Annotated in this window: 57 protein-coding genes (1 of these 57 cut by a window edge); 47 read left to right on the plus strand and 10 right to left on the minus strand. The window is 51.0% G+C overall.

The features are described 5' to 3' along the window. From WCN91_RS07665 to fliD, 4 genes are all read left to right on the plus strand, one after another. Nucleotides 1-229 (plus strand): transposase (locus WCN91_RS07665; protein ID WP_342677848.1); only part of this gene is annotated, 229 nt, incomplete at its 5' end. 387 nt (nt 230-616) lie between these two features. After that, nucleotides 617-1,795: a flagellin gene (locus WCN91_RS07670; protein ID WP_342677850.1), complete on the plus strand. Its 1,179-nt coding sequence runs from the start codon at nt 617-619 to the stop codon at nt 1,793-1,795. Nucleotides 1,796-1,920: 125 nt separating this feature from the next. Then, nucleotides 1,921-2,343 (plus strand): flagellar protein FlaG, encoded by a 423-nt coding sequence (locus tag WCN91_RS07675; RefSeq protein ID WP_342677852.1) that lies wholly within the window; start codon nt 1,921-1,923, stop codon nt 2,341-2,343. Nucleotides 2,344-2,387: 44 nt separating this feature from the next. Continuing rightward, nucleotides 2,388-3,794, plus strand: coding sequence for a flagellar filament capping protein FliD (gene fliD / locus WCN91_RS07680; protein WP_342677854.1), 1,407 nt, complete (start codon nt 2,388-2,390; stop codon nt 3,792-3,794). 138 nt (nt 3,795-3,932) lie between these two features. On the opposite strand, the gene WCN91_RS07685 is transcribed toward fliD, so the two are convergent. Together WCN91_RS07685 and fliS are read right to left on the minus strand one after the other, a co-directional pair. Beyond that, nucleotides 3,933-4,220: a hypothetical protein gene (locus tag WCN91_RS07685; RefSeq protein ID WP_342677856.1), complete on the minus strand. Its 288-nt coding sequence runs from the start codon at nt 4,218-4,220 to the stop codon at nt 3,933-3,935. Then, nucleotides 4,220-4,621 (minus strand): flagellar export chaperone FliS, encoded by a 402-nt coding sequence (gene fliS / locus WCN91_RS07690; RefSeq protein ID WP_342677857.1) that lies wholly within the window; start codon nt 4,619-4,621, stop codon nt 4,220-4,222. The genes WCN91_RS07685 and fliS overlap by 1 nt, the downstream gene beginning before the upstream one ends. A 342-nt stretch (nt 4,622-4,963) precedes the next feature. Between fliS and WCN91_RS07695 the strand changes: the two genes are divergently transcribed. The 32 genes from WCN91_RS07695 to WCN91_RS07850 all read left to right on the plus strand — a co-directional run bounded on the left by WCN91_RS07695 (nt 4,964) and on the right by WCN91_RS07850 (nt 37,410). Continuing rightward, nucleotides 4,964-6,394 carry a sigma-54 dependent transcriptional regulator gene (locus tag WCN91_RS07695; protein WP_342677858.1) on the plus strand — a complete coding sequence of 477 codons (1,431 nt, stop codon included), beginning with the start codon at nt 4,964-4,966 and terminating at the stop codon, nt 6,392-6,394. A 240-nt stretch (nt 6,395-6,634) separates the two neighbouring features. Further along, the gene (locus tag WCN91_RS07700) at nt 6,635-7,750 is read left to right on the plus strand and encodes a sensor histidine kinase (RefSeq protein WP_342677860.1); all 1,116 of its coding nucleotides are present in this window, start codon (nt 6,635-6,637) and stop codon (nt 7,748-7,750) included. Beyond that, nucleotides 7,743-9,122 (plus strand): sigma-54-dependent transcriptional regulator, encoded by a 1,380-nt coding sequence (locus WCN91_RS07705; protein ID WP_342677862.1) that lies wholly within the window; start codon nt 7,743-7,745, stop codon nt 9,120-9,122. The genes WCN91_RS07700 and WCN91_RS07705 overlap by 8 nt, the downstream gene beginning before the upstream one ends. An 886-nt stretch (nt 9,123-10,008) precedes the next feature. Next, on the plus strand, nt 10,009-10,338 hold the full coding sequence (gene fliE / locus WCN91_RS07710) for a flagellar hook-basal body complex protein FliE (protein WP_105254945.1): 330 nt from the start codon (nt 10,009-10,011) through the stop codon (nt 10,336-10,338). Nucleotides 10,339-10,357: 19 nt separating this feature from the next. Further along, nucleotides 10,358-12,079, plus strand: coding sequence for a flagellar basal-body MS-ring/collar protein FliF (fliF, locus tag WCN91_RS07715; RefSeq protein ID WP_342677864.1), 1,722 nt, complete (start codon nt 10,358-10,360; stop codon nt 12,077-12,079). Next, complete coding sequence (fliG, locus tag WCN91_RS07720) at nt 12,072-13,109, plus strand: flagellar motor switch protein FliG (RefSeq protein ID WP_342677866.1); 1,038 nt, start codon at nt 12,072-12,074, stop codon at nt 13,107-13,109. The genes fliF and fliG overlap by 8 nt, the downstream gene beginning before the upstream one ends. Nucleotides 13,110-13,112: 3 nt before the next feature. Then, nucleotides 13,113-13,955, plus strand: coding sequence for a flagellar assembly protein FliH (gene fliH / locus WCN91_RS07725; protein WP_342677868.1), 843 nt, complete (start codon nt 13,113-13,115; stop codon nt 13,953-13,955). 2 nt (nt 13,956-13,957) lie between these two features. Continuing rightward, nucleotides 13,958-15,295, plus strand: coding sequence for a flagellar protein export ATPase FliI (gene fliI, locus WCN91_RS07730; protein WP_342677870.1), 1,338 nt, complete (start codon nt 13,958-13,960; stop codon nt 15,293-15,295). Then, entirely contained in the window at nt 15,288-15,740 is a 453-nt protein-coding gene (fliJ, locus tag WCN91_RS07735; RefSeq protein WP_342677872.1) for a flagellar export protein FliJ, read from the plus strand. Before fliI ends, fliJ begins: the two co-directional genes overlap by 8 nt. 119 nt (nt 15,741-15,859) lie before the next feature. After that, a complete protein-coding gene (locus WCN91_RS07740; protein WP_342677874.1) occupies nt 15,860-17,656 on the plus strand; it encodes a flagellar hook-length control protein FliK in 1,797 nt (598 codons plus the stop codon). A 45-nt stretch (nt 17,657-17,701) separates the two neighbouring features. Beyond that, a complete protein-coding gene (fliL, locus tag WCN91_RS07745; RefSeq protein WP_342677877.1) occupies nt 17,702-18,235 on the plus strand; it encodes a flagellar basal body-associated protein FliL in 534 nt (177 codons plus the stop codon). Nucleotides 18,236-18,246: 11 nt separating this feature from the next. After that, entirely contained in the window at nt 18,247-19,341 is a 1,095-nt protein-coding gene (gene fliM / locus WCN91_RS07750) for a flagellar motor switch protein FliM (RefSeq protein WP_342677879.1), read from the plus strand. Nucleotides 19,342-19,383: 42 nt separating this feature from the next. Then, nucleotides 19,384-19,785, plus strand: coding sequence for a flagellar motor switch protein FliN (gene fliN / locus WCN91_RS07755; RefSeq protein ID WP_342677880.1), 402 nt, complete (start codon nt 19,384-19,386; stop codon nt 19,783-19,785). Next, nucleotides 19,782-20,189: a flagellar biosynthetic protein FliO gene (gene fliO / locus WCN91_RS07760; protein ID WP_342677881.1), complete on the plus strand. Its 408-nt coding sequence runs from the start codon at nt 19,782-19,784 to the stop codon at nt 20,187-20,189. Before fliN ends, fliO begins: the two co-directional genes overlap by 4 nt. Before the next feature lie 4 nt (nt 20,190-20,193). After that, entirely contained in the window at nt 20,194-20,937 is a 744-nt protein-coding gene (gene fliP, locus WCN91_RS07765; protein ID WP_342678121.1) for a flagellar type III secretion system pore protein FliP, read from the plus strand. Between the two features lie 2 nt (nt 20,938-20,939). Further along, nucleotides 20,940-21,209 (plus strand): flagellar biosynthesis protein FliQ, encoded by a 270-nt coding sequence (gene fliQ / locus WCN91_RS07770; RefSeq protein WP_105254955.1) that lies wholly within the window; start codon nt 20,940-20,942, stop codon nt 21,207-21,209. 2 nt (nt 21,210-21,211) lie between these two features. Then, nucleotides 21,212-21,991 carry a flagellar biosynthetic protein FliR gene (fliR, locus tag WCN91_RS07775; RefSeq protein ID WP_342677885.1) on the plus strand — a complete coding sequence of 260 codons (780 nt, stop codon included), beginning with the start codon at nt 21,212-21,214 and terminating at the stop codon, nt 21,989-21,991. Nucleotides 21,992-21,999: 8 nt separating this feature from the next. Then, a complete protein-coding gene (flhB, locus tag WCN91_RS07780; protein ID WP_342677887.1) occupies nt 22,000-23,130 on the plus strand; it encodes a flagellar biosynthesis protein FlhB in 1,131 nt (376 codons plus the stop codon). A 100-nt stretch (nt 23,131-23,230) separates the two neighbouring features. Then, nucleotides 23,231-25,336: a flagellar biosynthesis protein FlhA gene (gene flhA / locus WCN91_RS07785; protein WP_342677889.1), complete on the plus strand. Its 2,106-nt coding sequence runs from the start codon at nt 23,231-23,233 to the stop codon at nt 25,334-25,336. 35 nt (nt 25,337-25,371) lie between these two features. Further along, nucleotides 25,372-26,892 carry a flagellar biosynthesis GTPase FlhF gene (gene flhF / locus WCN91_RS07790; protein WP_342677890.1) on the plus strand — a complete coding sequence of 507 codons (1,521 nt, stop codon included), beginning with the start codon at nt 25,372-25,374 and terminating at the stop codon, nt 26,890-26,892. Further along, nucleotides 26,885-27,742 (plus strand): MinD/ParA family protein, encoded by an 858-nt coding sequence (locus WCN91_RS07795; RefSeq protein WP_342677892.1) that lies wholly within the window; start codon nt 26,885-26,887, stop codon nt 27,740-27,742. The genes flhF and WCN91_RS07795 overlap by 8 nt, the downstream gene beginning before the upstream one ends. A 15-nt stretch (nt 27,743-27,757) precedes the next feature. Continuing rightward, nucleotides 27,758-28,483: an RNA polymerase sigma factor FliA gene (locus WCN91_RS07800; protein WP_342677894.1), complete on the plus strand. Its 726-nt coding sequence runs from the start codon at nt 27,758-27,760 to the stop codon at nt 28,481-28,483. Between the two features lie 29 nt (nt 28,484-28,512). Continuing rightward, complete coding sequence (cheY, locus tag WCN91_RS07805; protein WP_342677896.1) at nt 28,513-28,896, plus strand: chemotaxis response regulator CheY; 384 nt, start codon at nt 28,513-28,515, stop codon at nt 28,894-28,896. Nucleotides 28,897-28,913: 17 nt separating this feature from the next. Beyond that, complete coding sequence (locus WCN91_RS07810) at nt 28,914-29,663, plus strand: protein phosphatase CheZ (protein ID WP_342677898.1); 750 nt, start codon at nt 28,914-28,916, stop codon at nt 29,661-29,663. Nucleotides 29,664-29,678: 15 nt separating this feature from the next. After that, a complete protein-coding gene (locus tag WCN91_RS07815; protein WP_342677900.1) occupies nt 29,679-31,850 on the plus strand; it encodes a chemotaxis protein CheA in 2,172 nt (723 codons plus the stop codon). A gap of 11 nt (nt 31,851-31,861) precedes the next feature. After that, a complete protein-coding gene (locus WCN91_RS07820; protein ID WP_342677902.1) occupies nt 31,862-33,025 on the plus strand; it encodes a protein-glutamate methylesterase/protein-glutamine glutaminase in 1,164 nt (387 codons plus the stop codon). Continuing rightward, nucleotides 33,018-33,782 carry a flagellar motor protein gene (locus tag WCN91_RS07825; RefSeq protein ID WP_342677904.1) on the plus strand — a complete coding sequence of 255 codons (765 nt, stop codon included), beginning with the start codon at nt 33,018-33,020 and terminating at the stop codon, nt 33,780-33,782. The genes WCN91_RS07820 and WCN91_RS07825 overlap by 8 nt, the downstream gene beginning before the upstream one ends. Nucleotides 33,783-33,786: 4 nt before the next feature. Continuing rightward, nucleotides 33,787-34,770 (plus strand): OmpA family protein, encoded by a 984-nt coding sequence (locus tag WCN91_RS07830; RefSeq protein WP_342677906.1) that lies wholly within the window; start codon nt 33,787-33,789, stop codon nt 34,768-34,770. Continuing rightward, entirely contained in the window at nt 34,767-35,573 is an 807-nt protein-coding gene (locus WCN91_RS07835) for a ParA family protein (RefSeq protein WP_342677908.1), read from the plus strand. Before WCN91_RS07830 ends, WCN91_RS07835 begins: the two co-directional genes overlap by 4 nt. After that, nucleotides 35,570-36,475 (plus strand): chemotaxis protein CheW, encoded by a 906-nt coding sequence (locus WCN91_RS07840; RefSeq protein ID WP_342677910.1) that lies wholly within the window; start codon nt 35,570-35,572, stop codon nt 36,473-36,475. The genes WCN91_RS07835 and WCN91_RS07840 overlap by 4 nt, the downstream gene beginning before the upstream one ends. A gap of 20 nt (nt 36,476-36,495) precedes the next feature. Next, the gene (locus WCN91_RS07845) at nt 36,496-36,990 is read left to right on the plus strand and encodes a chemotaxis protein CheW (protein WP_342677912.1); all 495 of its coding nucleotides are present in this window, start codon (nt 36,496-36,498) and stop codon (nt 36,988-36,990) included. Nucleotides 36,991-36,993: 3 nt separating this feature from the next. Continuing rightward, complete coding sequence (locus WCN91_RS07850) at nt 36,994-37,410, plus strand: DUF2802 domain-containing protein (protein ID WP_342677914.1); 417 nt, start codon at nt 36,994-36,996, stop codon at nt 37,408-37,410. Here WCN91_RS07850 and WCN91_RS07855 read toward each other — a convergent pair. Then, nucleotides 37,407-37,712, minus strand: coding sequence for an EscU/YscU/HrcU family type III secretion system export apparatus switch protein (locus WCN91_RS07855; protein WP_342677916.1), 306 nt, complete (start codon nt 37,710-37,712; stop codon nt 37,407-37,409). The two genes, WCN91_RS07850 and WCN91_RS07855, sit on opposite strands and share 4 nt — an antisense overlap. A gap of 2 nt (nt 37,713-37,714) precedes the next feature. Beyond that, nucleotides 37,715-40,042 (minus strand): flagellar hook-length control protein FliK, encoded by a 2,328-nt coding sequence (locus WCN91_RS07860; RefSeq protein ID WP_342677918.1) that lies wholly within the window; start codon nt 40,040-40,042, stop codon nt 37,715-37,717. A 102-nt stretch (nt 40,043-40,144) separates the two neighbouring features. Between WCN91_RS07860 and ccmA the strand changes: the two genes are divergently transcribed. Genes ccmA through WCN91_RS07910 form a run of 10 tightly spaced genes read left to right on the plus strand, consistent with a single transcriptional unit; the run spans nt 40,145 to nt 47,829 of the window. Further along, nucleotides 40,145-40,765, plus strand: coding sequence for a cytochrome c biogenesis heme-transporting ATPase CcmA (gene ccmA, locus WCN91_RS07865; protein WP_342677920.1), 621 nt, complete (start codon nt 40,145-40,147; stop codon nt 40,763-40,765). Continuing rightward, nucleotides 40,765-41,451, plus strand: a complete 687-nt coding sequence (gene ccmB / locus WCN91_RS07870) for a heme exporter protein CcmB (RefSeq protein ID WP_342678122.1) — start codon at nt 40,765-40,767, stop codon at nt 41,449-41,451. The genes ccmA and ccmB overlap by 1 nt, the downstream gene beginning before the upstream one ends. Then, nucleotides 41,451-42,188, plus strand: coding sequence for a heme ABC transporter permease (locus tag WCN91_RS07875; RefSeq protein WP_342677922.1), 738 nt, complete (start codon nt 41,451-41,453; stop codon nt 42,186-42,188). Before ccmB ends, WCN91_RS07875 begins: the two co-directional genes overlap by 1 nt. 1 nt (nt 42,189) lies before the next feature. Then, the gene (gene ccmD, locus WCN91_RS07880; protein WP_105190496.1) at nt 42,190-42,405 is read left to right on the plus strand and encodes a heme exporter protein CcmD; all 216 of its coding nucleotides are present in this window, start codon (nt 42,190-42,192) and stop codon (nt 42,403-42,405) included. Continuing rightward, nucleotides 42,402-42,878, plus strand: coding sequence for a cytochrome c maturation protein CcmE (gene ccmE / locus WCN91_RS07885; protein ID WP_342677926.1), 477 nt, complete (start codon nt 42,402-42,404; stop codon nt 42,876-42,878). The genes ccmD and ccmE overlap by 4 nt, the downstream gene beginning before the upstream one ends. A 3-nt stretch (nt 42,879-42,881) precedes the next feature. Continuing rightward, nucleotides 42,882-44,822, plus strand: coding sequence for a heme lyase CcmF/NrfE family subunit (locus tag WCN91_RS07890; protein ID WP_342677928.1), 1,941 nt, complete (start codon nt 42,882-42,884; stop codon nt 44,820-44,822). After that, on the plus strand, nt 44,819-45,382 hold the full coding sequence (locus tag WCN91_RS07895) for a redoxin family protein (RefSeq protein ID WP_342677930.1): 564 nt from the start codon (nt 44,819-44,821) through the stop codon (nt 45,380-45,382). The genes WCN91_RS07890 and WCN91_RS07895 overlap by 4 nt, the downstream gene beginning before the upstream one ends. Nucleotide 45,383: 1 nt before the next feature. After that, complete coding sequence (locus tag WCN91_RS07900) at nt 45,384-45,845, plus strand: cytochrome c-type biogenesis protein (RefSeq protein ID WP_342677932.1); 462 nt, start codon at nt 45,384-45,386, stop codon at nt 45,843-45,845. Further along, complete coding sequence (gene ccmI, locus WCN91_RS07905; protein ID WP_342677933.1) at nt 45,845-47,083, plus strand: c-type cytochrome biogenesis protein CcmI; 1,239 nt, start codon at nt 45,845-45,847, stop codon at nt 47,081-47,083. Before WCN91_RS07900 ends, ccmI begins: the two co-directional genes overlap by 1 nt. Before the next feature lie 8 nt (nt 47,084-47,091). Continuing rightward, nucleotides 47,092-47,829: an MlaA family lipoprotein gene (locus WCN91_RS07910; RefSeq protein WP_342677934.1), complete on the plus strand. Its 738-nt coding sequence runs from the start codon at nt 47,092-47,094 to the stop codon at nt 47,827-47,829. A 63-nt stretch (nt 47,830-47,892) separates the two neighbouring features. Here the strand turns inward: WCN91_RS07910 and WCN91_RS07915 are convergent, their stop codons facing one another. Continuing rightward, nucleotides 47,893-49,113, minus strand: coding sequence for an EAL and HDOD domain-containing protein (locus WCN91_RS07915; protein WP_342677935.1), 1,221 nt, complete (start codon nt 49,111-49,113; stop codon nt 47,893-47,895). Between the two features lie 325 nt (nt 49,114-49,438). Between WCN91_RS07915 and putP the strand changes: the two genes are divergently transcribed. Further along, nucleotides 49,439-50,965: a sodium/proline symporter PutP gene (gene putP / locus WCN91_RS07920; RefSeq protein ID WP_342677936.1), complete on the plus strand. Its 1,527-nt coding sequence runs from the start codon at nt 49,439-49,441 to the stop codon at nt 50,963-50,965. A gap of 85 nt (nt 50,966-51,050) precedes the next feature. On the opposite strand, the gene WCN91_RS07925 is transcribed toward putP, so the two are convergent. The 5 genes from WCN91_RS07925 to WCN91_RS07945 form a co-directional block, all read right to left on the minus strand. Continuing rightward, the gene (locus WCN91_RS07925) at nt 51,051-51,770 is read right to left on the minus strand and encodes a DUF3379 family protein (protein ID WP_342677937.1); all 720 of its coding nucleotides are present in this window, start codon (nt 51,768-51,770) and stop codon (nt 51,051-51,053) included. Then, nucleotides 51,763-52,281, minus strand: coding sequence for a sigma-70 family RNA polymerase sigma factor (locus WCN91_RS07930; RefSeq protein ID WP_425416022.1), 519 nt, complete (start codon nt 52,279-52,281; stop codon nt 51,763-51,765). Before WCN91_RS07930 ends, WCN91_RS07925 begins: the two co-directional genes overlap by 8 nt. A gap of 95 nt (nt 52,282-52,376) precedes the next feature. Continuing rightward, nucleotides 52,377-54,005, minus strand: coding sequence for a BatD family protein (locus tag WCN91_RS07935; protein WP_342677938.1), 1,629 nt, complete (start codon nt 54,003-54,005; stop codon nt 52,377-52,379). Continuing rightward, nucleotides 53,999-55,984, minus strand: a complete 1,986-nt coding sequence (locus WCN91_RS07940; protein ID WP_342677940.1) for a VWA domain-containing protein — start codon at nt 55,982-55,984, stop codon at nt 53,999-54,001. The genes WCN91_RS07935 and WCN91_RS07940 overlap by 7 nt, the downstream gene beginning before the upstream one ends. Then, nucleotides 55,984-56,620, minus strand: partial view of a vWA domain-containing protein gene (locus tag WCN91_RS07945; RefSeq protein ID WP_342677942.1) — the 3' portion only. It continues 359 nt past the right edge of the window; the window shows 637 of its 996 coding nt (coding positions 360-996); its start codon lies beyond the right edge, outside the window — the gene reads right to left on this strand; the stop codon is at nt 55,984-55,986. The genes WCN91_RS07940 and WCN91_RS07945 overlap by 1 nt, the downstream gene beginning before the upstream one ends.

Genomic DNA, 56,620 nt, shown 5'->3' on the forward strand with positions numbered 1-56,620 from the left:
TGAAGCCAAAGGAGGCGCTTCTGTCATACCCAAACGAAATTATGGCCAAGATATAGACAAAGAGAGTGTCGATTGGTGTCTTTATAAATATAGGCACTTAGTTGAAAATGCATTCGCACGAATAAAACATTATCGTTCAATATCAACTAGATATGAAAAACTCGCGAGGAATTATGCCAGTATGGTGTCACTGGCATTTTCAATGATGTGGCTGCCGATGTATTGCTGAGTGAAATATGTACAGCAAAGATCAACAGACCCTAGGCAACGCTCTTTGGTATCTCAAACTTCTATTTCTTGGTGAAACGCACAGCGTCTCTTAACCTCTTTGTAACTAATTTACTTAAAACAGTTTTGCACAAAGAGAAAAAATGAGCAGTAAAATGAAGGGAGGATACGCCTTAAGAGAAAAATAAAAATAGTTTTAAAACAAAAAGCATTTTAAATCAGCCTGTTAGGTTGGAGTTCTCAAATAAAATCCATTTTTTAAAAAAAAGTCTAAAGATAAATTCCCACCTGCCGTTAACTTAACCAGTAAGGAGCTTGAACATACAATTGTGAAAGTTCCTGGTTAAATCAAAACAGATATATTACGAAAGTAATCAGGAGTTTTATTATGGCTTTAACAGTAAATACAAATGTATCTTCATTAAATGCTCAACGTAACCTTTCTCGTTCAGGGCAAGGCCTAGCAACCTCTATGGAGCGCCTTGCGTCAGGTATGCGTATCAACAGCGCTAAAGATGATGCGGCAGGTTTACAAATTTCAAATCGTTTGACCTCACAAATAAATGGTTTAGCAGTCGCACAGCGTAACGCCAATGATGGCATCTCAATGGCGCAAACAGCTGAAGGCGCGATGCAAGAGTCTACAAGTATTTTGCAGCGTATGCGTGAGCTTGCACTTCAGTCAGCAAATGGTTCAAATTCTGCAGATGACCGCGATTCACTGCAAAAAGAAGTTAAAGCATTACAAACAGAATTAACACGTATAGCTGATACAACTTCATTCGGTGGTCAGAAACTTTTAGATGGTAACTTCGGCACAAGGTCTTTTCAAGTTGGTTCTGATGCTAATGAAACAATTGAAATGACTTTAAAAAGTATGAAAGCAAGTGATTTAGGTGTTGTGAAAGGTAAAACTGCTACAGTAGCAAATTTTGATGCTACTAAAATAGGTGCTGCAGCCGAAACTATAACGTTTGCAGTAACTGATGCAGATGGAACTAAATCAGTCAGTTTTGAAGTTGCTGCTGGTGCGGGCACCGATGATATGATTGATGCCATAAATGATAATGTAGGTTCTTTGGGTGTGCGTGCAATTTCAGACGGGGCGGGTTCTATTACTTTTTCAACAACGAATGAAGTAACCGCCTTTACTGCGGGCAGCTCTGAAGCAACTGGTGGAACTTTTGCTGCTGTTGCATCCCCTGGTGCAGCTACATTAGGCACTGCTGATAGCGCTACCGGTGGTACCGCTGTTGGTTCAATTGACATCAGTGGGGCAGATGGAGCAGGGGCACAAGCAGCGCTTGAATCAATTGATGCAGCATTGAAGCAGGTAGATGAGCAACGTGCTGATTTAGGTGCTTTGCAAAACCGTTTTGGTCATACCATTAGTAATCTTGCAAATATTCAAGAAAATGTATCTGCATCACGTAGCCGTATTCAAGATACAGACTTTGCAACAGAAACTGCGCAAATGACTAAAAACCAAATCTTGCAACAAGCGGGTACATCAATCTTGTCGCAAGCGAACCAATTACCACAAGCAGCGCTTAGCTTAATTGGTTAATAGTGTGATTAGTACAACAACTAATGGTTAAGTCAGCATTAGTTAACTAAAATAAAAAGGAGATTGGCTTACGCTAATCTCCTTTTGTTTTATTAGCCATAGGGTAAAATGTTTAAGGAGGCGTTATGAGTGCAATAACCCAAAGCCCTGATTTTGCAGTGGCTCCGCAAAAAGCTGACGACAAGCTAGCTGCGAGCCCGCAAATAACAGCAACGGCGGTTGATGAATCAAATAAAACGGAAAATACACAACAACAGCAAACCGAGCAAAATTATCAACAAATGCAGCGTAAGTTGGACGAAAGTGCTGAAAAAGACGAATTAGGCCGCGAACAGCTTGAGAAGATGGCGCAGCAATTGCAGGACTTCTTGGGTGAAATGAATCGTAGTTTGCAGTTTCAAGTAGATGAAGATTCAGGCCGTGATGTTATTAAAGTGGTTGATAAAAACAGTGGTGAGTTAATAAAGCAATACCCATCTGAAGAAGTGTTGAGCCTAGTGGCTAAACTTTCAGAAACCGCAGGTTTTTTAATTGATCAAACAGCTTAACTGTTTGCTACTTTGATTTAAATAAGTATTTAAGAGGATGTGTTATGGCTATTTCATTTAATGGTTTAGGTTCAGGTTTAGCAGTATCAGATATTGTTGATGCGTTAGTTAATGTTGAGCGCACCCCTTTTACTTCGCGTTTAAATAATAAAGAAGCAACCCTAACGACAGATATTTCAGCGGCGGGTGCACTAAAATCTGCACTTGAAAAATTACAAACCTCGATGGAAGCTCTAGGCGAAGTTGATAACTACCAAAAGCGCAGTATTTCTGGTAGTGATGATTTTGTAACTCTAAGTTCTGACAAAGATGCACAGCCTGGTGGCTACTCTGTAAAAGTAAACAACCTTGCGACTGAACATAAATTGATGTCAAGTGCATTTGCAGAAGATGTCGCAGTAGGTGAGGGGACGTTAACTATAGCGTCTGGTGAGAATAGTTTTGATATTGATGTGTCAGATACTGCAACCTTATCTGAAATTCGTGATGCGATTAACGACAGTAAAGACAACGATAGTGTAACAGCAACGATTATCACCGACGATAATGGCCAGCATTTAGTTTTATCAGCAAAAAACAGTGGTGTTGAAAACGCAATAAAAATTACAGCAACTGATGCAGATGGCAATAATACCGACGCGGCAGGTTTATCGGCACTAGCCTATGACACCGACTTAGGGGTGACAAACATTAGTGAAGTAATTGCTGCAACAGATGCTTCTATCACCATAGATGGTAATTTAACAGTTACAAGCAGTGATAACGAGTTTGCAAATGTTATTGACGGTGTAACCATCACCGCCAAAAAAGCACATGGCACTAATGACGACGATAGCACGTTAAAAATTACAGAAAATAATAATAATATAAAAGCCGGTTTAAATAGCTTTATAGAAAGCTATAACGAATTACTTGAGCTTAGCAATAACTTGGGTAAATCAGGCGAAGATGGCGCTGGTGTGATGGCCGGTGACTCTATGCTTCGCGGGGTAATGTCAAAACTTCGCCAGCAATTAACCAGTGAAGTAACCCTTAGCGATGGCAGTAGTTTGTCGTTATCTAAACTTGGGGTTGAAGCAGACCGTTATGGTAAATTAAGCCTAGACACTGAACGACTAAACGAGCAAGTTGAAGCCGATGTAGACCTAGTACAAGAGTTTTTTATAGGTGAGAGCGAAGAAGGCGGCTTTGCGCAATCTTTTGATGAGCTAATGAGTTTTTATACAGATTCAGATGGTATTGTACAAAACAGAATCGACAGTAAACAGACTCAGTTAGATGGCTTAGATGATGAGCGAATTGCATTTGCGCGTAAAATGGAGTCGTTAGAGTCTCGTTTGTATGCACAGTACAATAGTATGGATTTACTTGTAGCCCAAATGAACTCAACCAGTAGCTATATACAAGCTCAGCTCGAAAATATGCCTGGCGTAGTTAAAAAGAGCGATTAATTTATTCCTTTCATTGTTTGAGCGCCAGATTATCGGCGTTTTTTTTGCCTAAATTGTAGTCGCGCAATTTATATCGATTACAGTTATATAACTAAGCTAAATATATAAAGTAAGAATGTGAAAGCAACTAAACGCTAATTAGCGTTTAGTTGCTTTATATTTTGAAATAGCTTTATGTGATTTACGCTGGTTGATGAGCTCAGCCTGAGTTTTGTCTCTGGCGTTTTTAAGTTTAGCTGTAGCAGTTAAAATTTTGGCTTGTATAGCTAATAACTCTTTTTCTTGAGGTGGTGTTTCACTCTCACACCAATGCTTCAACTCTTGGTCAATAGCTATTAACGTTCGGCTGGCCAGCTCAATCTCTGTTTTATCTATGTGCTCTGATAATGCAATGAGCAATTCATTCAGAGCGTTATAATTCGGCATTATTGCTCAGCTTTAGGTATGCGCTCTTCGAGCGGAATAGAATCCCAGCCTTCTTTGATTTCTTTGACTAGACGGATAACTTCATCAAGGGTGTCTTTGTTATTGCTTTGATTAGCGTCGAGTAACTGACGCTTACAATAATCATAGAGCTCATATAAGTTGGCGGCGATCCCCCCTTCTTGATTCATATCCAGGGCTTCTTGCAGGGCACCAAACAAGGTAATGCACTCAGAGATAGCGGTGCCCTTGGTGGCAATGTGTTGACGGTCTATGGCGCCTTTTGCAGCCGTTAGCTTGCCAATGATGGTGGTAAAAATTAGGCCGACTTGTTCGTACGGCGTCATTTCGGCAACGCTGCTTACCTTAACTTGGCGATATTTTTGTAACGAAGAATGAGCCATTATTTCCTCCTGATGCTCAAAGCTAGGCTAGGTTATAAGCAAAAAACAAGCCAAGAGCTTAAGTGTGTGACCCGCAAGAATAAAAAAGATGCCGAATTTGGCGTTAATTTTATTCTTCTTTATACGTTGGATATTCTACAAGAATAAGAGAACAGGTGCAGAAAATTTATGGGAAGCGGCGTATAAATTTTGAAATCTAATGCTTAATTATTGTTTTAGCGCAAAGGAATGACGAGTATTTGGCATCTATGTCAAAAAAGTGCCGATAGCACTTGAATCCTCCCTTAACTGCAATACAATCGGTGCTTTGTTTCCACTGATTTTGAATTGAATGGCGCTAGGATGATCCTGATTCTTGATGACAACGGCAGTCGTGCCCAAGGTTTAAGTTATGCGTTAACCTTTGTGGGTGAAGCTAATAAAATCCTTGCCTTGGAGCAACTTGGCGAGCTGGTTGAACTGCACCAGGAAGCCATTATAGTGCTTGGAGCGCTGAGTCAGGGCGAACATGAAAAAGTGATCCAGGCACATCCTGAATTACCTTTTTTATTGGTGGGACAAACCCTTAAGCCACTGCTGAAAATTGCCAATGTAATAGGTCTAATTTGTGAGCCATTCGCTCAGGACGAGACCACAGTGCTGCTTCATGACTGCCAACAATATTTGCGCCTCAAACCCTGCGGTAATGGCAAGGTTAATGCTAAAGCCTTTAATGGCCTGGTGGGCGATACCGAGGCAGTCAATCATGTGCGCTTTTTGATCTCCCAAGTGGCGAAAACCGATGCCAATGTGCTGATCCTCGGCGAGTCGGGGACCGGCAAGGAAGTGGTGGCGCGCAATGTCCACCAACTTTCCGAGCGCAGCTCGGGTCCTTTTGTGCCGGTTAACTGTGGCGCCATTCCCGGTGAATTGTTAGAAAGTGAACTTTTCGGCCATGAAAAAGGCGCCTTTACCGGTGCCATCTCGGCGCGTAAAGGGCGCTTTGAACTGGCTCAGGGCGGCACCCTGTTTCTTGATGAAATTGGCGATATGCCGTTGCAAATGCAGGTTAAGCTGCTGCGTGTGCTGCAAGAGCGCAGTTATGAGCGCGTCGGCGGCACTAAGGCCATTACAGCCGATGTGCGTGTTATCGCTGCCACCCACCGAAATCTGGAAGAGATGATCAGCAGCGGCGACTTCCGTGAAGATCTCTACTACCGCTTAAATGTATTCCCCATCGAGAATCCGGCGCTGCGCGAGCGTGCCGAGGATATCGGTCTGCTGCTCAAGGAATTAACCAAACGTTTGCAACAGCACAGCGGCCAAGGGGTGAAATTTACCGACCGCGCCATCGTTAGCCTGCAAGCCCATACCTGGCCCGGTAATATTCGTGAGCTGGGCAACCTGGTGGAGCGCATGCTGATCATGTTCCCGGATCAGGTGGTGGATGTACCCGATTTACCAAGTAAATACCAGCACTTAGACGTAGAAGCCTTTGTACCCGAGTATCCAGAAGAATTGCTTGAGCGCCAGGCGTTAAACGACATCTTTGGTGAGGGTTTTATCGATGAGGATGAAGACACCGTAGGCGAGGGCAATGGCAAAGCCGATATGGGTCTGCTGCCCGATGACGGAATTAAGCTCAAAGATTATTTGGGCGAGCTTGAAGTCAGCTTGATCACCCAAGCTCTGGAGCGCTACGACTATGTGGTGGCTAGAGCGGCCGAGATCCTCGGCGTGCGCCGCACCACCTTGGTGGAGAAAATGAAGAAGTATGAGCTTAATCGGGATTAGGGGGCAACGCGCCGCCTGATGCTTTGTAGCTCGGCCTTTGCCGCCAAGGATGGCGGCAGTAGAGCAATGCAGGAGCAATTGCCGATAAGCCCGACAATTAGCAATGCCGATAAGTGTTTTTATAAAGTGTCATTTTTTTGATTGAGATGTTTCCCCCATAACCCTATGAAAATAAAGGGTATAAAAGTTGGTATGCTTTGTGCTTTTTAGCTGTTATTCGGAGTTTTAGAGTACCTAGCTATGGCTTTGGCAAGCGCAATAACCCCACAGTTTCTTTCCCCAGGACATTTTAGTTCGACCCTGGCCCATGAGGCCTATGTTGGTGAGCTCAGCGAGCTGAGACAGCAGGCCAGCTGGCTTAGCCATCTGGTGGATACCATGCCCGCCGGGGTGGTGGTGCTTGATGCCCAGGGCATGATAGCCAAAGCCAATACCCTAGCTATGGATATGCTCGGCGAGCCCCTAGAAGGGGAAAAGTGGTTTAGCATTATTCAGCGCTCTTTTCGCCCGCAACAGGATGATGGTCATGAGGTGTCGCTTAAAGACGGGCGACGCATCAAGCTGGAAATTCGTGCCCTGACACCAGAGCCTGGCCAGCTTATCTTTATGACGGATTTAACCGAAACCCGCCAGTTGCAGGCGCGCGTTGCCCATATGCAGCGCCTGAGTGCGCTTGGCAAAATGGTGGCCACCTTGGCCCACCAGGTACGCACGCCCTTATCGGCGGCCATGCTCTACGGTGCCAATCTTGGCTCTGAGCGCCTTAGTGGCGAATCCCGCATTCATTTTCATGGCAAGTTGATGTCGCGTCTTAAAGACCTGGAAAGTCAGGTTAACGATATGCTGCTGTTCGCCAAAAGCGGCGAGCAACAGGTGATTGAGCCCATGTCTTTGGGGCAACTGCTCAGCGAGGTAAAACAAGGCGCCGAGGCCATGTTAATTGAGCATGGCGCTCAATTGAATGTAGAGCTGCCGGAGCCGGATATCGAGGTGATGGGTAACCGCACCGCCTTGGCCAGCGCCATTAATAATCTTATTCACAACAGTGTGCAGGTTATCGCCAGTGGCGCGCAAATCAGCATGAGCGCCAGGCGTAACCCACAGGGCGACGACATGGTGGATATCATTATCGCCGACAATGGCCCTGGCATTAGCGACGAGCTAAAACAAAAAATTTTCGAACCCTTCTTTACCACTAAGCGTCAGGGTACCGGCCTTGGCCTAGCCGTTGTGTCATCTGTGCTCAACGCCCATAAAGGCCGTGTATCAGTTACTAATAACGAGCAAGGCGGAGCCGAGTTTGTGCTGAGCCTGCCGCTAATTAAGACCCGCCTACAGGAGGGCAAATATGAGTAATTATGTGCTGGTGGTTGAGGACGACCCGGGCCTAAGAGAGGCGTTGACCGACACCCTGATGTTGGCGGGTATTCCATGTATCGCCGCCGACAGCGGTGAGCAGGCGATCATGATGCTAAAAGAGCAGGCAGTGGCCATGGTGGTCAGCGATGTACAGATGCCGGGCATTAACGGCATTGAGCTGCTTAAAAGTATTAAGTTAAATTATCCGGATTTGCCGGTGCTGATGATGACCGCCTATGCCACCATAGACGATGCGGTCGAGGCCATGCGTTTGGGTGCCATAGATTATATGGCCAAGCCCTTTGCCCCCGAGGTGTTGATCAACCTGGTGAGCCGCTACTTGCCGGCTCAAACCAGCAATAACAGCGGCCCCGTGGTGGCGGACGCCAAAAGTTTGGCGCTGCTGGAATTGGCGAAAAAAGTTGCCGACAGCGATGCCAGCGTTATGGTCATGGGCCCAAGCGGCAGCGGTAAGGAAGTGCTGGCGCGCTATATTCACGACCAGTCCGGCCGTGCCAATGAAGCCTTTATTGCCATCAACTGCGCCGCCATTCCCGAGAATATGCTCGAATCAACCCTGTTTGGTTATGAAAAAGGCGCTTTTACCGGCGCGGTGAACGCTTGCCCGGGGAAATTTGAACAGGCGCAAAACGGCACCATCTTGCTCGATGAAATCACCGAGATGGATTTGGGATTGCAGGCCAAGTTGCTGCGAGTGCTGCAGGAGCGCGAAGTAGAGCGCCTTGGCAGCCGTAAAACCATTAGTTTGAATGTACGGGTGCTGGCCACCTCCAACCGCGACTTAAAAGAAGCGGTGCAGGCCGGGGTGTTCCGTGAAGATCTCTATTACCGTTTAAACGTGTTTCCATTGCAGTGGTTACCCTTGTGTGAGCGTCCCGGAGACATTATTCCCCTGGCCGAGCATTTATTGCAGCGCCATTGTCAATCGGCTAAACAGGCGCCGGCAACTCTGAGTGAGGCGGCCAAACGCAAGTTGTTAAGCCATGCCTGGCCGGGCAATGTGCGGGAGTTGGATAATGTTATGCAGCGAGCGCTGATCTTACGAGTTGGCTCTGAAGTTGATGTCGATGCCATCTATATCGAGGAGCTTATCAGTCCAGCGGTTGTTGGTGTTTGCGCCGCGCCACAGCCATCAGGCTATGGTGCAGCCAGTGCGACTGAGCAGGGTGACGAAGAGCCCACCTTTAAAGATGAGCTTAAAAACAAGGAGCATAAGATTATCATGGATACCTTGGCGCGCTTTAACGGTAAGCGCAAAGATGTTGCCGAAGCGCTCGGTATCAGCCCACGCACCCTGCGCTACAAGATAGCGCAAATGCGCGAGCAGGGCATTCAACTGCCCCTGTAGCTCGGTGTTGTGGGCGAGGCTTTAGCCTTGCAAGGGCCAATTGTCAGACTGAAGTCTGACCCACATCCTTGGCGGTAAAGTCTGACTACACGGCAATACCTACAGTTATTTGTAGGCGAGGCTTTAGCCTTGCAAGGGCCAATTGTTAGATTGAAGTCTGACCCACATCCCTGGCGGCAAAGTCTGACTACACGGCAATACCTACAGTTATCTGTAGGCGAGGCTTTAGCCTTGCAAGGGTCAATTGTCAGACTGAAGTCTGACCCACATCCCTGGCGGCAAAGTCTGACTACACGGCAATACCTACAGTTATCTGTAGGCGAGGCTTTAGCCTTGCAAGGGCAATTATCAGACTGAAGTCTGACCCACATCCCTGGCGGCAAAGTCTGACTACACGACAATACCTACAGTTATCTGTAGGCGAGGCTTTAGCCTTGCAAGGGCCAATTGTCAGACTGAAGTCTGACCCACATCCTTGGCGGCAAAGCCTGACTACACGACAATACCTACAGTTATCTGTAGGCGAGGCTTTAGCCTTGCAAGGGCCAATTGTTAGACTGAAGTCTGACCCACATCCCTGGCGGCAAAGTCTGACTACACGGCAATACCTACAGTTATTTGTAGGCGAGGCTTTAGCCTTGCAAGAGCCAATTGTCAGACTGAAGTCTGACCCACATCCTTGGCGGTAAAGTCTGACTACACGGCAATACCTACAGTTATTTGTAGGCGAGGCTTTAGCCTTGCAAATGGGCGTCAAATTAACGTTGTTTAAATACTCATCACCGCCAAGAAATAAAAATCTTAACCAGTTGTAATTTAAGGTTATTTTAGTTGGCACGCTTAATGCTTTATTCAGCTCAAGTTTAATTTGACCAGTGCCAGTTTGATGAAAGTTCAAGCCAATTCTTTATTTCAGGAAATGCAGTCCCTTGCACTCGAAGCGCAAGCGCGTAACCCGTTAAAAACCATGCCTCAGCCGAGTAGTTCGGCATCGGTGCAATTTGGTGAGCTACTGAGCAATGCCATAGACAATGTCAACGGCTTGCAACAGGATGCCAAAGCCAAGGTTACCGCCGTGGAAATGGGGGATCGCCGTGTGTCCCTTGCCGAAGCCATGATCGCCTCGCAAAAATCTTCGGTGGCGTTTGAGGCCACGGTGCAGGTGCGCAATAAGCTGGTGGAAGCTTATAAAGACATAATGAACATGCCTGTTTAACGGATAGCGGAGAAAAGTCGTGGCGCAAGCAAATCAATCAACGGATCTCGCCCTAGCCGACACAGGTGGCGATATGCACACTGGCTCAGGCGAGCAACATGAACAGAAGTCGGGGTACTTAAGTGCCCTGAGCGGCGTGGATATGCTGCGCCAAGTAAGTTTGATCATCGCCCTTGCTATTTGCTTGGCCATTGCCATTTTTATCATTATCTGGGCACGCCAGCCAGAAATGCGCCCTCTGGGTAAAATGCCCACGGAAGAATTGATCCAAACCCTGGACTTTTTAGACGCACAAAAAATTGACTATGAGCTTAACGGCAATGTGATCATGGTGCCCGAAGATGCGTATCAGGATATCAAGTTGTCGATGACACGGGAGGGATTAACCCAGGGCCCGACCTCGGGCACAGATATTCTGATGCAAGACATGGGTTTTGGTGTTTCTCAACGCCTTGAGCGTGAGCGTCTTAAGCATTCTCGCGAGCAACAATTGGCACGCACCATAGAAGAGTTAAATAAGGTCTCTCGCGCCAAAGTATTGCTGGCGGTGCCAAAAGAAAATGTTTTTGCACGAATGGAAAAAAAGCCTTCTGCTACCGTAGTGCTCACGCTGCAAAGGGGCCGCACCCTCAACAGTGAAGAAATTGATTCCGTGGTTGATATCGTCGCTTCAGCGGTTCAAGGCTTATCGCCGGAGCGGGTGACGGTCACAGACCAAAACGGCCGCTTGTTAAATTCCGGCTCGCAAAACTCCCTTTCGGCACGTTCACGTAAAGAATACGAAATCGAGCGTCAGCGCGAGCAGGAATACCTGGAAAAAATCGACAGCATCTTGATCCCCGTGGTAGGTTTGGGCAATTACACGGCTCAGGTTGACCTGGTGATGGACTTCAGTGCCGTAGAAGAAACGCAAAAGCGCTATAACCCGGAGTTGCCGGCGGTGCGCAGCGAAACCACCCTGGAAGAGAATAATATCGGCGGTCTGGCTGCGGGTATCCCCGGCGCCCTGAGCAATCAACCACCAGTGAATTCCGCGATCCCAGAAAATGCCACGAATACGCAAAGTACGACGCAAAACAGTGCGCCCTTGCGCACTCATAAAGAGGCGACCCGCAACTATGAGCTGGATACCACCATCTCTCATAAGCGTAAGCAAACAGGGGTGATCCGTCGTATCAGCGTTTCCGTCGCGGTTGATTACAGCCAGGCGGCCAATGCCGAAGGTCAGGCAAGTGCAGCGCCGCGCACTGAGCAGGAGCTTAATAATATTCGCCGCCTGCTCCAAGGCGGTGTGGGTTTTGATTTGCAACGAGGTGATGCTCTTGAGGTAGTGAGTGTGCCCTTTGTTCGTGAAGACCTAGGCGCAGCCGCTGAGCTACCCTTGTGGGAGCAAAACTGGTTTATGAAGCTGGTGCGTTTGGCTCTAGGGGCTCTGGTTATTATCGTCTTGATAGTCGCCGTGGTACGCCCTATGCTGAAGCGCTTGATTTACCCGGACGACACCCTAGAAGCCTATGATGAAGAAGCGCTGACCTCGGGCGTCGATATTGGCGATAACACCTTAGAAATGCTCAATAAGGATTTCGACTCAGCCTCGGTAGGTTTCTCACCGGACGGCACCTTGCAGTTGCCGGACTTACATGGCGATGAAGACTTGTTAAAAGCGGTGCGTGCCTTAGTGGCTAATGAGCCGGAATTATCCTCTCAAGTAGTAAAAGCGTGGTTAAACGAAGATGACTGAAGCACAACAAACACTTCCTAGTACCTTCAATGTTGAGAAGCTTGAAGGGGTAGAAAAAGCGGCGATTTTACTCTTGAGTCTGTCTGAAGAAGACGCAGCGCAAATTCTTAAACACCTAGAGCCCAAACAGGTGCAAAAGGTGGGCATGACCATGGCCAAATTGGCGGATTTAAGTCAGGATAAAATCAGTGCCGTACATAATTTGTTTATCGAACAAATCCAACAATTTAGCACTATAGGCTTCCAGTCTGAGGAATTTATCAAAAAAGCGCTGACCGCGGCGCTGGGCGAAGATAAAGCCGCTAGCCTTATCGATCAAATCGTTATGGGCTCAGGTGCCAAAGGTCTGGATTCACTCAAATGGATGGACTCCAAGCAGGTGGCCAATATTATTCGCAACGAGCACCCGCAGATCCAAACCATAGTCTTGTCCTACCTGGAGCCGGAGCAAAGTGCGGAAATTCTTTCTCAGTTCCCGGAAAAAGTGCGTCTCGATTTAACCATGCGTATCGCCAATCTAGAAGAAGTACAGCCGGCGGCGCTGCAAGAACTGAACGAGATCATGGAGAAACAATTTGCCGGTCAGGCCGGTGCCCAGGCGGCGAAGATGGGTGGCCTCAAAGCGGCGGCGGACATTATGAACTACCTGGAGACCAATATCGAAGGTCAGCTGATGGACTCCATCCGCGAGCACGACGAAGAAATGTCGCAGCAAATTCAAGATCTTATGTTTGTGTTTGAAAACCTGATGGATGTTGATGACAGAGGTATTCAGTCGATTCTGCGCGAAGTACAGCAAGATGTACTAATGAAAGCCATTAAGGGCGCCGATGACGGCCTTAAAGATAAGATACTGAGCAATATGTCTAAACGTGCCGCCGATATGCTGCGCGATGACCTCGAAGCCATGGGGCCGGTGCGTATCAGTGAAGTGGAAGCGGCACAAAAAGAAATTCTCTCTACTGCGCGACGCCTGGCCGACTCCGGCGAAGTGGTGCTCGGTGGCGGTGGCGGCGAGGAGTTCCTCTAAGCCATGCAGGACACTAAATTGCACCGAGGGCGTCCGCTGGAGGCAAGCGAAGCCGCCGAAGAGCTGCTGCAGCATTGGCCCATTCCCGATGTTACCGCCAGTGCTGAATCTTTGCAGGGGCGCTCGACCGCATTTGGCACCCCGTTAGAGCAGTTATATCACGCCAGTGAGCAAGAGGCTGGTGATGAGGAAATACACACAGCGCAGGAGCCTGAACTGCCCAAACTGACCATGGAAGAGCTGGAGCAGATCCGTCAGGATGCCTATGAAGAAGGGCTGCAACAAGGCCATGAGCAAGGTTATATAGATGGTTTTGCAAAGGGTGTCAGCGAAGGTAAGGAAGCGGGCTTTAAGGAAGGCCAGCAACTGGGTCAGGAGCAGGGTGTCGCCGATGCCAAGCCGTTAATTGATGATCAGATAGCTTTACTTAAATCGCTGTTGACGGCACTTGATGAACCGGCCAAACGTTTGGATCAGGAAGTTGAACAGGAACTGCTGTTTTTAGCCAGCGAACTGGCCAAGGCGGTGACACTTAGTGAAATTCGCACTAACCCGGATATTATTCTCGCTGCCCTTAGGGCAGCCACGGATGCACTGCCAAGCAATGAGGCCATGTGTCAGATTTATCTCCACCCCGATGACCTGGCTCAGGTGCAAAGCCATTTCGATGAGCAGCAACTGAGTAATCGCCATTGGCAATTGTTAAGCGAGCCGACCATGGAGCGCGGTGGCTGTCATATTAAGCAGCAGCGCTCGTCCATAGATATGAGCCTGTCGCAGCGACTGCAACAGGTGATCGGCGGCTTTTTGCAAGACGCCGGCGTGGCGGTGAAAGGGCAGGATTAGCCATGAGTCACTCCCTAGCACAGCGCCTTAAAAGCAAGCGTAGCGCCATTGCTCCCGCTCAGGTGGCGGTGGCCGGCAGCCTTACCCGGGTGGTGGGTTTAACCTTGGAGGCCAAGGGCCTGCATGCGGCCATTGGCAGTTTGTGCCAGGTGGAAACCAATCAGGGCATGGTCGATGCCGAAGTGGTGGGTTTTAACGACGATATTCTGTATTTGATGCCTAATGACCGTATCTCCGGGGTGTTACCTGGGGCGCGGGTGATCCCGCAAGCGAAAAAGCCCGGCTTGCCGGTGGGCATGAATTTACTTGGCCGGGTGGTGGACGGTTTGGGTCGCCCTTTGGACGGGCTTGGGCCTTTGCGCACCGAGCACCATGCGCGTTTTGCCCAAAACAATATTAACCCCTTGGCGCGTCGTCCTATTAGCCAGCCTATGGATGTGGGTGTGCGCGCCATTAATTCAGTGATCACCGTAGGGCAGGGCCAGCGTATGGGCCTGTTCGCCGGCAGTGGCGTGGGTAAGTCCGTGCTGCTGGGGATGATGACCCGAGGCAGCGCCGCCGATGTGATAGTGGTGGGTCTGGTTGGTGAGCGTGGTCGCGAAGTGAAAGAATTTATTGAAGAGATCTTAGGTGAGCAAGGACGTAAACGTGCCGTGGTAGTGGCAGCGCCCGCCGATGCCTCGCCATTGATGCGCTTAAAGGGCTGCGAGAGCGCGGTCACCATCGCCGAGTATTTTCGCGATCAGGGCTTAAATGTCTTGCTGCTGTTAGACTCTGTTACCCGCTATGCCATGGCACAGCGGGAAATTGCCTTGGCGGTGGGCGAGCCTCCGGCCACCAAGGGTTATCCGCCTTCGGTATTCGCCAAATTACCGGCACTTATTGAGCGCGCTGGTAACGGCGGCGAAGGGCAAGGTGCTATTACCGCATTTTTCACCGTACTTTCCGAGGGCGATGATATGCAAGACCCCATTGCCGATGCGGCGCGGGCTATACTCGATGGCCATATTGTATTATCGCGCGAGCTGGCCGATAGCGGCCATTACCCCGCCATTGATGTGGAAAAATCCATCAGCCGGGTGATGCCTCAGGTAGTATCCGAGCAGCATATGCAGCAGGCGCGATTAATGAAGCAGGTGATGGCCATGTATTCTGAAAATAAAGACATGATCACCTTAGGCGCCTATCAAAAGGGCACAGATCCCATGTTGGATCAGGCCATAGATATGATGCCCATGATTAATCAATTTTTACGCCAGGGCATGAAAGATGTGGTGCCCTACGATGAGTGTCTGCATTCATTAGCCGTGTTATTCGGACAAGGAGGCACGCGTGGCTAAACTCGTGGTGTTGCATAAACTGGAAAGCGATAAGGAAGAGCGCTTGCGCGCCGACTTTCTTGGGGCTCAGCAGCACCATAGGCTGCAACAACAAAAATTGCAGGGTCTTACCCAGTTTCGCAGCGAATATATGAGTCAACTTATGAGCAAGGCTCAGGCCGGTTTATCCAGCGCTGGCTTTAGTCATTATCAGAATTTTATTGCCAAAATAGAGCAGGCCATTGCTCAGCAGTCGCAAACGGTGGAAACCGCCAAAAGAGTTATGCAGCAACGTCAGCAGTTGTGGCAACAGCAACGCATTCGCAGTGAAGCTGTGGCTAAGTTAATCGCTAAAAAAGAACAGCAAAAGCAAGTGGCCATGGCTAAAGCCGAGCAAAAAATGCTGGACGAATTCAGTATCAATCAGTTTTTTGCCAGGCGGCTGGCGCAGGGCTCGAGCTCCTAAGTAATGCGTGCTTTATACGGACAGGGTCAAAACTGGTGCATATATTGCAGTCAACAGATCAGTTTTATTATTCCCGGTGTTAAAGCGGCAGTGCTTTGCCACCTTTTGAGGGTCTGTTCATGACATTTATTGAGTCCCTTGCCATGCCTGGCATCCAAATTACCCCTGGCGACATCGCATCGCCGCGCATCTTAGAAAGCGGTGATGAAGACTTGGCTATCGACTCCCTAAAAGAGCAAACGCCGAGCTTTGCCAATGCCTATCAGCAGGCGCAGGATGCCGCCGACAAGGGTAAAGTGGACGCCAAGGTCTCAGCTGAGGCCTCACCTGATGCTGAGCTAGTGGCTGCAGAGATAGCTCAGCCAGCGCCAAGCCTTGAGGAAACAGACAAGGAATTAACGCCGGAACGAGAGTGGGTATCGACTTCCGTGTTGGAAAATGCGGATAAAGCTAATGCACCCACGCCAAGTGCGACAAGTATTGCTCCCATGGAGGCGCAAAACGGCCCAGATGAGAACTCAGTTGAGAGCTTCGCCGATGCCAATCAAGACGCAGCAGGGTTAACCGAGAGTGACTTTTATCAGCAGTTGTTTGCCCAACTTAATACCAGTACTGAATTAAAAACACCGGATTCAGCAGATTTAGTTAAAACAGGTTTAGTACAAGAAACCCAGGCAGCGACCCTGGCAGTCGGTGCCGTGAAGTTTGAATTAAAAGCGCTACCGCCGCAATTTCAGCAGGCTATGGCACAATTAACACCGGCTCAGCGTGAGCAACTCAGTGCTCAGGTACTGCAATTTGCTCAGGAGCAAAACCTCGAACCTAAGCACTTAGCGGCATTAACGCAGCAGCTCGAAGGCTGGGTGGGGACGCCAAAGGCCGCCTCCTTGTTGGGCACTCAAGGTGAGAGTAAAGAATTAAGCGTTCAGGCAAAGCCAGCGCCGGACAAGAGCGACCCGCTTATGACCAAGGCGCCACCCGCTGATGCCGTGATGACTCCAGATAGCAAAAATGCCTCCTTGGCCGCTAACCTTAACGTAACGGTAACGGTAACGGCAAGTGCAGATAAAAGTGCAAGTGCAAGCGCAGATGAAGGTGCGCCTGTAATTACAACTTCGAGCCTGCGCTCAACACCGGCCCAAAGCTCAGAGTCAAAAGCACAGCTGCAAAGCATAGATAAGGCCCCCGGCGCTAACGTCAGTCCCGAGTTAGGCAAAGAGTCCATAGAATCGGCGTCGCAAGGGCGATTAGAGCCTCTTGAAGGTGGCAAACTGCAGCAGTTGGCGCAGGCGCTATTGGCACAACTCGTTGCTGGGACACAACAATCTTCAGGCACTCACGCCAATGGGTTGGGCGATATCAATACCGCCATTGAAACAGACTTAGCCCAGTGGCAACAAGTTGCAGCGCCCGCCAGTGGGCAGGCACAAGCTTCCCCCCAAGGTGTTGGACTCAAGCAAGTGTTGGATCCGGCCTTAATGCAGGCATTGAACATCACTAAAAGCGATGCCGCTTTGCAGTTGCATCAGCGCGTCAATATGCTGTTGAATCTCAGCAACCAAGAGGCAGAAATTCGTCTCGACCCGCCGGAGCTAGGCAGCATGCAGGTGCGCGTGCGCAGCGAGGGTGAGCAGGCACATATTAATTTTGTGGTGCAAAACCAACAGGCCAAAGAAGCCTTGGAACAGAGCATGCCCAGGCTGCGTGAGCTGTTAGCACAGCAAGGACTAGCCCTTGGAGAGGCCCAAGTACAGCAGCAAAGCCAAGGCCAGAGCCAGCAGCAGGAGTCATTTGCCAACCAGACTCATCAGGGTGTAGACACAGATATTCAAGGTGAGAATGACGATGCCCTTGAGGCGGTCAATACCCGGGCTAAAAACCCACAGGCAGAGCAAGGAATTGATTTCTATGCCTAATAACAATTGCTATGATACAGCTAACTGATTTATTCGAGGCGCCCAATGGCCGATGATAAGCAAGCCGGACTAGAGATTAAACAGGCCGGCTCACCGAAAAAATTAATAATAACCATTGTCGCCCTGGCTATATTGGCGGCGGCCGCCCTTGGTGGGTATTTCTTCTTCGTAGCAAGTGATGATGCCCCAGCTGTACCTGCAGAGTCTGTGACTCAGGGGGGTGATGAGGCGGCTATTGGCTCGCCGAACGCCCAATTAGGCACGGCCTTGTATGTGGCCATGCCTCGTCCCTTTGTTTTTAATGTGCCCGGTGCAGCCCGCGATCGCATAGTGCAGATCAAGGTGCAGCTTATGGTGCGTGGCGAGAATAATGAAGAAACGGCGAAAAAGCATATCCCCTTGATTGAAGGCACCTTGCTAAGCGTGTTTGCCGGCACCAATGCTGATGAATTAAGCACAGCAGCGGGTAAAGAGTCGCTGCGTGATGAGGCGCTGGTTAAGGTACAGCAAGCCCTTGAAGGGGTTGCCAGTGCAAAAGTGGTTGAGCGGGTACTCTTTACCGGCTTTGTGATGCAGTAACGAGGTGCAGCGTGAGCGATTTATTATCTCAAGACGAAATTGATGCGCTATTACACGGTGTCGACGAGGTTGATGAAGAAGAGATAGCCGAAGGTGGTGATGGCGGTGCCGATGCGGCCCTGCAGTACGATTTTTCTTCTCAGGATCGCATCGTTCGTGGTCGCATGCCCACCCTTGAGATCGTTAACGAGCGCTTTGCCCGGCATATGCGCATCAGTCTGTTCAACATGATGCGCCGCACCGCCGAGGTGTCCATTAACGGCGTGCAGATGATCAAATTTGGTGAATATATTCACACTCTGTTTGTGCCAACCAGCTTAAACATGGTGCGTTTTCGCCCACTTAAAGGCACCGGCCTTATCACCATGGAAGCGCGTTTGGTGTTTATCCTGGTGGATAACTTCTTCGGTGGTGACGGTCGTTATCACGCCAAGATTGAAGGCCGCGAATTTACCCCCACCGAGCGCCGTATCGTACAGATGCTGCTGAAAATCATCTTTGAAGACTATAAAGAAGCCTGGGCGCCGGTAATGGATGTGTCCTTTGAGTATCTGGACTCCGAGGTCAACCCGGCCATGGCCAATATAGTGAGCCCTACCGAGGTGGTGGTGATCAGCTCCTTCCATATTGAACTCGATGGGGGTGGTGGTGACTTCCATATTGCCCTGCCTTATTCCATGCTGGAGCCTATTCGCGAGTTGCTTGATGCCGGTGTGCAATCAGACACCGAAGACACAGATCTGCGCTGGTCCAAGGCGCTGCGTGATGAAATTATGGATGTGGAAGTGGAATTATCGACTCGGTTATTGGACGTGGACCTGTCGTTGGCGCAAATCATGGAGTTGCAGGCTGGCGATATTATACCGGTGGAAATGCCTGAGCATGTCACAGTGTTTGTTGAGGACTTGCCTACTTACCGCGCTAAAATGGGACGCTCGCGAGATATGGTCGCGCTGCAGATCAGTGAAAAAATTAAACGCCCCGAGTCGGCCAAATCCGATCTCCATGTCTTTACCAAAGGCGGTAAAAAATTGGACTCAGATGCCGAATTGGCGGTGCTGGCAGATGACCTTCACCTTAGTGAAGGGGTAGACTTAGATTGGTAAAAAGCACAAAGTAATAGTGCCTAGCAACAGAGGTTGTATGTAATGAGTGATGACCAAGATACCATGGACGAATGGGCTGCGGCCCTGGCCGAAGCAGAGCAGAGCGAAAGCGGTGCAGCTGATCCCCAAGTAGCCGAGCTCGATGAGCTGGCGGCTTCAAATCAAGAGGTGTCGGCGGACGACAAACGTAAACTTGACACTATTTTAGATATTCCTGTGACTATTTCTATGGAAGTAGGGCGCTCGAAAATCAATATTCGTAACCTGCTGCAATTGAATCAGGGCTCGGTGGTCGAGCTGGATCGCGTTGCCGGTGAGCCTTTGGATGTGCTGGTTAATGGCACTCTGATCGCCCACGGCGAGGTGGTGGTGGTGAACGATAAGTTTGGTATTCGTCTTACCGATGTGATCAGCCAGGTTGAGCGTATTAAGAAGTTGCGATGAAGCCTGCCCTGATTGCCTTATTGCTAAGTGCTGCGCCGACCTGGGTCTGGGCTGAGACCAGCACAGCCGCGGCTGCCCCAGGAGCGGGGTTAAACCTCAATATCGTCTCCATGCTGCTATCGCTGATGCTGGTGGTGGTGACTATACTGGTGTTGGCGTTTTTGCTAAAGCGCTTTAATCCCAATATGGCAACCAGTGACGACTTTAAGGTGGTGCGGACTCTGGCTCTTGGCACCAAGGAGCGTCTGCTGGTGGTGGAAATAGACAATAAACAACACCTGCTAGGGGTGACGCCACAGGCCATTAACTACTTGTATGAATTAGAAAATCCTTTGCCTGAGCGCGAAATGACGCCGCTGGCAAAGCAACTTAGCCATTTACTCAATACTAAAAATAAGACCTAAGATGATGAAATACTGGCTCCTGCTGCTGTGCGCCTTGCTTATTAGTCCCAGTGCCTTTGCCGAGCAAGGGTTACCTGCACTGACGGTAACCACCAATGCCGATGGCTCCCAGGATTATTCGGTGACCCTGCAAATCCTGGCCATTATGACGGCGCTGAGTTTTATTCCGGCGGCGGTGATCATGATGACTTCCTTTACCCGCATCATTGTGGTGCTGGCCATACTGCGCCAGGCCATAGGTTTGCAGCAAACGCCGTCAAACCAGGTATTGTTGGGCATGTCGCTGTTTTTAAGTATATTTATTATGGCGCCTATTTATAACCAGGTGCATGATCAGGCCATAGCCCCGTATCTGGATGAAAAAATGACCTCAATGCAGGCGCTGGAAGCGGCAAAACAGCCCATGAAGGCCTTTATGCTTTCACAAACCCGCATTAAGGATCTGGAAACCTTTGCCCAAATCGCCGGCTATGAACAACTGGACTCACCGGCCGATACGCCCTTTATCGTGGTGATCCCGGCCTTTGTCACCAGTGAGCTGCAAACCGCCTTTATTATCGGCTTTATGTTTTTTATTCCCTTTCTTATCGTCGACTTGGTGGTCGCCAGTGTGCTGATGGCCATGGGTATGATGATGCTCTCGCCCATGATAGTGTCACTGCCCTTTAAGATTATGCTCTTTGTACTGGTCGATGGCTGGTCTTTGGTTATGGGCACCTTGGCCCGCAGTTTCGGCCTGGGGACCTAAGCATGGAGCCGGGTGTTTTTGTCGATATCCTCAGTGATGCCTTGTTCCTGGTGATCAAGTTGGTGTCGGCAATTATCGTCCCCAGCTTGATTGTCGGCTTAATTGTCGCCGTGTTTCAGGCCGCTACCTCGATTAACGAACAGACCTTAAGCTTTTTGCCCCGTTTGTTGGTGACCTTGGGGGCGCTTATCATAGGCGGCCACTGGATCACCCAGGAACTGATCGACTTCTTTAATCGCCTGATACTGTCTATTCCAGAAATAGCGGGCTAGCTATGGAATACCCCTTTGCCGTTATCCTCCAATGGCTAAGTGACTACTTACTGCCCGTGGTGCGCATTGTTGCCATGCTGATGGTGATGGCCGGTATCGGCGCCCGCAATGTGCCGGCCCGGGTTAAGCTCGGCCTGGCCCTGGTGATCGCCTTTGTAGCCGTGCCCGTGCTGCCGCCGGTGCAATTTACCAACCTTTTCTCGGCAGAAATGATTTTGGTGGTGCTGCAGCAAATACTTATTGGCGTGGCCATGGGTTTTGCCTCTCAGTTGCTGCTCAATACCTTTATTCTGGCTGGACAAATCCTGGCGATGCAAACCGGTTTAGGCTTTGCCTCAGTAGTTGACCCAGCCAATGGCCTTAGCGTGCCCGCCGTCGGCCAATTTTACCTTATCCTCAGCACCTTGCTGTTTTTCGTTTTTAACGGTCATTTGATGATGATCCAGATGATAGTACACAGCTTTATTGCTCTGCCCATCGACGGCAGTTGGTGGGCGGTGGATCATTATTGGGACATAGTTACCTGGGGCGGCTGGATGTTTACCACAGCCCTGGTACTGGCTTTGGCGCCCTTGACCGCCATGCTGGTGATCAACCTGTCGTTCGGGGTCATGACCCGCGCCGCGCCGCAGCTTAATATCTTTGCCATCGGCTTTCCCTTTACCCTGGTCTCTGGCCTGGTCATCATCTGGGCGACTCTGGGGAATTTTATGGCCCAGTTTGAAGCCCAATGGCTGCGCATGGTGGAGCTGATGTGCTCCATGGTCGGTTGCGCCCCTTAGGAGGATAAATGGCAGAAGATTCAGGACAGGAAAGAACCGAAGAACCCACGCCGAAGAAGCTCCAAGAAGCGAAAAAGAAGGGGCAGATCGCGCGTTCAAAAGAGCTAGGCACCACCTTTGTATTGATCATGTCGGCGGTGTCGCTGCTGATCTATGGCCCGGACATAGGCCGTGGCCTGCACCTGGTGATGGGTCGCATGCTTACCCTTAGCCGCAATGAAACCTATGACACCTCGAAAATGTTCTCGGCCTGGGGCGCCGTTGCCGATGCCTTGCTCTATCCCATGGCCATGTTTGTGCTAGTGATAGTGCTGGCGGCCTTTATTGGTAATACCTTGCTCGGCGGTTTTAACTTTTCCTGGCAGGCCATGGCCCCCAAGGCCAATAAAATGTCCCCGCTTAAAGGCTTTAAGCGCATGTTTGGCACTCAGGCGGCGGTTGAGCTGGTTAAGGCGCTGCTAAAATTTGCCCTGGTTGCCGCCTGTGCTGTGTTTTTAATTAAAATGTACTTTTATGAAATTCTCCATCTCAGTATAGAGACGACGCCGGGCAATATAGTTCATGCTTTGGAGATCATTGCCTGGATGTTCCTAGCGCTGAGCTGCACCATGCTGGTGGTGTCCGCCATCGATGCCCCGTATCAGAGTCATAATCACCATAAGCAGCTGAAAATGACCCTGCAAGAGGTCAAGGACGAGTATAAAAATTCCGAGGGTGATCCACAGATCAAGGCGCGTATTCGCCGCACTCAAAGGGAAATGTCGCAGCGCCGTATGATGCAGGATGTCCCCGACGCCGATGTCGTGGTCACCAACCCGACTCACTATTCGGTGGCACTGAAATACGACACAGACAAGGCCGGAGCCCCAATTATGGTGGCCAAGGGCGGCGATGAGCTGGCGATGCAAATTCGTAAGGTGGCTCAGGGTAACGATGTGCCTCTGGTGGAGTCACCTGTGCTGACCCGGGCGCTGTTTCATACCACGGAAGTGGGCGAGCAGGTGCCGGAGCAACTCTTTACTGCCGTGGCTCAGGTGCTGGCCTATGTTTATCAGTTAAAGCGCTTCCAAAAGGGCCGTGGCCGCAGGCCGACCAAGCTGAGCGAGCACTTACCCATCCCAGATGATTATCAATATTAAGCAGAGCTAGGTAGAATTAGCGCCGCTAAAGCATAACTTTTAAAGCTGGCCTGCTCCTTGCTTTAATGCCCTCAGTGTCAATTTATTGCTGTGCGCATTTATGGATTTTAAGGCCGTTTTAACCCAGCTTAATCGCGATAAAAAAGAATATGCCAAGGGCGTAGGGACGCCTTTATTGGTGCTGGCCGCGCTGGCCATGGTGGTTTTGCCCATGCCGCCGTTTCTGCTCGATATTCTCTTTTCCTTTAATATCGCCTTGGCCCTGGTGGTGCTGCTGGTAACCGTTTATACCTTAAAACCCCTGGATTTTGGTATGTTTCCGGCGGTGCTCTTGGTCGCCACCATAATGCGTTTGGCCCTGAATGTCGCCAGTACTCGGGTGGTGCTGCTCGAAGGTCACCAAGGTGGTGATGCCGCCGGTAAGGTGATTGAAGCCTTTGGCTCTGTGGTGATCGGCGGTAACTATGCGGTCGGTTTAGTGGTCTTTTTAATTCTTATTATCATCAACTTTGTGGTGATCACCAAGGGTGCCGGGCGCATCTCCGAGGTGTCGGCGCGCTTTACCTTGGACGCCATGCCGGGTAAGCAAATGGCCATAGACGCGGATTTAAATGCCGGCTTTATCAGCGCCGAGCAAGCCCGTGAGCGCCGTGAAGAAGTGACCCGTGAGGCGGATTTCTACGGCTCTATGGACGGTGCAAGTAAGTTTGTAAAAGGCGATGCCATCGCCGGTATCGTTATTCTTATCATCAACATAGTTGGCGGCTTGTTCGTCGGCATGATCCAGCATGATCTTAGCTTTGGTCAGGCCATGGAGGTTTATACCCTGCTGACTATAGGGGATGGCCTGGTCGCTCAGTTGCCTTCCTTATTGCTATCTATTGGCACCGCCATAGTGGTGACGCGACAAAATGAAACCCACAACATGGGCGAGCAGGTCAAAAACCAGCTGGGCAATGATAAAGCCCTGTGGATAGCCTGCGGTATCTTGGTCACCATGGGTCTAGTGCCGGGCATGCCGCATTTGGCCTTTTTGGGTCTGGGTGCCTTACTGGGCTTTATTGCTTATTTATCACAAAAACAGGCGCGCGAGGCCGAGTTGCAAGAGCAACAGCAGGCGACGCAGGGCGCTGGCACCCAAGTAGCGACCCGCGATGAGCCCAAAGAGCTGGGCTGGGATGATGTACAGCAGGTGGACGTGATCGGTCTGGAAGTGGGCTATCGCTTAATTCCCCTAGTTGATCAGGCTCAAGGTGGCGAGCTGCTAAGCCGTATTAAAGGGGTGCGTAAAAAGCTCTCGCAAGAGTTTGGCTTTTTGGTGCCACCTGTGCATATTCGCGATAATTTAGAGCTCGACCCCAATGCTTACCGCATTACCCTGATGGGGGTGTCCAGCGGCGATGGCGAGCTCAGCAGCGGCGCCGAGCTGGCCATTAATCCGGGTCAGGTATTTGGCCCGGTTAACGGCATTGCTACTAAGGATCCGGCCTTTGGTCTGGATGCGGTGTGGATAAAGCCAGAACTAAAAGACGAAGCCCAATCCTTAGGTTATACGGTGGTGGATGCCGCTACCGTGGTTGCCACCCATATCAGCCAGTTGCTCACTAACAATGCTGCGCTGCTGCTTGGTCACGAAGAAGTACAGAGCCTGCTCGATATGCTGGCCAAGAGTCATCCGCGTTTGGTGGAGGGCCTGGTGCCCGAGGTGCTGCCCTTGACGACAGTGGTGAAAGTGCTGCAAAACCTGCTTAACGAAGGGGTCGCCATTCGCGATATGCGCACCATAGTGCAGACCCTGGTGGAGTACGGCCCGCGTAGCCAGGACCCAGATGTATTAACCGCAGCGGTACGTATTTCTCTGCGCCGTTTAATAGTGCAAGACGCAGTGGGCGCAAGCCCGGAAATTCCTGTCATAACATTGGCGCCTGAGTTGGAACAGATGTTGCATCAGTCACTTCAGAACGCAGGAGATGAAGGGGCCGGTATCGAACCTGGCCTAGCCGAGCGATTACAAGCCTCGCTCAGTGAAGCCCACCAAAACCAAGAAATGGCTGGTGAACCTTCCATCTTATTGACCTCAGGCATGCTGCGAACGGTGTTATCACGCTTTGTTAAATACACCATTCCCGGCCTTAGGGTGATGTCTTATCAGGAAGTCCCCGATGAGCGTCAAATTAAGATAGTCAGCTCCGTAGGACAGCAATAAACCAATGGCCTGGCCGTTGCTTAAAGGGTGAACTTATGAAAATTAAACGCTTTTTTGCTAAAGACATGCGCAGCGCATTAAAAGAAGTAAAGGACGAACTCGGTGCCGACGCGGTGATCATGTCGAATAAAAAGCTCGCCGATGGGGTGGAAATCGTTGCCGCAATCGATCATGAGCGCCCTAATGCGACTGCTGCCCAGCCAAGTGCCGTTGCACCTAGCACGCAAGCCCAGCAGGCAAGTCCACAGCCGCGTATACTACAGCCTTATAATCACAGTGCCCGAGTGCATGGCCAACAAGAGCGTGAGCGCACACCCGTGGCGGATTCTTTACAGGCCCTGTTAGAGCGTCAAAATCCACAGCCGAAAAATGCTGTCCTAGCAGATATGTTTTCGCAGTCTGGTATCGATTTGCATCAGTCAGCACAGCAAGGAACGCCTCAACATGCCGCAGGCTATGGTGCGACAGAGTCGCGTTTCCAACCGCAAGAACAACCGCGAGTGCAATCCCATACGCCACGTCCCGAGCCTAGAATGTCTACCCAGCAGCTGGGTGATGATCTGGACGGCGATGACCTGGATGAGCTCGCGCAAAGCACTTCTGCCGAGCAGGATGAAATTACCGCCATGCGCGATGAAATGAATGCCATTCGCCAATTGCTGGAACACCAGGTATCGGGCTTGCTCTCGCAAGACCGCGCCCGCCGTGACCCAACCCGCGCCTGCTTTATCGAACGCTTACAAGGCATGGGGATTGATACCAAGGTGGCAGAGCAGTTAGTGCGTTATGTGCCTGATGACGTTTCCCGTCAGCAAGCCTGGCAGAGCGTAATGGAAATGACGCACAAGCATATGCACACCACGGGCAACGAAATTTTACGCCATGGTGGCGTTTATGCCTTAGTAGGTCCGACCGGTGTGGGTAAAACCACGACAGTAGCTAAGCTGGCCGCCCTGGGGGCGCAAAAATACGGTGCCGATCAGGTGGCCTTGATCACTACAGACACCTACCGTATTGGTGCTTTTGAGCAACTGGCAACCTATGGCCGTATTATCGGTTGTCCGGTGAAGCAGGTTAAAGATGCCAGCGAATTAGCCGATACCTTATTTCAGTTGCGTAATAAGCGCTTGGTGCTCATTGACACCGCAGGTATGAGCCAGCGCGATATGCGTTTAACTGAGCAGTTAAATACCCTGATGCGCAGTGCCGCTGTGGAGATCCGCAGCTATTTGGTGCTCAGTGCCACGGCCCAGCGCGAAGTATTACAAGAAGCCATAAAACACTTCCAAATGGTAGACCTAAGCGGCTGTATTTTCACAAAGCTTGATGAAAGTCTAAGTTTGGGTGAGATTATTAGTGTGGCGATTCAAAATCGCCTGCCAATAGGGTATCTTACCAACGGTCAGCGTGTGCCAGAAGATATCCGGGTGGCAAACTCGGAAAAAATGGTGAGAAAGGCTGAGCAATTGTTTATAAAACGCCAAAAAGCGCAAGCAACATCAGCTCCAGCGGGGCGTCAGACGCTAGCGTCACCAGCAGTAGGAATGTATGATTAACACCATCTTGGATCAGGCAAGCGGTCTTCGCAGAATGAATAATAATAGTCAAGGCGTGAAAGTGATCGCCGTAACCGGCGGCAAAGGCGGTGTAGGCAAAACCAATGTTTCCTTGAACATGGCCATTGCCATGGGTCAGCTAGGCAAACGGGTTTTGGTACTTGATGCCGACCTGGGTCTGGCCAACTGCGACGTAATGCTTGGTTTACGAGTGGAAAAAAACCTCTCTCATGTGCTCAATGGCGAATGCCATCTGCGCGATATTCTGGTGGAAGGTCCCGCAGGCATTCGTATCGCTCCCGCTTCTTCGGGCGCCCAGAGCATGGTTGAGTTGAGCCCTAGCGAACATGCGGGCCTAATTCGCGCCTTTAGCGAACTCGATAGTGAATATGACGTGCTGATTGTCGATACCGCCGCCGGTATTTCCGATATGGTGCTAAGTTTTTCCCGCGCCTCACAAGATGTGGTAGTGGTGGTATGTGATGAACCCACATCGATCACCGATGCCTATGCTCTGATCAAAGTACTTAGCCGCGAGCATGGCGTTTACAAATTTAAAATCGTTGCCAGCATGGTGCGCAGTCTGCGCGAGGGCCAGGACCTATTCGCCAAGCTTTCCAAGGTTACCGACCGTTTTCTCGATGTCTCGCTTGAGCTGGTTGCCGCTGTGCCTTATGACGAGAACATGCGTAAAGCCACGCGCCGACAAAAGGCCGTGGTCGATTTATTCCCCAACTCTCCGGCATCTGTGTCGCTGAAGAACCTCGCCAACAAGGCCACCCAGTGGCCGTTGCCGAATCACCCTTCGGGACATCTAGAATTCTTTATTGAAAAGCTCGTAGGCCGCTAACGGTATAGGACGGCTATGAACAAAGTCGCAGGGTATCAACAGCAACAGCAATTAGGCTCTCTTGTGGAGCGCCATGCGGCTTTGGTTAAGCGTATCGCCTGCCATTTGTTGGCGCGTTTGCCGGCCAGTGTGCAGCTGGATGATCTTATCCAATCGGGCATGATAGGGCTTATCGAAGCATCACGAAATTTCGATGCCACTAAGGGCGCCAGCTTTGAAACCTTTGCCGGTATTCGTATTCGTGGCGCCATGCTTGATGAAATTCGCCGCGGCGATTGGGCACCGCGCTCCTTGCACCGCCATAGTCGCGCCATAGCACAGGCCATCCATGATTTGGAGCGAACCTTGGGGCGCGAACCCAAGGATATAGAAGTTGCGCAACGGCTTGAAATTTCACTTGAAGAATATCATTCGATTTTAAACGATGTGAACTGTGCCAAGGTCATTGGCATAGAAGATCTCGGCGTTGATGAAGACGTTATCGGCGCTTGTGAGCATGAGCCGGAGCAGGTCAACCGACCCTTTGCCAGCATGCATAACGAAAGATTTAATGCCGCCTTGGTTAAGGCTATCAAGTCTTTGCCCGAGCGCGATGCTCTGGTGCTGTCCTTGTACTACAACGATGAAATGAATTTAAAAGAAATTGGGCACATACTCGCGGTCAGTGAATCGCGTGTGAGCCAGATACATAGTCAGGCAATGATCAGGCTTAGAGCCAAGATCAATGATTGGATCAATTAATAAAGTAAAGCGGGTTTACGGAGGATACTTTGGATAAGAACATGAAAATCCTTGTGGTTGACGACTTTTCCACCATGAGAAGAATCATTAAAAATCTCTTGCGTGATTTAGGCTTCACCAATGTGCTAGAGGCGGATGACGGCATTACGGCCTTGCCCATGCTGCAAAATCAGGACTTTGATTTTGTGGTTACCGACTGGAACATGCCGGGCATGCAAGGTATTGACCTGTTGCGCGCCATTCGCGCCGACGAGCGACTAAAACACCTACCCGTATTAATGGTGACCGCCGAGGCCAAAAAAGAACAAATTATTGCCGCCGCCCAGGCCGGTGTGAATGGTTATATAGTTAAGCCTTTCACCGCCGCGACCTTGAAAACCAAGCTGGAAAAAGTGTTTGAGCGCTTAGGTTAATTAAGAAGGAGAGGGTTATGTCAGCGTCCGCTGCACCTCATATTACCCTGGAGCAGGCCAAGCAGCTTGTGGTGTTTTTGGAACAGGGCGAGCAGGAAAAAGCCGACCAGTTGATCTTGGATGCGGCTTCGAAGGAGCAATCCGAGCTGTTTGCCGAGGTGGGAAAACTCACACGTCAACTGCATGAATCGTTGAAGAATTTCCAGCTGGATACGCGTCTTTCAGACCTGACCAACGAAGCTATTCCAGATGCCAAACAGCGTCTCAATTATGTTATGGAAATGACCGAGCAGGCGGCGAATAAAACCATGGATGCGGTGGAGGCCAGCCTGCCCATTGCCGAGCGTTTGTCCACTGATCTGCATCAGATCAAACCCAATTGGGATAAGTTGATGCGCCGCGACCTGCAGCTAGGCGAGTTTAAGCAACTGTGTCATCAGCTTGACGGTTTTATGGATCGCTCTCAGAGCAGCACCTTGGAGCTGCACGACTTACTCAACAATGTGTTGATGGCGCAGGACTATCAGGACTTGACCGGTCAGGTGATCCGCAGAATTATCGAATTGGTGCGTGAAGTGGAAGAGAGTTTGATCCACCTATTGACCGTATTCGGTGGTGAAGAGTCCGAGCTATTAGAAAAAGAACAAGTGGCCAGTAAGGTCAACGGCGAAGGCCCGGAAGGGCCCATTATTGATAAAGAATCTCGTGATGATGTGGTGTCAAGCCAGGACGAGGTCGACGATTTATTGTCGAGTCTGGGATTCTAACAGGAGTGCGCTTGCATGAGCTTTGAAGTAGATGAAGATATTTTGCAGGACTTTCTTGTCGAAGCGGGTGAAATATTAGAGCAGCTGTCTGAGCAATTGGTGGAGCTGGAAAATAATCCCGAAGACAAGGATCTACTTAATGCCATCTTCCGTGGTTTTCACACGGTGAAAGGCGGCGCTGGCTTCCTGGCCATGAATGAGCTGGTTGATGCCTGCCATGGTGCTGAAAACGTCTTCGATATCCTGCGTCAGGGACAGCGTCGCGTCAGTGCCGAGCTGATGGATGTGATCTTGCAAGCGCTGGACACCATTAACGAGATGTTTGCGCAAATTCAGCAGCGCGAGCAACCCGAACCCGCAAACCCAGAGCTCTTGGCTGTTTTGCATCAGCTGAGTGAACCTGAAACCGCCGATGAAGCCCTTACTACGCCAGCGCCCGTTGTTGAGCCAGCAGTAGAGCCCGAGCCGGTAGCGGTTGAAGATGCCGCCATGACCTTTATGGATGAGTCCGGCGCAGGCATAGATGAAATCAGCGAAGACGAATTTGATGCCTTGCTTGATGAGCTGCATGGAGTAGGGAAAGGTCCGGGTAATGAGGAGTCGGTGGATAACGCAGCGACTATCGACGCAAGCGATGACGATATTACCGACGATGAATTTGATGCCTTGCTCGATGAATTGCACGGCCCCGGCAACTTTGGCACGCTTAGTCCGACAACGAGCGCAGCTGATATAGAAACAGCGCCGGACGAGACTTATACCGCCAGCAACAGTGATGATGAGGAAATCAGCGAAGACGAATTCGATGCCTTACTCGATGAGCTTCACGGTAAAGGCAATGGCCCCACAGCTTTGGCAAACCCAGCTCCGGTTGCGAGTAGCCCGGCTGAGCCCAAGGTGGCATCTGCTGCTACACCTACATCTACACCGGCACCTGTCGCGGCGACAGCAAAACCGCTTGCGCAGTCGGCGGATAAGCCCGCCGCTAAAGCCCCTGCGGCGCCAGCCGCTGAGACCACGCTAAGGGTCGACACCAAGCGTTTGGATCAGATCATGAACATGGTTGGTGAGCTGGTGCTGGTACGTAACCGTTTATTGACTTTGGCCAACAGCAGCAACAGTGAGGAAATGGGTAAGGCCATTGCCAACCTGGATGTGGTCACCGCGGATCTGCAGGGGGCGGTGATGGCCACTCGCATGCAGCCGATTAAAAAGGTCTTTGGACGCTTCCCTCGGGTGGTACGTGATCTGGCACGCAGTCTGCAAAAAGACATTTCCCTGGTATTGGAAGGGGAAGACACGGATCTCGATAAGAACCTAGTCGAAGCCCTAGCCGATCCCTTGGTGCACCTGGTGCGCAACTCAGTTGATCACGGCATAGAAATGCCCGATGTGCGCGAGCAGGCGGGTAAATCCCGCACCGGTTTGGTGAAGCTCTCTGCCTCCCAGGAAGGCGACCATATTCTTTTGAGCATTCAAGATGATGGCGCCGGAATGGACGCGGAAAAACTGAAAAATATCGCCATCAATAAGGGCGTATTGGATGCCGATCAGGCTGCCCGTTTAAGTGATAACGAGGCCTATAACCTGATTTTTGCGCCGGGTTTTTCTACTAAGGAACAAATCTCAGATATTTCCGGACGCGGCGTTGGCATGGATGTGGTGAAAACCAAGATAAGCCAGCTTAACGGCAGCATTAATATCGAATCGCAATTGGGTGTGGGTACTCGCTTAGACATTAAGGTACCCCTGACCCTGGCTATTTTGCCAACCCTGATGGTGGTGGTGGGCGAGCAAACCTTTGCCTTGCCGCTTGCGGCGGTGAACGAAATTTTCCACCTGGATTTAACCAAGACCAATGTGGTCGATGGCCAGCTGACCATTATCGTGCGCAATAAAGCCTTACCCTTGTTTTATTTGGAGCATTGGCTGGTGAAGGGCGCCGATAGAACCCAGCGCAAGGCCAAGGGGCATGTGGTAATAGTACAAATTGGTACCCAGCAGGTGGGCTTTGTAGTGGACTCCCTGATTGGTCAGGAAGAGGTGGTGATCAAGCCCCTTGATGCCTTGTTACAAGGGACGCCCGGCATGGCCGGCGCAACCATTACCTCCGACGGTGGCATTGCTCTTATCCTCGATGTGCCGAGCATGTTAAAACATTATGCTGGCCGCTCCAGCGTGAACTAGGTGACTGCCCCATGCCTGTAAAAGTTCTGATTGTTGATGATTCGAGTTTCTTTCGCCGTCGTGTTAGCGAAATTCTTGCTGCCGATAGCGATATCGATGTAATAGACACGGCCGTTAATGGTGCCGATGCGGTGGCCAAAGCTGCGGCCTTGCGCCCGGATGTGATCACCATGGATGTGGAAATGCCGGTGCTTGATGGGATCTCGGCGGTGAAGCAGATCATGGCCAAGACACCCACGCCTATTTTGATGTTCTCGTCTTTAACCCGGGAAGGAGCCGGTGCCACCTTGGATGCTCTGGACGCCGGGGCACTTGATTTCTTGCCGAAAAAATTCGAAGACATAGCCCGCAATAACGATGACGCCGTGGCTATACTGCAGCGCAAGGTCAAAGAATTAGGGCGCCGTCGTTTAATGAGTTGGCGCCGTCCAGCCATGGCGACGCCAACAACTGCACCTGGGTCTACAGCAGCCCTTAACAATGCGCGTCCCGTTCGTGCACCGCAAAGTCAGTTTACTCAATCCAGAACTCAAACTGAGCCAAGCGTTAGCGCTAGCCCAAGTCCTAGAGTGAATGGTTTTCGGGCATCGGGAAAAAATTATCGCTTAGTGGTGATAGGCACTTCAACCGGCGGTCCGGTTGCACTGCAAAGCATTTTAACCCAGTTACCCCGAAACTTTCCGCTGCCTATTTTACTGGTACAGCATATGCCCTCGGCCTTTACCCCGGCTTTTGCTCAGCGCTTAAATAATCTTTGTAAGATTGACGTGAAAGAGGCCGAGCAGGGCGATACCTTAAAACCCGGCACCGCCTATTTGGCCCCCGGTGGCCAACAAATGATGCTAGACCCTCGCGCCACTACGGCAAAACTTAAGGTGTTTACCGATGACAACCCGAGGATCACCTATAAACCTAGCGTTGATGTTACCTTTGCCAGCAGTGCCAAGAAGTTTGGCGGTGATGTATTAGCTATAGTGCTGACCGGCATGGGTGCCGATGGTCGTGAAGGGGCGCGTATGTTAAAGCAGTACGGCGCCAGGGTGTGGGCTCAGGATGAGCGCTCTTGTGTGGTCTATGGCATGCCGCAGGCCGTAGTCAGTGCCGGTTTGCATGATCATCAGTTAGCGCTAGAAGATGTTGCCAGCCATTTAATCAAGGAGGTAGGCCATGGATAAGCTCTCCCTGATCGGTCTTATTCTTGCTCTTGGCGCCATCGCCTTGGGCTACAGCCTGGAAGGTGGCGTGGTCAGCGCCCTTATCAATGTGCCGGCGCTGATCATAGTGCTCGGTGGCACCTTGGGTGCGGTGATGCTGCAATCTCAGCTGCCGACCTTTAAAAAGTCGCTGGAAATCTTTAAATGGGTGTTTACACCGCCAAGCTACGATATGGAAGCGGGTATAGAGCAGGTTAAGGAATGGACCAGCACCGCCAGACAAAAAGGTTATTTGGCGCTGGAAGAATATGCGCTAACAACCCAAGACCCATACGCGGCTAAGGGCTTAAGCCTGTTGATTGACGGCACCCAGGAGCAGCGTTTACGCGATACCCTGGATATTGAACTGACGCTGGAGCGCGAACGCTTGCTTGATGCCGCCAGGGTGTATGAGGCCATGGGCGGTTATGCGCCAACCATAGGCATATTGGGCGCCGTGCTGGGCTTAATTCAGGCCATGGCCTATATCACCGAGCCACAGCAGCTAGGTGCCGGTGTTGCTACCGCGTTTTTGGCCACCATTTACGGTGTTGGCCTGGCTAATCTGCTGTTATTGCCGGTTGCCAATAAGCTCAAGCAGGTGATTGAAGAAAAGATGCTTTATCACGAGCTTATTGCCGAGGGTATAGTGGCTATGCAAACCGGGGAAACGCCAGCCAATATCGAGTTAAAGCTAGAGGCCTATATCGCCGAGCGTCATGTGAGTTCAGGATACTAGCCTTATGCGTCTGCGCCACCGTCGAGCCCAAGCCAAAGCATCACAACATACCCATAGGTGGTTGGTGTCTTATGCCGACTATATGACCATAATGTTTGCCTTGTTTGTGGTGCTCTACGCCATTGCCATTAATCATAAAGATGAGCAGTTCAAGGTGTTCTCGCAATCTCTGGAGCAGATCTTCACCAAGGCCACCCATGCCCCCGCCAGCGATGATACTGGCGCCGGAGCCCAAGGTTTACTGACCCAGCCCTTAGCGCCCAATGAGGCGCTCTTACATGGTCAAAGCCTGCAAAAGGAGCACCAGGCCAGCACCCAGCTTTTACCTGAGCAGGGTGATGTGACTCAGCTGCCCAAGCAGCAACTGGGTGAACCCTTAGAGAGCCTGGTCGATGAGCTCACCAACACCTTGCTTAAAGAGATACGCCAGGGCGATGCTCAGTTACAGTTAGATCAAGACTGGCTTAGCATAGAAATGAATTCCGCCATGGTATTTGCCAGTGCCAGCGCCACAGTCACAAATCAGGCCGAGGCGGTAATAGCGCGCATTGCCCAGGTGCTGGCAACGCAGCGCAATTACCTGCGCATTCGCGGCTACACAGACGATCTGGCTATTAACAACGAATTATTTAGTTCCAACTGGCAGCTGTCGGCGGCCCGTGCCGCGGCCGTGGTTAAGCAGTTGCAGCAGGAGCAGATAGCTCCCGAGCGAATGGCCCTTGAGGGCTATGGCCAATACAGTCCCTTTGCCGATAACGGCAGTGCGCAAGGGCGGGCACAAAACCGTAAGGTGGTGATCGCCATTTCTAAATATGCCTTGCCAATGCCCGAGGTTTCAGCAATGGCTGCGCCTAAGAGCCATGACTCCAGCGAAGAGCCGCAAGCGCAGGAGGTACAAAGGCCGGGGCAGGATAACAGCATAAAAATAATACAGCTGCCTCATGGCGGCATTCGCATTACCACGCGCAGCGAGGATAACGGACAATGAAAGTTTGGACTGTGGCGAACCAAAAAGGCGGTGTAGGTAAAACCACTACCTCGGTGGCCTTGGCCGGTTTGCTGGCGGAGCAGGGTAAGCGGGTATTGCTTATCGACACCGACCCACATGCTTCTTTGACCTATTATTTTGGCATTGACTCGGAGCGCATTGAAGTCAGTGCTTATGATGTCTTTTCCCGTGGCAGGGAAATGCAAAGGGAAGAAATCCTGCAAGCCTTATGCCCATCCGCAGTGGAGAATATCGATATTCTGCCGGCAACCATGGCCATTGCTACTTTGGACAGAAGCATGGGTACACAAAGCGGTATGGGGCTGATCCTTAAAAAGGTGCTGGCGAAGATAAGCGATGATTATGATTATGCCATTTTAGATTGTCCCCCTGTACTTGGGGTCTTGATGGTCAATGCCTTAGCCGCCAGCGACCATGTTTTAGTGCCGGTGCAAACCGAGTTTTTGGCCCTTAAGGGCTTAGAGCGCATGATGCGCACCATGGAGCTGATGCAAATCAGTGCTGCCCCTAAGGGCGATGGCACTGCCTGCGGCAATGCTTACAAGTATACAGTTGTGGCAACCATGTTTGATAAGCGCACCAAGGCGTCTTTGGTGGCCTACAAACAGTTGCTCGCCAGCTATGGCGACAATGTCTGGCCCGGGGTGATCCCCATAGACACAAAATTCCGCGACGCCAGTTTGGCGCAGCAGGTGCCCAGTAAGCACTCAAGTAAAGCTCGCGGCGTACAGGCCTATCGTCATCTGCTTGATTACCTACAACAGCGGGAAGAGCAAGCATGAGCGGTATGAATGACAAGGTTATGCGCCAATATCTCGACGCCCTGTTACAGGAAGATGTCTTCGCAGAGCCGCAAGAGAAAGAGCTGGAGCCGCAGCCGCAAATAGTCAAGCAAGTAGTCAAGCCCGCAGCTCATCATCCCTTGTCACCTATGGCACAAGAAGAGCTGGCCATGAGTGCCGTGGCGCAATTATTGGCGCAGGTGGAACTGAGATCGCAACCCCAAGAGCAAGCAGAGCCACAGGCGCTGCAGCAGGAGCCCCGACAAGAGCAGGTGCAGGAATTGACGCCTGTGCCGGTTGTCGAGCCAACCCCGGTCGAGCCTGTGTTACCCGTGCCCGAGGTGGCACCTGAGGTTTTGAGCAAACCAGCAGCAGAGCCACCAGTAAAGCCAGAGGCAGATAACACCGAGCAAACGCCATTGCGAGCACCGCAGGCGGCGCGCGAGCAGTATATGCAGGGCGAGTTCCAGGCCTTATTTTTCGAGGTGGCCGGTTTAACCCTAGCGGTACCGCTAAAATCCCTCGGCGGCATTCATCAGCGCAGCGAGCTTAATCAATTGTTCGGCAAACCCGATTGGTTTAGCGGCGTGATGCTTAACCGAGATGAGAAAATCAATGTGGTGGATACGGCTCTTTGGGTAATGCCAGAAAAATATGACAAACAATTGCAGCAGGCTTTAAACTACAAGTACGTGATTATGCTCGGAGAATCCCAGTGGGGTCTGAGCGCTGAAACCCTGATCAACAATGTCACGCTAAAAAGCGAAGACGTAAAATGGCGGCAAAGTCATGGTAAAAGACCTTGGTTGGCCGGCGTTATAAAAGAAAAAATGTGTGCTTTAATCGATGTCGAAAACTTACAGCTGCTGCTGGAGCAGGGACTCGATAGCCAGGCGCAATAAAAGTATCAATGGAGCCAAATATGAGCGAACAGCGACAAGTCTCTGCACATGATGTGGATAGCAGTGATGAGGTTTTGCAATGGGTGACCTTCCGATTGCAGGACGAAACTTATGGTATCAATGTAATGCAGGTGCAAGAAGTGCTGCGTTATACCGATATTGCTCCCGTGCCCGGGGCGCCCAATTATGTGCTCGGTATTATTAATCTGCGCGGTAATGTGGTTACAGTGATAGACACCCGCGCCCGTTTCGGCCTGATGGATGCTGAGGTGACGGAGCAGTCACGTATAGTGATTATCGAGGCGGAAAAGCAGGTGATAGGTATCTTGGTGGACTCGGTGGCCGAGGTGGTTTATCTGCGCAGCTCCGACATCGACAGTGCGCCTAGTATTGGCACCGATGAAAGCGCCAAGTTTATTCAAGGTGTTTCCAATCGCGATGGTGAGCTATTGATCTTGGTTGATTTAAATAAACTACTCAATGATGATGAGTGGGATGAGCTGAGTAACCTTTAAGTAATGAACGAACTGACTACCTCCATGCTTATAGGTGCCAGCCTGATCTTGCTACTGGCTGTGGGCGTGCTGATTTTATGGCTGCGTGTGACGCGCTTGCATGCCAACCATGCCCAAGTGCTGGCGCAACTGGTACAAACGGAGCAGGAGCAAGAGCAAACTCAAATTCTGCGCGCCGAAATTGCCGAGGTGCGCACCGCGATAGAAAACATGGCCAATCATGTCCAGCATCTGCAAGGTCGTACCGAGGAGCTGGCGCAGCAACAGCACAGTTTTAAAGAGGCGGATCCCCAAGCCAAGCTGTATTCCCGGGCGGTAAAAATGATCGAACTGGGCGCGCCACTTGATGAGGTGATGCGTGAATGCGAGTTGCCGCTGGCGGAAGCCGAACTGCTTTTCTCTCTGCATCGAAAAAATTAGGCTTTAATATTGAGCTTATTGCTAAAATTCTGCCACCCCGGCGGGTATTTTCCCCGTAATACATAGGAAAAGGCGATAAGCTCGGCTATCACATAATAGAGCTCTGGCGGGATCTCCTGGCCTTGTTGTAAGGCCGCCAGGGTATTTGCCAGCTCCTTATCCTGATGAATTAAAATTCCCTGTTGCTCGGCGGCGGCAATGATCTGCTCGGCCAGCTCGCCAAAACCCTTGGTGCTGACATGGGGGGCGCTGCCTTCTTGGTACAATAGGCCAATGGCGCTGCGTTGCTCGTGACTGCTCATATCTACACCTTGAGATTGACTATGCTGTGGCGGCGATAAAATTTTTGCCAACGCCGGGCCTGTTGTTCGCTGACTTGTTGCACCTCTATGGCAGGCACGGATAAGCCATGCTGTTGCAGGTTGCGTCTTAAGTCTTCGCTATGTTGTTGTGCTAATTCGCTCAGGGTATGGGAGCTGGCCTTAAGGGCGCAGTTAAGCTGTTGCTGGCTTAGTTGCACCTGCACGCTGAGCTCACCCTGTTTGCCGTAATCAAACTGCATGCGCACAAACCACACTTGGTGCGTTTCCCCTTTATTATTCTTCTTTTGATAACGACCAAGAAGCAGCTCGCTATGCCCTATATCCGGTGGCAGGCGCATGGGTAATAACAGCTGCACTAGGGCATTGTTATCCGGCTGTGCACCTTGGCTCTGCAAACTAGCTTGAGGTGTCATTTGTTGCTGTATAGGAGCCAGCTGTTCAAGAAGCGCCTGCGCCGCCGGAGATTGCAATTGTTGTAGCAGGTTATCCGCACGCAGCTGTGCCTCTGGAGTTTTGCCACTTGTTCCTAGCAAGAGTTGCAGCAGGGGCAATAAGCTATTGCTGGATTGAGCCGAAGCCAGAGCCTGGGTGCTCGCTGCGCTTTGAGCACCGACAATGGGCGCCGCCACCAAGGCGGTCACCAGCTGGTCGAGCTCGGCACTAAGTGAACTTTGCCATTGTTGTGATGACATAGTCCAGGGCTGCAGCTGGGCTTGGACCTGCGCCGCATTTTGCACACTGGATGTATGCGGTCCTATCATCTTGGCGAAGGCCTGATTGACCAGCTGTTGCAGCTCCTTGGGCGCCTGCATAAGCTGGGTGTCGAGTTGGGTTAAATGATGACGCACCAGCTGGCCCGGAGTCAGCAATTGTTGCAGCTTTTGCGTCAGAGCCTGGGTTAAGGGCAGGGGCGTCAGTATTGCGCCTACTCCTTTGTCTGCTTGAGTGTTTGCCGAGAAGCCTGCTGAGGAATTCGTATCCTTTATCGGCTCAGGTAAAGAAGGCTGGGCGTTTTCAGTGCCAGGTGGCCGGTGCTGAATACTGGTTTTAACCAAGCCCTGCATCTGTACTATTAGTGCCAGCAAGGGCGCCTGTTGACGCACCAGGCTTGGCACGCTGGGCATTTGCGTCTGTAATGGCATTTGCATCTGAACAGTTTCTGCTAAAGGGCGCATTGGCGAGACCTGGAGCAGGGGAGTCAGCAAGGTTTTGGCCTGGCTTTGTAACAAGGATGGAGCCAAAGAGAGGGTCTTGTCCTGCTTTACCGAGCCCAGCAGCTTGTTATAGAGGGCCGCCTGCCAACTGAGCGGCTGTGATAACACCTGTGTTTTTACAGGCTTAGAAATGCTATCACTCACGGAAGCTGCGCCGGGAGATGGAGACTGGGTTGCCATCACAGCTGTCGAGTCCGCTTTTGATGCTCCTGTGCCTGCAAATGCCGCTGCCTGGATATGAAAACGCAGACTCTGTGGCTGTATTTGCAGCTGTAACTGGCCGCTGTTATCCAATTTAAGTTGCACAGGCAGGGTTTGCCCCTGTAGCAGAGCGCGTTCGCCTTGGGGTAGTGCGACCTTGGTCAAAGGCGTTTGTTGCCCATTGGCTAGCGTCAGCAACAGCTGCGCCAGAGGGGGAGCTGTTTTGCTTGGCGCGCTTGATTGCAGGGTTAGCTCCAGTTTCGGTGGGCTCTTGAGCAGCCATTGCATCAGTTTATTATCGGCTAAGGGGAGAGGAAGTCGGGTGCTATCATTGAGCAGCAGCATGGCTTGCAGGGATGATTTTCCCTGCGCTGGTGTCAGGCGCAGCTCCACCGCCAGCGCTTGCGTATCACCGCGAAGCAATGCCTGGGTCGCGTTATTGATTTGCAGGCTGGCCGCTAATTGCGGCAGTTGAATATGGCCCCGATTATCCAGATAAGCGGCTAATTGGACTCTGGCTGGCGTTGCCCCTGAGCTTTTTGGCGCCACTAGGGTTGAAATAAGTTGATAGAGCAACCGGGCTTTGTCGATATTAAGGCTGGTTTCTGTGGGGCGCAGCTGTAGCTGGCCATGGCCGTTTAGCAGGATTTCGGCGCTGTCCAGGTGCACACCGGCAAGCTGAGGCTGCGGGGGGCTGAGCGTAAAACTAACATCTTGCCATTGTCCTCGCCCAGGCATGTGCACTTCCATGCTTATCTGCTGGGGGTCAATGCGAATATTTCGGGCCGCCAAGGGTTGCTCTTGGGGTAATTGCACTTGCTGTTTGGTCTCGCTCGAGACGTTAATTTCCAGCACCGAGGCTTGGTTAGTTAAAGGGGCAAATGGACCCGACATATTCCCCCCTGCACGAGATCAAAGTTTTGCCTGCAATTTTTCGCATTAGCTTAGCATTATGGTAGACTATCGCCCAATTTTAAGCATTGAGAAACCCTGTTTGTGCTACACGTTGACGCAGTCACTTGTATAAAGCAAGAGCGATGTTTGTTCGAAGACCTAAGTTTTACCCTAAAATCGGGCGAGATCATGCAGTTAGAAGGTCCTAACGGTGCCGGAAAAACCTCGCTATTACGTATTTTAGCGGGCTTCGCCGAGCCTATGCAGGGGCAAGTAAAATTTAACCAGCAGTGTATTGGTCGTAATTATGACGAGTACGCCGAGAATGTGCTGTTTATCGGTCATAAAACCGGCGTGAACACTGCCCTTAATGCCTTAGAAAATTGTCAGTTTTGGCTTAATACCCATGGTCTCGAAAGCGGCTTAGATCTCTACGAGGTGCTTGCCGACCTGGGTCTGGTTGGCCTTGAAGATGTGCCGGTGCGTCAGCTTTCTGCCGGGCAGCAGCGCCGTGTGGCCCTGGCGCGTTTATGGTTAAACCGTGCGCCCCTGTGGTTGTTGGATGAGCCCTTCACCGCGGTGGACAAAAAAGGCGTGCAACTGCTGCAGCAGCGTTTTGCCGAGCATCTGGCCTCGGGCGGCGCTATTTTGCTGACCAGCCACCAGGACCTCACCACGCACTTTGATAAGCTTATCAAGTTGCAGCTGGAGTATCGCATTTGATAGCACAGAATCATTCTTATTGGCGCGTGTGGGCCAGCGTATATAAAAAAGATGTTCGTCTGGCGTTTCGCCAGCGCAGTGACATTATCAATCCGTTATTGTTCTTTTTAATCGTTATCACCCTGTTTCCGCTGGGCATTGGCCCTGAGCCGAATTTACTGGCGCGCATGGCGCCGGGGATTATCTGGGTGGCGGCCTTATTGGCGACCATGTTGGGTCTGGACAAGCTCTTTCGCGACGATTACCTGGACGGCACCTTGGAGCAGCTGATGCTGTCGCCTTTTCCGCTGTCGTTGAGCGTTTCGGCTAAGGTGGCGGCACACTGGACGGTCACTGGATTGCCCATGGTTATTTTAGCGCCACTGTTCGCGCTTTTGATGAATTTACAATCGCAGGCCTTGAACGCCATGATGCTGACCCTGCTGATCGGCACGCCGCTGCTGAGCTTGATCGGCGCCATCGGCGCCGGGCTCACCGTGGGCCTGCAAAAGGGTGGGGTACTGCTAAGTTTATTGGTCCTGCCGCTTTATATACCCGTATTAATTTTCGCGACCTCCGCCATCGATACCGCCAGCATGTCCCTGGCTTATGGCGGCCAGCTTGCGATTCTAGGCGCATTTTTAGCCGTCGCTATCGTGCTTGCGCCTATTGCCGTTTCATCAGCATTGAAAGTGAGTATTAACTAATGTGGAAGTGGTTACATCCCTACGCTAAGGCCGAAAGGGCCTATCAGTTGTGTAACACCCTGCTGCCTTATTTTACCGTGGTTGCCGTGCTCGGCATCCTGGTGGGTTGGGTATGGGGGCTGGCCTTTGCGCCTGCTGACTACCAGCAAAAAGACAGCTATCGCATCATCTTTATCCATGTGCCGTCGGCTATTTGGTCCATGGGGGCGTATTCGTCCATGGCCATTGCTGCCTTGGTGGCCCTGGTGTGGCAAATTCGCAATGCCCAGCTGGCGGTGATTGCCATTGCGCCGGTAGGCGCGGCCATGACTGTTATTGCGCTGCTGACCGGTGCCGCCTGGGGTAAACCCATGTGGGGTGCCTGGTGGGTATGGGATGCCCGTTTAACCTCAGAGTTGATTTTATTGTTCTTATACCTGGGTGTGATCTCTCTTTATTATGCCTTTGAAGATAAGCGCGCCGGGGGTAAGGCGGCGTCTATTCTTGCCTTGGTTGGCGTGGTTAATCTGCCGATTATTCATTTCTCGGTAGAGTGGTGGAATACCCTGCATCAGGGCGCCACCATCACCAAGTTCGATACCTCGGCCATCGATCCGAGCATGTTCTGGCCCTTGATGATTAATATCCTTGGTTTTGCCGGCTTCTTAGGTGCGGTGACGCTCATTCGCCTGAAAACCGAAATCCTAAAAAGCGAGCAACATCGTCCCTGGGTGAAGGCCCTGGCGGGAGGCAAATAAGATGCAGTTTGACAGTCTTTCAGAATTTTTCGCCATGGGCGGCTACGCCTTTTATGTGTGGTTATCGTTTGGCAGCTGTGCGTTAATTCTTATCGCCCTGGTGGTAAGCTCGGTTCAAGAGAAACGTAAATTATTACAGCAGGTATCGGCACAAACAGCCCGTGAGCAACGTATTGAAAAAGCCAAGCAGGCTAAGCAGCAGGAGTCGCAGTCATGAACCCAAGACGTAAAAAACGCCTATTAACCATTATTGCTTTGTTATTCGGCCTATCCAGCGCCGTGGGCCTGACTTTGTACGCACTGCAAGAAAACATTAACCTCTTCTATACCCCGAGCGAGTTGATCAACGGTAAGGGTCCTGAGCTTGAAAAGCCTAGTGTGGGACAAAAGCTGCGTATCGGTGGCATGGTGGTACCGGGTACGGTGAAACGCGATGAAAACTCGCTATTCGTTGAGTTTAAGCTGATCGATAGCGGCCCCATGGTAACCATTCGCTATAAAGGCATTTTGCCTGATCTGTTCCGTGAGGGGCAGGGCATAGTGGCACAGGGCACCCTGATTGAAAGCGATGTGATCGAGGCATTCGAAGTGCTGGCGAAGCACGATGAAGAATACATGCCCGAAGAAGTCGCCGAAGCGGTGAAGGGTATAAAGCACCAGAAACCAACTTATAACAACAACGGCTACTAAGTTATGATCCCAGAGCTCGGTTATTTTTCATTAACCCTGGCAATGGTGCTCTGTGTGCTGTTGTTTATTTTTCCTATGTGGGGCGCGCACACAGGCAATTTACGTCTGATGCGCGCGGCGCCGTCATTGGCGGTGGGCCAGTTTATCTTTGTGCTGCTTTCATTTGCGGCGCTGATTTACGCCAGTCTGACCGATGACTTCACCGTGGCCTATGTGGCCCACCACTCAAGTAGTACCTTGCCTTGGTATTACAAGATCACCTCGACCTGGGGTGGCCACGAAGGGGCCATTCTCCTGTGGTTGGTAATGCAGGCTGGTTGGACGGCGGCGGTGGCGCTGCTGTCTAAGTCTTTGCCTTGGCCGTTACGTGCCCGTGTACTGGGCGTACTGGGCTTTTTGGCCGTCGGCTTTATGCTTTACACCCTTTTGATGTCGAGTCCATTTGACCGCCTGTTGCCTTATTATCCGGTTGAAGGACGAGACCTTAACCCGCTGTTGCAAGACCCGGGCATGATCATTCATCCGCCGCTTTTGTATATGGGCTATGTGGGTCTGTCAGTTTCCTTTGCCTTTGCCATCGCCGCACTGCTTACCGGCCAGTTGGATAACCTTTGGGCCAAGTGGTCGCGCCCTTGGACCATGGCGGCCTGGGGCTTTTTAACCCTGGGTATCACCATCGGCAGTTGGTGGGCTTATGCCGAGCTTGGCTGGGGGGGCTGGTGGTTCTGGGATCCGGTAGAAAATGCTTCTCTGATGCCCTGGCTGGTGGCCACGGCGCTGTTGCACTCATTAGCTGTGACGGAAAAGCGCGGCATCTTTAAGTCCTGGACAGTGCTTTTGGCCATTGCCGCTTTCTCACTAAGTCTACTGGGCACTTTTATTGTGCGCTCGGGCATTATTGTCTCGGTTCACGCCTTTGCCTCGGACCCGGATCGCGGCATGTTTATCCTTGCCTTCCTGGCCATAGTGGTGGGCGGCGGTTTAACGCTTTATGCTCTGCGCGCCGGTCATGTATCGAGTGAAGGTCGCTATAGCCTGTTCTCTCGCGAGGTCGCGCTCTGGCTGAATAATATTCTGCTGGTGGTGGCGACGCTTATCGTGCTGCTGGGTACGCTATTGCCCATGGTTCATAAGGAACTGGGTTTAGGCTCGATTTCCATCGGTGAGCCCTTCTTCAATCAGATGTTTAGTTATTTGCTTGTGCCCTTTGCCTTATTGCTGGGTGCAGCGCCACTGCTGCGTTGGAAGCAAAACAAGCTGAAGCAAGTGGCGGGTAAATATGGATTAGGCGTAGTGATTGCTCTGGTGCTTACCGGCGCCTGGTTGTTTAGCAGCTTTGCCAAGGTCAGTGCTTTAACCTTTATGGCTACTGCGTTAGCGCTGTGGATTATAGTCATGAGCGCTCAGGATCTGCTTCAGAAAACCGCGCAGGCGCAATCAATCAAGCGTTTAGGTTTAAGCTATTGGGCCATGCAATTGGGTCATATAGGTCTGGCGCTGGTGATTATGTCTGTGGCTCTGACTTCGGCATATTCAAGTGAGCGTGATGTACGTGTTATGCCAGGTGAGCAGGTGGCCTTAGGCGGTTATGATTTCCGTTTCGATGGCGTTAAAGTCATTCGCGGACCAAACTACACAGGCCATGCTGGAGTGGTTACCGTATTTAATGAAGGCGAGCTGGAAACCGTACTGCACGCGGAAAAGCGCCGCTACGATATCGGCATGCAGTTTATGACCGAAGCAGCGGTAGATGCCGGCCTGAGGCGAGATCTTTATCTTGCCCTGGGTGAGCAGTTAACCGGTGGTGCCTGGTCACTACGCATTTACCATAAGCCTTATGTACGGGTGATGTGGTTGGGCGGTATCTTGATTTCTTTGGCTGGCTTTATCGTCCTGTTTGACCGTCGCTATCGTCGTCGCAATCCCAAGGAGGCACAGGCATGAACAAAAAGTGGTTAGTATTGACGCCACTGGCGGTATTTATTCTGCTGTGCGCGTTTCTGCTAAAGGGTCTGTTCTCTGACCCCCGTGAGCTGCAAAGTGGCCGTGTAAATCAGGCACTGCCTGCCTTTGATTTACCGGATCTGATGGCGCCGCAAAAGCGTTGGACCAATGCCGATATGGCCGGTCAAACCTATTTGATCAATGTCTGGGGCACCTGGTGTCCAACTTGTCTGGCGGAGCTGGGTTACTTAACCGAGCTGCGTGAGCGTGGCGTGACCATAGTGGGTTTGTATTACGAGCAGGGCTATGATCCGGACTTCGGCGACCGTTTCGACTTAACGGCGTTGCAACAGGAAGTGCGCGATATGTTGGCCCGCGCTGGCGACCCTTATCAATTTAATATGCTTGATTTAGACCGCCAGTTTATTTTGGACTTAGGTGTCTCAGGTGCGCCGGAGACCTTCCTGGTCAATGGCGAAGGCAAGGTGCTGGTGCATCACACAGGTGATGTTAACGAGCGAGTGTGGCGTGCCAAGTTTGCGCCGCTACTGGGAGAATAAAATGCGTTTTGTGTTTGTATTATTGGCCTTGGTATTTGCCGTTTCCGCCAGTGCGGTGGAAGAAAAGTACGACTTTACCAACGATGAGCAGGCGGCCTTGTTTACTGAGCTGACCAAGGAGCTGCGTTGCCCCAAGTGTCAAAACCAGAATATCGCCGACTCAGATGCTGTGGTTGCCAAGGACCTTCGCGATAAGGTGGAGCTGCTGGTTAAAGAAGGGCAGAGCAAGGATCAGGTTATCGATTACATGATCGATCGTTACGGTTACTTTGTGCATTATCAGCCGCCTGTTACCCCTGCTACTATTTTGCTGTGGATTCTGCCCGGCCTTATCGTGCTAGGTGGTTTTGCCTTTATTATTCTGCGTCAGAAAAAGGCGGCGCAAAAAGCCAGTTGGTCTGAGAGAGATGAGCAACAACTGCAAAAGTTGATCACGCGCTATAAGCGCAAGGAGTCTGCGTAATGTTGTCATTATGGGGGGCCTTTGCGGCCTTAGGCTTTGTCGCTTTAGTATTTGTGTGCTGGCCGTTTTTCCGTCGCTTTGAAAGCGCTGCAAACCCAAGCGTTAATGCCGAGCGCATCGATATCTTTGAGCAGCGCCAGCAGGAGTTGGCGGATGATTTAGCCCTTGGGCGCATTTCGCAAACCAGCTTCAATGAGTCGCTGCTGGAACTTAAAAGACGCCTGATGAATGACTTAGCGCCAGAGCAACAGCTGCAAAGCCGTGGCAATAACCGGATTTTGGCACTGACAGGCGCTTCATTTTTGCTGCTGCTTAGCGCCGTGTTCTATTATTTCACCGGTAACCAGGCGCAGCTACAGGCGTGGGAACAGGCCATGGTTGAGCTGCCTGAATTGGGTGAGCGTGCGGTGATGGGCAAGGGCGAGCCCCTTGATGCCAATGAGCGTCAGGCCTTGTTACTTGGTTTGCGTACCCGCTTGGCTCAAGACGGTGATGATGCAGTGGCCTGGCTGATGCTGGGTCGTGTGGCCATGACCCTAAACGATTATGAAATGGCGATGCAAGCATTCGACAAGGTATTGGCCATGGACCCTGAAAATATCAGTGCCAAGGTCAGTTATGCTCAGTCGCTGCTTATCAAAGGCGATGACATGGCGATGAATCAGGCGGCCAAGCTGTTGTCTCAGGTGTTGCAGAAGCAGCCACAGAATATTGATGCCATTTCTATGCTGGCCTTGATAGCCTACGAGCGTAAGGATTGGGCCGAAGCTAAAAGCGCCTTTGAGCTGATCTTATTGACCATGAATGAGCAGGACTCCCGTTATGCCATGGTCAGTGAACGCATTAAAGAAATTGATGCGCGTCTGGCGCAAGCGCAAACCAGTGAGCCGACGCATAAGGTGCAGGTACAGGTGACTCTGGCCGATGAAATAGCCGATCGTATTCCTCTTAATGCGGTGCTATTTGTATTTGCCAAGGCCGCCGAAGGGCCGGCCATGCCATTGGCGGTAAAGCGTTTTGAGCAATTTTCTTTGCCCATGACAGTTACTCTGAGTGAGGCTGATGCCATGATGGCCCAATTGAGTTTGCAACAATTTGAGCAAATTCAAGTGATTGCCCGTATCTCAAAGGATGGTGACGTGGCTGTTGACCTAGGTGAGTTAGAAGGTAAATCTCAGCCCTTTAACCGCCAGCAGCAACCCAGTGTCGATGTGACCATAGATACCTTGATTCAGTAGGATAGACGATGCTTAAAAAGACTCTTATTACCTTATCGGCACTGCTGCTAAGTGCCTGTGCTCAGGTGCCGCCGGAGAAGGAAGACCCGCGCGACCCATTGCAAAGTGTTAACCGTCCCCTGTATGACTTTAATATGGATGTCCTCGATGCCTATATTCTACGTCCTGTGGCGGTTGGTTATGTGGAAGTGACGCCGACACCTGTGCGCCGCTCAATTGCCAATTTTACCGATAATATAAGCGCGCCAACGGATGCCATTAACGCTGCGTTGCAAGGCAAGGCGGATCGTACCGGTATCGCCATGGCGCGTTTTTTGGTAAATACCACGGTTGGCATTGGCGGTTTGTTTGATATTGCCACCAGTCTTGGTCTTGAGCATGTGGATGAAGACTTCGGTCAGACCCTGGGGGTTTGGGGCATAGGTGATGGTGCTTATTTGATGTTGCCGGGCATGGGGCCGAGCACAGCCCGTAACCTTACAGGTGATGTGGTGGATAATTTTGTGTTGCCGGAAATTGCCTTGACTACCCCGGAAACCATTTTGGTGTTTGTGTTGAAAGCGGTTGAAACCCGTGCCTCGCTTATTCCGCAAGAGAGCCTGTTGAACGAGTCTCTGGACCCTTATACTTTTGTGAAGGACGTTTATTATCAGCGTCAGCTGTATGAGCTGTACGATGGTGAACCGCCGCTGCAGGAAGAGGCTGAAGCGGAAGAATACGACGATGATTTCTTAGAAAATCTATAATAAAAAAGCCTGCATGATTCGCAGGCTTTTTTTATTTATCACTTTTGATTGAAAAATAAAGACTTACATAATTGCCTTCATTTGTTCCTGAGCCCATAGAATGGCCTCATGGTAAGCATCCGGCACGCGCTTGCCATCTAGCTTCATCTTTTCTATGGTGTCATTGGCCTCTTGCCACTGGGCATGTTCGTACTGTGCAACCAGTGCCAGGTAATCGCCTAATTCCCCTTTGCCGTCGCGTAGCGCCTCTTTGATATCCTGAGCCAGAGGTAAACGCTCTACTACCTCGCTCATGTTTTGATCCAAGATGGCATCAAGCAGCGACATCATGGCCGCTAAAAAGGCACGACCCGAGTCGATTTGATCCGGATGCTGCTCCGCTAATGCCTCGGCAAAACGCGCGCGTGTCAAAGACAGACGCATAAGCTCGGCAGGTTTATCCGACGACAGTTGAGCGGCGAACAACAGAGATAGGAACTTTTTGATTTCCTTAGCGCCAAGTACCACTAGGGCCTGCTTGATAGTGGCGATTTCCGTACGGCGCTTAAACATGGCCGAGTTGGAATAGCGTAGCAGCTTGTAGGAAAGGTTAACGTCGCGCTCGAACACCGCAGTGATCTTGGCTAGGTCCAGTTCGGTGGTGGAGGTTTCATAAAGCAGCTCAGCCAAAGTCAATTCAGAAGGCGGCAGCGCCTTGCTTTGCACCATCTCCGGCTTAGAAAAGAAAAAGCCCTGGAATAAGCTAAAGCCAAGATCCATAGCCTGTTGATACTGCTCATAAGTTTCAACCTTCTCCGCCAGCAGCTTAATATGGGGGAAGGGCTTAATCGCTGCAATCACTTCCTCTATTTGCTCTACCGAGGTTTGCAAATAGTCGATTTTAATAATGTCGATATAGGGGTAAAAGTGACGCCATACATTTTGATGCTGGTAATCATCGAGCGCCAAGGTATAGCCTTGCTCTTTCAACTCCTTGGTCAGTGCCAGCAGGCGCTTGCCAGGCTGCACAGTTTCAAGTATTTCCACGACGATCTCGTCGTTGCCCATGGTGGTGGCATAGCCCTTGGCCAGGGTTTCCAAGGTGAAATTAATATAGGCGGGCTTGTTGCCGGTTAGCTCTTCAAGGCCAAAGGTAAACTGACTGCCTTCGATAAGTCGCGAGGTGGCTTCGTCACCATTAATCTGAGGGAAGACGTTATCAAGACTATCACGAAAGAGGAGTTCATAGCCTACTAGGGATTTGTCTCTATCGAGAATAGGTTGTCGCGCAGCGTAGAAATTCATTTATCACATCCATACTGGTTGCTTATTAGTTAGAGCCATAGTCCATTACGGAGCCATTGTATTTCTAATAGTATGAGAAATTGAATTGGCTTTCATTCAGTATTATATACTTTTGTTACGATAGGAAAGTACTTTTTACGTTTAAACAACATACTTGCCTTTGGTATCGCAATTATGGCAACGAACGCACTAATTGGAGTTGCCCCCGCTCGCCATGCTATAGTATGCGACTCGGCTGTATTAAACGGCTGGATAAGATAATAACAAATAGCCTTGGGCCAGTGCTCAAGGCACGCAATATTTAGCGCTAAAGTTGGAGGCTAGTTTGGAATTAGGTACGATAATATCACTCGCCATTTATTTTATTGTCATGCTTGGCATAGGCTTGTACGCCTATAAACAATCGACTGATGATGTGTCGGGCTATATGCTCGGTGGTCGAAATTTGTCACCAAGTGTTGCTGCTCTGTCTGCCGGGGCATCGGATATGAGTGGTTGGCTACTAATGGGCTTGCCTGGAGCCATGTACTTATTTGGCTTAAGCAAGGTGTGGATAGCCATAGGCCTGGTACTGGGTGCCTGGGCTAACTACTTCCTGGTTGCACCGCGTTTGCGCGTCTATACGGAAAAAGCCAATGACGCCATTACCATCCCGGATTACTTCGCCAATCGCTTTGCCGATAACAAAAATATTCTCCGCGTTATTTCCGCCATCGTTATCATAGTTTTCTTTACCCTTTATACCTCATCCGGCGTGGTTGCCGGTGGTAAGCTGTTCGAGAACTCCTTTGGTATGAGTTATGAAACCGGCTTGTATGTGACCACGGGCGTGGTGGTGCTGTACACCCTGTTCGGTGGTTTCTTGGCGGTGAGCCTGACTGATTTCGTGCAAGGCTGTATCATGTTTGTGTCCTTGCTGGCGGTACCGCTTGTTACTTATACCATGCTGGATCAGCCGGTGTTCGAAACCCTTGGCAACGCCAGTTATGACTTGCTCTTGGCTGCGCCTAAAGACAGCGAAGTGCATAGCCTGAATATGATGGACTGGTTTGCCGGTGGTTCAACCATAGCCATTATTTCTGCCATGGCTTGGGGTCTGGGTTATTTTGGTCAGCCGCATATTATTGTGCGTTTTATGTCGGTACGCTCGGTGAAGGTAATGCCTACCATGCGTCGTATTGGTATGTCCTGGATGACGCTCTCAGCCATAGGTGCGGTATTAACCGGTTTATTCGGCGCTGCCTATATGCTGGAAAACCAAATGCCTATTGATGATAAGGAAACCATTTTCCTGGTGCTTGCCGAGCTGATGTTCCATCCCTTGATTGCCGGCTTCTTACTGGCGGCGATTTTAGCGGCCATTATGAGTACCATTTCATCTCAGCTGTTGGTGTGCTCAAGCTCGCTAACGGAAGACTTCTATCGTATCTATGTGCGCCGTGAAGCATCACAAAAAGAGTTGGTGTTAATCGGTCGTATCAGCGTAGTGCTGGTTGCTTTGTTTGCCATTTACCTTGCCTATGACCGCGACAGCTCTATTTTGGACTTGGTAAGTAATGCCTGGGCTGGTTTCGGTGCTGCCTTCGGTCCTTTGGTGCTGTTTAGCTTGTACTGGAAACGCATGAACTTGCAAGGTGCGATTGCTGGTATGGTGGTGGGAGCCGCCACCGTATTGTTCTGGATTTATGCGCCAATCAGCATTAACGGTCAGAGCCTGAGCAGCCTTATTTATGAGATTGTCCCTGGCTTTATCCTCTCTTGTATCGCCATTTTTGTAGTGTCGCTGGCAACCAAAGAGCCAAGCGAAGAGCTAGTGGCTACCTTTGAAGAAGTAGAAGCCGAGCTTAACTAAGTCTGGGCTTATCGCTCGCTTAAAGACATAAAAAAGCCACCCTTAGTTCGCTAAGGGTGGCTTTTTGCTATCTGGACAGCGGTGATTATAACCACTGCAGTGATTGGTTTATGCGACTTTGATATTCATCTATGGGCGCTTGTGCGGCGGCTATTAAGATGGCATCGCCCTTGGGAAAGTGGGAAATCCGTCCGGCAAAACGCAGATCGGAAAAATAGTCATTGCCCAGGTATTGGTTATTGGTGGGGACGATAAATACCGTCATAGGGCCAAACTGAGAATTAAATACCAGATGCAGACTTTTTTGCCCCTTAAAGCGACAAAAACGAACAAAAGTCACTTCACCGGGCAGGGCGCTAAATTGGCCACCCAGCTCGGCAAGTCGGGCATTGACCGTGGCCATATCCAGGCGGTCTTGGGCCTCCAGCGAGTCGATTTCATGGTACACATGGGCCAGAGCATGCTCGCCTATGCTCAGGATCGGGCTATTAAGCTGATACAGAGCAAAGGTAAACACCAAGGCGACACTGGCAACCAGCGCCAGATACCAAGGGCGATTAGGGGAGCGTTTTAGGGGCTGGGTATTGGCGCTCGTATCATCGCTCATGCTTTGCCTCAGAATAATCTTATCGGCCAGGTTTTCCGGCACCGACACATTCATGGCTAGGTGCAGCTCCTTATCAAGGCTTTTGAGTTCATTGACTAAACTCATGCGCTCAGGGTTTTGTTGTGCGTACTCAAGCAACTCATTGTCTTTATTCTGCGGCTGAGCTAAAAGGCGCCGGCGAAATTCGAGTTCATCCATTGGGGGCCTCATTAAATTTGTCAGGGTTACGAGTTAATGCGTCTTTTAGCTGGTTGCGAGCCCGATATAAGCGCGTCATTACCGTGTTCTTGTTGAGATTCAGGATATCGGCAATTTCCTCGCCACTGCATCCGGCCATCACCTGCAATATCAAGGGCTCCCTGTATTCATCCGGCAGGGCCATAATATGTCGCTGCAGCACGGTGAGCTCCATATCATCATCGAGGGCGGTATTGCGCTCATCGACTAGTGAGTCTTGCTCGACATCGCTGTAATCAAACTGTTTACGTTCAAAGCGGCGGGCGTTTTCACGGCGCAATATGGTTAGCAGCCACGACTTAGCCGCACCCTGATCCTGCAAGGAGTCCAACGAACGCCACGCTCTTAAAAATGTTTCTTGGACCAGGTCTTCCGCCACAGTGGCATCCTTGCTTAGCCAAAAGGCAAAGCGATAGAGCTCTTTGTGGTAGACCTGCACCAGCGCTTCATAGCGCTTTTGTTTATCTGCCATGCCCATAAAGACCTGTAATGACGAAAAATTATTTCGTAAAAGGGGAAATATTTGCACCCGGCCTGCGACGCAGCGCAAACCAGGTGAAAAAGTGACTAGTACAAGGAGTCTAGCTCAGCCTGTGATTTATGGCTTGGGCGCGGGGTATAGGCTGCAGCCTTGGCGATAGTGCCGTAGTCGACCTCAGCCGAGCTTGGGCTATACAGGGATTGACGCAGCTTGGCGAACTCCTGCACCGCATCTTGTGGCCACAGAGCAAGCCAGGCATCAATACTGCCATAATGAGCCTTGGCGTAGGCGTCTATGGCCTGATACAGGGTCTTGGGATCATTCTTAGCCGCGGCGTCCTGGATATCACGCACACTTGCCTGCGCAATAGGCGCAGTTTGTTGGCTTGGAGCTACAGTTTGTGCCTTGCTGCGTTTGTGACTAAACCACCAGAGCAGCAGAGTCACCAGCCAAAGAAGATAGCCGGGCAGGGCCAGCCACCAGGAAAGGGTGCCTGTTTCTTCTTGGACTAGGTTGGTATTTTCGCCTTCACTCACATCGATATCCGGCGTGGTGATTTGCTCAGTCTGTGGCGGCTCAATTGCGGTTACTTTGCTGCCATCGGCGGCGACTACGGTAATTTGCTGCTCGGGGACACTGGCTACCTGCTCGCGCCCAGTCACGGTATTAAACCAGTTAATTGAAATTGCCGGCAGCGTGTAGGTGCCCGGTTTTTGCGGCACATAGGCGATGGAGGTTTTGGTTTGGGCGATAATGCGGCCATTGCGAACCACATGAGTGCGCTCGGATTGATCCGCATAGCTGCGCACCGCCTCGATATCTGTGCTGGTTAGATCCGGTAATTGCTCCTTGGTAACGTTGAGCGCTGTGAGCGTGAGTGTCCGGGTGATAGGTGTGCCAACCTTTACTTCTTGCTCCAGACCTTGCCATTGCTCGCTTAAATCAACCAGCTCACTGGGCAGCCAGGCGCCGCTGTACTGCGCCGGGGTGGGCTTAATATCCACTAACTGATCTGTACCGCGGGCGTTGATGGCCACAGGGCGGTAGTTTACACGGGCTTTGCCGTTGAATACCGGTGCTTGCAGTTCAAAGGTGCCGCTTTTTTGTGGTTGAATTAGATATTCCCGCTGGATCACCCGATAGCGGCGGCCATCAATCACTTCCTGACTTTCGCTGTCGCGACCCAACTGAGCCAGGTTCGCTTCACTCATAGCTGGGGCTGTCATGGCTGCATCGATAAGGTCGACGCCAATATAAAGTTTTACGGTATAAATGGCAGCCTGTTGCACATACAAGGAGGCCGGTGTCAGCTCGGTCTTGATAAAGGCATTATTGCTATCACTTTGCGCCTCATTACCTTCGACCACATTCAGGGTAAAGGGCGTGGAGCTAACTCCCTTAACCTCGAAAGCCGGGATCTCATATTGGCCCGGGTTACGGGCCATTAACTCCACCCGCCAGCTGGTTTTACGGCTGATCACCCCATTGATTATCTGGGTATTGGTGCTGCGAGAGGTGGGGCCGACCACAAAGTCTTGTAACAGGATTTGGGTATCTGGTTGGCTGTCTTTTATGGTGTCATCGGCGCTTAGGGTCAGCACAAAGTATTCACCGGCGGACACAGGGTTTTTATCGACGCTGGCTTCAAGCTGCGACAAGGCTAAGGTCGGCAGGCTTAAGCAAATAAAGCAAATATATAAAAAACTTCTTACCATGACTTCTCTACTCCTTGTGGTAAGCGGCGGCGATGACTTTGACGTTGCTGGGCTTCTAATTGCATCTTGTTGCGCAGCAGAATTTCTGGATTGTCGGGAATTTTACGTAGCAGCTGATTTAGCTGTTGCGCTTTTTCACGCTCCTCTGGGCTAAGTGCGGCACTGGCCAGGGCAGCCTGTTGCTCAGCATCTTGCTCTCCTTTTTCGGCGTCAGTCTCTTGTTCGTTCAGTGCTTGCAGCTGTGATTTACCTTCTTGCTCTTGTGAGCTATCGGCTTCGGGCGATTCCTTAGGCGATGCTGCGGCATTATTTTTTTGCTTGGCATCTTGCTCGTTAGATTGCTGCTTAGAAGATTCATCCGCTTCTTGTTGCTCGTTTTGATCTGATTGATCAGCGGCTTGAGCACTGTTTTGCGGGCGGTTGCGCTCATTGCTGTTGCGCTCGCTTTGCGCGCTGCTGTCACCATTTTGTTGCTCGGAGTCGTCTTGTTGTTGTGACTGTCCTTGTTGCTGGCCGTCACCTTGTTGTTGGCCATCTTGCTGTTGTTGAGCGTCTTCTTGTTGTGAGTCCTGATCTTGGGAGCCTTGCTCTTGCCCGGGATCACCTTGTTGATCTTGTTGCTGTTCCTGTTGCTTTTTCGCCTGCTCCAGGATGGCCTTATTGTTTGCTGCAGCCTTAAGACTTGGGTCTTTCTCCAAAGCCTGCTGATAGCGCTCCAGGGCCGCATCAAGATCGCCAAGCCGCGCCAGGGCATTGCCCTGGTTATACAGACCGGCGGCCGAGTTATCCTTGTTAAAGTCCGCCAAGGCACCTTGGTAGTCCTGCTGCTGGTATTTGGCGGCACCACTTATTAAAGGGTTATTAGAGCGCGCCGCCTGTTCATAGGCCTTATCATGGTAGGCATTAAGGGCGTTTTGCTCGGCATTATTAAACCAGGACTGGCCGCTGGCGGCATAGGCTGGGGTCCATGCTTGCGGTAGCAGCACTAAGGCGGCGCATAGCATAATGGCACGGCGTTGCAGTTGCCATAGCAGCAAGGGCAGAGCCAATAACGCCAGATAAATGCCGGCATCGATGCGCCACAGGGTTTGCTGGTTTTGTGCCTGTTGCGTCATTTTTTCGCCTTTGGACACTGCCAATACGCCAAGGTTATCGCTGCTTGGCTGATAACGAATAAGTTTACCGCCTCCCAATCTCGCCAGGCGTTGTAGGCGATCAAAGTTAGTTTTAGGAATAACGATTTGCCCCTGATTATCTTTTAAAAAGCCACCATCGGGCAGGCTGATGGGAGCGCCTTGCTCGCTGCCTATGGCATAGATATGCAGGCGGTAATCATTGCCGCTGAGCCAGGAGCGGATATCCTCTTCTTCCTCTCTATCTATGCCGTCGCTGAGCAGAATTATATCCCCTTGCGGGTAGTCTGCCTGCTCCAACAGCTCCTGCGCCAGGGTCAGTGCTGCCAGCGCATTACTGCCTTGCTCCGGCATAATATTCGGACTGAGGCTGGGGATCAGATTGGTCAGGGTTTGGCTGTCTGAGGTCAGCGGCGAAATGGTAAAGGCATCACCGGCATAGGCGATAAGCGCCGTTTCACCTTCTTTAAACAGCTCCACCATATCCAGGGCTTTAAAGCGGGCCTGCTGCAGTCGGTTGGGACTGATATCCGTACTGAACATGGAGCGGGACATGTCCATCACCATAACCCGTGCCATTTTCGCCTCATACACAGGCAGCTCTTGCTTGCTAAAGCTGGGACCGGCCATGGCGACCACCATAAGCGTTAGTAGCAGGGCGTTGAGTAGACCATTGTTTTGTCGTCGCTCGGCGCCGCCTTGCATCACTTGCGCCGCCAGATGGGGGGCGATCAGGGGTTGCTGTTGTTGCTCGTCTTTACCCCCAAGCAGGCGCCAGATCAGATAGATGCCAGGCAGTAGCAGAAGCCATAATAGTTGCTCTCGTAAGAAAATAAATTCGGTCATTATTGCTCTCCTGCAACACGCTGTAAGGCAGATGCCAAGCGGTGCCAGACGGTGGCTAACAAGAGTATTAAGAAACTCAATAATAAGGGAAGGTAGAAAAGTGCTTCTTCTGGGCGCACCGTTTGCTCTTCTTTTGCTAACGGCTCCAGAGCGTCCAGCTCCTGATAAATATTGGCCAGGCTGCGGGTGTCGGTGGCGCGAAAATAACGACCGCCAGTTTCCTTGGCTAAGTGAGTAAGCAAGCGCTCATCCAAGGCCGCGCCGCCACCCATGGAAAACAGGCCACCACCAAAGTTACCATCGGAGCCAACGCCTATGGTGTACACCTTCACTTGGGCATCCTTGGCCAGTATTAAGGCTTCCTCCGGGGTAAGGTTGCCGGCGGTGTTTTGGCCGTCGGTGAGCAGGATCACCACCTTGTTGGAGGCGGACTTATCGTTAAAGCGTTTAACCGCTAAACCTAGGGCGTCGCCTATGGCGGTGGCGCGACCCACTAATCCAATCTGCGCTTCTTCAAGCATTTGCGCTACTGTATCCAGATCCCGGGTTAGCGGCGTTTGTAAAAAGGCAGTATCGGCAAAGAGAATAAGGCCGAGCTGGTCGCCTTGGCGCTCAGTAATAAAGTCGCTGAGCACG

The sequence above is a fragment of the Pseudoalteromonas qingdaonensis genome (genome assembly GCF_038739665.1).
In the GTDB taxonomy this organism is placed as follows: Bacteria; Pseudomonadota; Gammaproteobacteria; order Enterobacterales; family Alteromonadaceae; genus Pseudoalteromonas; species Pseudoalteromonas qingdaonensis.

Bases quoted from the DNA above. Each gene is read 5' to 3' on its own strand.
- WCN91_RS07670 (WP_342677850.1), top strand. From the start codon at position 617: ATGGCTTTAACAGTAAATACAAATGTATCTTCATTAAATGCTCAACGT.
- WCN91_RS07675 (WP_342677852.1), top strand. From the start codon at position 1,921: ATGAGTGCAATAACCCAAAGCCCTGATTTTGCAGTGGCTCCGCAAAAA.
- fliD (WP_342677854.1), top strand. From the start codon at position 2,388: ATGGCTATTTCATTTAATGGTTTAGGTTCAGGTTTAGCAGTATCAGAT.
- WCN91_RS07685 (WP_342677856.1), bottom strand. From the start codon at position 4,220: ATGCCGAATTATAACGCTCTGAATGAATTGCTCATTGCATTATCAGAG.
- fliS (WP_342677857.1), bottom strand. From the start codon at position 4,621: ATGGCTCATTCTTCGTTACAAAAATATCGCCAAGTTAAGGTAAGCAGC.
- WCN91_RS07695 (WP_342677858.1), top strand. From the start codon at position 4,964: ATGATCCTGATTCTTGATGACAACGGCAGTCGTGCCCAAGGTTTAAGT.
- WCN91_RS07700 (WP_342677860.1), top strand. From the start codon at position 6,635: ATGGCTTTGGCAAGCGCAATAACCCCACAGTTTCTTTCCCCAGGACAT.
- WCN91_RS07705 (WP_342677862.1), top strand. From the start codon at position 7,743: ATGAGTAATTATGTGCTGGTGGTTGAGGACGACCCGGGCCTAAGAGAG.
- fliE (WP_105254945.1), top strand. From the start codon at position 10,009: ATGAAAGTTCAAGCCAATTCTTTATTTCAGGAAATGCAGTCCCTTGCA.
- fliG (WP_342677866.1), top strand. From the start codon at position 12,072: ATGACTGAAGCACAACAAACACTTCCTAGTACCTTCAATGTTGAGAAG.
- fliH (WP_342677868.1), top strand. From the start codon at position 13,113: ATGCAGGACACTAAATTGCACCGAGGGCGTCCGCTGGAGGCAAGCGAA.
- fliI (WP_342677870.1), top strand. From the start codon at position 13,958: ATGAGTCACTCCCTAGCACAGCGCCTTAAAAGCAAGCGTAGCGCCATT.
- WCN91_RS07740 (WP_342677874.1), top strand. From the start codon at position 15,860: ATGACATTTATTGAGTCCCTTGCCATGCCTGGCATCCAAATTACCCCT.
- fliL (WP_342677877.1), top strand. From the start codon at position 17,702: ATGGCCGATGATAAGCAAGCCGGACTAGAGATTAAACAGGCCGGCTCA.
- fliN (WP_342677880.1), top strand. From the start codon at position 19,384: ATGAGTGATGACCAAGATACCATGGACGAATGGGCTGCGGCCCTGGCC.
- fliO (WP_342677881.1), top strand. From the start codon at position 19,782: ATGAAGCCTGCCCTGATTGCCTTATTGCTAAGTGCTGCGCCGACCTGG.
- fliP (WP_342678121.1), top strand. From the start codon at position 20,194: ATGAAATACTGGCTCCTGCTGCTGTGCGCCTTGCTTATTAGTCCCAGT.
- fliQ (WP_105254955.1), top strand. From the start codon at position 20,940: ATGGAGCCGGGTGTTTTTGTCGATATCCTCAGTGATGCCTTGTTCCTG.
- fliR (WP_342677885.1), top strand. From the start codon at position 21,212: ATGGAATACCCCTTTGCCGTTATCCTCCAATGGCTAAGTGACTACTTA.
- flhB (WP_342677887.1), top strand. From the start codon at position 22,000: ATGGCAGAAGATTCAGGACAGGAAAGAACCGAAGAACCCACGCCGAAG.
- flhA (WP_342677889.1), top strand. From the start codon at position 23,231: ATGGATTTTAAGGCCGTTTTAACCCAGCTTAATCGCGATAAAAAAGAA.
- flhF (WP_342677890.1), top strand. From the start codon at position 25,372: ATGAAAATTAAACGCTTTTTTGCTAAAGACATGCGCAGCGCATTAAAA.
- WCN91_RS07795 (WP_342677892.1), top strand. From the start codon at position 26,885: ATGATTAACACCATCTTGGATCAGGCAAGCGGTCTTCGCAGAATGAAT.
- WCN91_RS07800 (WP_342677894.1), top strand. From the start codon at position 27,758: ATGAACAAAGTCGCAGGGTATCAACAGCAACAGCAATTAGGCTCTCTT.
- WCN91_RS07810 (WP_342677898.1), top strand. From the start codon at position 28,914: ATGTCAGCGTCCGCTGCACCTCATATTACCCTGGAGCAGGCCAAGCAG.
- WCN91_RS07815 (WP_342677900.1), top strand. From the start codon at position 29,679: ATGAGCTTTGAAGTAGATGAAGATATTTTGCAGGACTTTCTTGTCGAA.
- WCN91_RS07820 (WP_342677902.1), top strand. From the start codon at position 31,862: ATGCCTGTAAAAGTTCTGATTGTTGATGATTCGAGTTTCTTTCGCCGT.
- WCN91_RS07825 (WP_342677904.1), top strand. From the start codon at position 33,018: ATGGATAAGCTCTCCCTGATCGGTCTTATTCTTGCTCTTGGCGCCATC.
- WCN91_RS07830 (WP_342677906.1), top strand. From the start codon at position 33,787: ATGCGTCTGCGCCACCGTCGAGCCCAAGCCAAAGCATCACAACATACC.
- WCN91_RS07835 (WP_342677908.1), top strand. From the start codon at position 34,767: ATGAAAGTTTGGACTGTGGCGAACCAAAAAGGCGGTGTAGGTAAAACC.
- WCN91_RS07840 (WP_342677910.1), top strand. From the start codon at position 35,570: ATGAGCGGTATGAATGACAAGGTTATGCGCCAATATCTCGACGCCCTG.
- WCN91_RS07845 (WP_342677912.1), top strand. From the start codon at position 36,496: ATGAGCGAACAGCGACAAGTCTCTGCACATGATGTGGATAGCAGTGAT.
- WCN91_RS07850 (WP_342677914.1), top strand. From the start codon at position 36,994: ATGAACGAACTGACTACCTCCATGCTTATAGGTGCCAGCCTGATCTTG.
- WCN91_RS07855 (WP_342677916.1), bottom strand. From the start codon at position 37,712: ATGAGCAGTCACGAGCAACGCAGCGCCATTGGCCTATTGTACCAAGAA.
- WCN91_RS07860 (WP_342677918.1), bottom strand. From the start codon at position 40,042: ATGTCGGGTCCATTTGCCCCTTTAACTAACCAAGCCTCGGTGCTGGAA.
- WCN91_RS07875 (WP_342677922.1), top strand. From the start codon at position 41,451: ATGTGGAAGTGGTTACATCCCTACGCTAAGGCCGAAAGGGCCTATCAG.
- ccmD (WP_105190496.1), top strand. From the start codon at position 42,190: ATGCAGTTTGACAGTCTTTCAGAATTTTTCGCCATGGGCGGCTACGCC.
- ccmE (WP_342677926.1), top strand. From the start codon at position 42,402: ATGAACCCAAGACGTAAAAAACGCCTATTAACCATTATTGCTTTGTTA.
- WCN91_RS07890 (WP_342677928.1), top strand. From the start codon at position 42,882: ATGATCCCAGAGCTCGGTTATTTTTCATTAACCCTGGCAATGGTGCTC.
- WCN91_RS07895 (WP_342677930.1), top strand. From the start codon at position 44,819: ATGAACAAAAAGTGGTTAGTATTGACGCCACTGGCGGTATTTATTCTG.
- WCN91_RS07900 (WP_342677932.1), top strand. From the start codon at position 45,384: ATGCGTTTTGTGTTTGTATTATTGGCCTTGGTATTTGCCGTTTCCGCC.
- ccmI (WP_342677933.1), top strand. From the start codon at position 45,845: ATGTTGTCATTATGGGGGGCCTTTGCGGCCTTAGGCTTTGTCGCTTTA.
- WCN91_RS07910 (WP_342677934.1), top strand. From the start codon at position 47,092: ATGCTTAAAAAGACTCTTATTACCTTATCGGCACTGCTGCTAAGTGCC.
- WCN91_RS07915 (WP_342677935.1), bottom strand. From the start codon at position 49,113: ATGAATTTCTACGCTGCGCGACAACCTATTCTCGATAGAGACAAATCC.
- WCN91_RS07925 (WP_342677937.1), bottom strand. From the start codon at position 51,770: ATGGATGAACTCGAATTTCGCCGGCGCCTTTTAGCTCAGCCGCAGAAT.
- WCN91_RS07930 (WP_425416022.1), bottom strand. From the start codon at position 52,281: ATGGCAGATAAACAAAAGCGCTATGAAGCGCTGGTGCAGGTCTACCAC.
- WCN91_RS07935 (WP_342677938.1), bottom strand. From the start codon at position 54,005: ATGGTAAGAAGTTTTTTATATATTTGCTTTATTTGCTTAAGCCTGCCG.
- WCN91_RS07940 (WP_342677940.1), bottom strand. From the start codon at position 55,984: ATGACCGAATTTATTTTCTTACGAGAGCAACTATTATGGCTTCTGCTA.